Source organism: Erysipelatoclostridium sp. MSK.7.34, from assembly GCF_019041935.1.
GTDB lineage: Bacteria > Bacillota_I > Bacilli_A > Erysipelotrichales > Coprobacillaceae > Thomasclavelia > Thomasclavelia ramosa.
In genome coordinates, this window is sequence record NZ_JAHPYJ010000022.1 from 1 (window position 1) to 57,386 (window position 57,386).

The window sequence follows — 57,386 nt, forward strand, 5'->3', positions numbered from 1 at the left end:
TAGAACTATAACTCTTATCAAAAGAATTTGGTTCATTAAATGTTTTCCTTCAGTAAGGACATATCATTCTTCTTAATTCGTAATTAATATATGTATCAGTAGCATTTATGATTTGATAAACATATTTTCTTTTTTTATATTCTTTTACTTTAGAAGTTAGTTTAAGACATTGAGGACATCTGCAAGGTTATCCATTAAGATGTACATATAACAATATTTGTGGTTGAGTTTCTTACTGTCTCAATGTTTTCTACCTCTTCTTGTTTTAAATCTAATAAATTAATGATAAAATTTTTCATAAGGGCTTCTCTGGTTATACTTATATCTAGACAAAATAATTATAACAAGGAACCCTTTTAATGTTGAAAAAACCTACTTATGTTAAAGCAAGAAAATGAAAAACCCTACAAAATTTTGTTATACCTTTAAAATGCTAGATCAACACTGTTTATATAGAAAAATAAATTTTATTTTAATAATATAAAATAAAATCTAATTAATACTTAAGTTACTTTGATATTTATGTTAGAATCTTAATATTGCGAATAGGAGGAAATATATGAGTAAAGTAATTAAGTTAGGCAATTATAAAGGAATCGAGGCAGAAGTAACAAAACAACCTGTTGCTGATACAGAGGTAGATAATGAGATTCAACGTTTAGTTGCTCAAAGTACAAGTCTAATCGAAAAAGATGGTGATGTTACTAATGGCGATGTAACAACTATTGATTTTGAAGGTTTTAAAGATGAAGTTGCTTTTGATGGTGGAAAAGCTGAAGGTTTTCAACTAGAAATCGGGTCTGGTCAATTTATTCCTGGATTTGAAGAACAAATGATTGGGATGAAAAAAGGTGAAACAAGAGAATTAAATTTAACTTTTCCAGAAAATTATGGAGCTGCAGATCTTGCTGGAGCAGATGTTGTTTTTAAGGTAACTGTTCATAAAATTGAAGAGAAAAAAGAAGCTGAGTTAAATGATGCGTTTGTAGCATCACTAAATGCACCTGGAATCGAAACGATTGATCAATTACGCGATAATATAAAAGCATCTTTAGAAGCCCAACATGAACAGGCATTTATGGCTGCTAAAGAAAATGCAGCATTAGGAAAATTAATTGATGACTGTGAAGTAGAAGTAGAGGAAAGTGATATTGAAAAAGCGCTGCAACAACAACTTCAACATATCAGTATGGAACTTGCTAGTCAAGGAATGCAATTAGAACAATATTTACAAATGATGGGAATGAATCAAGAGACATTATTACAACAATTAGCACCTTCAGCTAAACAACAAGCAACTTTTGAAGCCATTATTGATGAAATTGTGGCGATTGAAAATTTAGAGACTAGTGATGAAGAAGCAAATCAACAAGTAGAAGCAATTGCCGCACATAATCAAGTGTCTAAAGAAGATGTTTTAAATCAAATTGATATTGAAAGTTTGAAACGTGATTTAAATAGAGTTAAAGCAAGTCGATTAATTATGGATAACACTGTTTTTATTGAAGTATAATAGAAAGAATTATTGATATCTTTATTAAGATATCATAATTCTTTTTTTATAATAAGTATGAAGATTGTACAGTTACTTAATCCAAGATGAAAAATAATTGCTATAATTAGAAAAAGTTGATAATTTAAATCGAGGGTTATATGAAAAAAATTTTAATTAGTATTATTTTATGTGGATGTAAAACAGCTGTGAGTCGAGAAATTAAAACAGAAACACGATATAATCAAATTGAAATCAATGCAGCTATGGATGAAATTGAAATGGAATTTGCAAATTGCACCTTATTGGAATTATCTTTTGATGAAACAAATGAGCAAAATTAAAATTTTGATGGTGGGAAAATTATTGTTTATGGTAAAATCAAGGTTGACGAGACAATTGGTATCGAAAATTTAGAGATTAACAGTATTTGTGATAAATTTTTTTTAATTTTGGAAGTTAACATGCATGGTGAGTGGAAAATAGCAAGCTATGGATGTTGAATTCTAGGAACTAGAAGTATTTAGGAAAGTAAAAACGATAATAAAGGAGGAATTGATGATGCAACGTGGTATTTTAATTACGGGTGGCGCTCATGGGATTGGAAAACAAATTTGTTTGGATTTTTTAAGGCAAGGGGATAAAGTATGTTTCATAGATATTAATGAAGAGGCATCAAAACGCTTTGAAAGTGAATATCATGATTTATACTATTATTACGGTGATGTAGCAAATCCAGATACATTGAAAAATTATGTTGATTTTGCTAAAAAAAGGTTAGGACGAATTGATGTATTAGTTAATAATGCCTGTAAAGGGATGAGGGGAATATTATCGGATATTGATTATAATACTTTTGATTATGTACTTTCAATAGGTTTAAAAGCCCCTTATGAATTAAGTCGATTGTGTAAAGAAGAATTAATTAAAAATAAAGGAAAGATTATTAATATTGCTTCTTCACGAGCGTTTCAGTCAGAGCCCGATAGTGAGGCATATGCCAGTGCAAAAGGTGGAATCGTAGCTTTAACACATGCATTAGCGATATCACTGGGTCCTAACGTATTAGTTAATTGTATTGCTCCCGGATGGATCAATGTTGATGAAATAGAAAATTTTGGTGAACTTGATAAGGCTTCTCTACCGGCTGGGAAAGTAGGAACACCAAAGGATATTTCTAAAATGGTTTTATTTTTATGTGGGCAAGATTTTATTACCGGAGAAACGATTACGATTGATGGCGGAATGAACAAACGGATGATTTATCATGGTGACTGGAATTGGCAATATCATGAAGAATAAAAAATAGTAATATACTAATTTTTGTTATTTTAATTTTAAAGCTAAATATAAAATATTAGCATCACGAAATTTTCGTGGATTATAACCACATAATTTATGGATACGATCTAATTTATACTGTAATGTATTTTTATGGATAAAAAGACGATTAGCAGTATTTAATAAGGACATATCCTCTTCAAAATATATGTGTAATAAATTTAAATCTTCTAATGATAACATTGCAATTGTTTTATTTAGATAGTCTTTTTTGTCATAAATGGATATTGATTGAAGAATAATTTCAAGTGTTAACACATCATAGTTAATATATTGATGGTCTTGAATATTTCTTAGAGCAATTAAGGCAGAATGATAAGATTCACTAAGTTTTATTAAAGGAATTTGTTTACCAACAGCTATTGAAACCTGATTACCGGCAAGTTTTTTGAGCTTATATTCACATCTATTAAAGTAATCAGCATCTATTATTGCTAGAAAACGATTGGGGTACTGATAGTGATATACCGGAATGGCTAAGCTATGAAGTTCTTGGATAATAGACTGCTCATTTACGAGCCGTTTTGCTAAAATAATCAAAAGACGATAATTGTTTTTTAAATCTAACTGAAAATATTTTAACATATCTGAAAAATATTGGGAGTCAAGGTTTTCTTGGTCTAGTAATGATTGTAACAGATAATGCATTTTTTCAGCCTGGCTACGATTAAATTCATTCAGCTCTTTTTCTCGAATTAATAGATTTGTGATTTTTTGTGCTAAATAGGCATATTTTTTTTACCACTGATTCCAATAACAGCAATAATTTGATCGTGGTAATAGACTGGTAAATTAACTCCCTGAAGACTACCATTAAAACTAGTATCATCATACACTTCGATAATTCTTTTCTCCTTGATGGCTAAAAGACCAGCTTCATGGAAGGAACCAATTCTTTTTATATCTGTACTGGCATAGATAATTCCTTGACAATCAATAAAATTAATATCGTGGTCACAAATATCTTTAACTGTTTCAACGATTTGAGTAGCTAATTGGTTATTAATATACATATAATCCTCCTTTGGTATAAGTACTAAATAAATATGCATTTTATTTAAATAACATGTTAATTATAACATATTATTTATAAAAATAATTTGTTATATTATAACTAAGAAAAACAAGGGGGATAAAATAATGAAAATAGTTATTGCGATCGATTCGTTAAAAGGAAGTTTATCTTCAATTGAAGCTGGAGAAGCAATCAAAGCAGGAATAGAGCATGTATATGATGATGCAAAAGTAATAGTAAGCCCACTAGCTGATGGTGGAGAAGGAACGGTTGAGGCATTAACCGAGGGTATGGATGGAAATATGCGTTCTCTTGAAGTTACGGGGCCATTAGGCACTAGAGTAGTTTGTCAATATGGAATTATTACAGAAACGAAGACGGCAGTTATTGAAATGGCGAGTGCTGCAGGAATTACTTTGGTAGCTCCAGATCAGAGAAATCCCTTACTGACAACAACTTACGGTGTTGGTGAAATTATTGCTGATGCAATTACAATGGGATGTCGGCATTTTATTATAGGGATTGGCGGTAGTGCCACAAATGATGGAGGAATAGGAATGTTACAGGCACTAGGTTACCGTTTTTTAGATAAATATGGAAATCAAGTAACATATGGAGCACAAGGACTGGAACAATTAGTTGAAATCGATGACAGTGGGGTTGTTTCTTCGTTGAACGAGTGTACTTTTAAAATTGCTTGTGATGTTAATAATCCGCTATGTGGTAAACTAGGGAGTAGTGCTGTTTATGGACCGCAAAAAGGGGCGACTGCTGAAATGATAAAAAAAATGGATAAGGGGCTTAATGATTATGCTAAATTAGCGAAATTAAAATATCCTAACGCTGATCCGGAACTACCCGGTACTGGAGCTGCCGGTGGTCTAGGCTTTGCATTTTTGACATTTTTAAATGCACAATTAGAATCAGGTATTAAAATTGTTTTAGAAGAAACACGATTAGAAGAATATATAAAGGATACTGATATTGTTATTACTGGTGAAGGGCGTCTTGATTTTCAAACAGCTATGGGTAAAGCTCCAATAGGGGTTGCTAAATTAGCGAAGAAGTATCATAAGCCAGTAATTGCTTTTGCTGGAAGTGTGACAGCGGATGCTAATGAATGTAATCACCAAGGTATCGATGCTTATTTTCCGATTGTTCGTGGTGTTACAACTTTAGAGGAAGCAATGGAGAGCAGTAATGCTAAAAATAATTTAATAGCTACTGTTGAACAGGTGTTTCGTTTGTGGAAGATAAAATAAGATGATATGATAAATGTATATAAAATTTGTTCAAAAAGGAGCGATGGGAATGGGGATCTGGATTAAACAGTAGCATGCAGGGCTTTACTGTTTATAGCCTTGCTCGATAAAAAATTCAGGAGGCAGAATATGATATATTTTAAATACAAGAAAAAAATGTTTATTGTCAGATGTTAGGGGAAGAGTAACCGCTATTGTTTTTGCATGGAAATACAGCATCAGCTGGAATGTTTGAATAAATTTTATCACTATATCAAGATGAGTATAAACTTATTTTAATTGATTTTTTAGGACATGGTAAATTACAGTGAATAGCGAGGTTTCCTACTGACTTATGGTGACAAGAAGCTGATCAGGTAATCGCTTTATTAGAATCCTTAAATATTAAAGATGTTACTTTAATCGAAACAAGTGGAGGTGTTTGGGGTGCAGTTAATGCTGCATTAAGACGCTCAGATTTAATCACTTGTGTAGTGGCAGATAGTTTTGATGGGCGAACTCTTCGTCGGGGATTTGCCAAAGCATTAATCGAGGAGTGAGTCATGGCAATAAACAATCTTGCAGCAAGACAATTTTATCAATGGTGTCAAAGTGATAATTGGGAGACTTTAGTGAATCAAGATACTGAGGCACTGTTAAGACGAATTGATTTAGGTTTACCGTAGAAGTACCTTTAAATACTTTAAAGGTACTATTGTTGTTAATTACTAGTGGGAAGGATGCGATGTTACACAGTGATATCATAGAAGAATATGAAAAAATTATATACGAGCATCCACCTGTTAAAATGATTATCTTTCCAACGGGTAAGCATCCTTCGTTATTATCAAATGCCGTGGCAGCATCCACTGCTATAAAAGAATTTTTGAGCAGTAGTAAACAAAGGAGTTAACTCCTTTGTTTTAGACTTCAGTTAATAAAAATAGTATTTATATTATAATTACAAATGATATACTCATATTAATTAGTAAAAGGAGAAACAGAAATGATAAAAGCGATATTTTTTGATATTGATGGAACACTAGTGAGTTTTAAAAATCATCAAATACCTGCCTCAACTATCGAGTCGTTAAAGAAGCTAAAAGAAAAGGGAATCAAAATTTTTGTTGCTACAGGACGGGGAAAGGATGGTTTAGATATTTTAGATGAGATTGAGTTTGATGGCTATATAACCTTAAATGGTCAGTATTGTTATGTTGATAATCAAATAATATATGAAAATACAATTAAACGAGATGATTTACAGAAACTTTTGAATTATTTAGAAGACCATCCTTTTCCATGTGGGTTCACGGAAGAACATAATAAATATTTTAATCTTCGTGATGCTCGAGTTGATGAAATTCATCGCATTACTTTGAATGATGATCATCCAGCTGGTGATTGTAGTGATGTAGTTAATAAAAAAATTTATCAATGTATGTGCTTTATTGATGAGCAGGAAGAACAAAAATTAATGCAGATTATGCCTAATTGTATTTCTGCGCGATGGCATCCACTTTTTTGTGATGTTTCTCCCAAAGGAGGAACAAAACAAAATGGAATTGATAAGTTTTTAGATTTTTACCATATTGATCGTAATGAAACAATGGCTTTTGGTGATGGTGGGAATGACATTGAGATGTTACAACATGTGGCATTATCAGTGGCAATGGAAAATGGTAATGATAAAGTTAAAGAAATTGCTGATTATGTGACTGCTGATGTAGACGAAGATGGAATTTTAAAAGCACTGCAGTATTTCAGTATTCTTTAAAATAAGATGATGACTTATCATTAATGATGAAAGTGATATTTCAAGGGAGTATAATATTGTTTGTAAGAGGTGATTAAAATGGATGAAATTAAAGTGCCTTCAACTAGATATCATAAAATAGTAAATCTTCTTTGTATAATAATATTGACAGGAACACTAGTCTTTTTGGTAACTAATTGGACGATGATCTCGGATCAAATTCCAGGACATTATGATAGTGCTGGAGTAATCAATCGATGGACAAGTAAGTCAGGGCTATGGATAGTTTATTTTGTTGGAATCATAATGTTTGCGGGATTATCAGTAATAGAACATTTTCCTAAAACGTGGAATACTGGTGTAGCTATTACTAAGGAAAATCAAAAACATGTTTATCAATTAATAAAAGGAATGATAGTAACCCTGAAATTATGTATCACCACAATATTTATGTTTTTAACACTGTATACGACTTTGCTGATTAATTTGCCAAAATGGTTTACACCGCTTTTTCTAATTATTACATTTGGTTCAATGATAGTTTATGGTATAATGATTTACAGAGCTCGATGAAATTACCTAATAATTAAGGGTGTATTAATCTCTTATTAAAAATACGAAAATGATAAGTCATGAATAAACATTCATGACTTTTTCTATATGTAAATGATATTTGTTTTTAATAATAAATTGAACTATCGCTTTTAATAGTGTTCTTCTGTAAAAAATTATTTCCGTGTCTAATACATTTTTTTCGTACAAAAATAATATATTGATAGCATTCCTTTATATTTTATGTCTTTTCTGTAGACGATAGTTTACAGAAATATATCCTTTTATCATAAATAATGGTTGACCTAAAGTTCACTTTAGGTAGTACAATGTATTTTGAGGTGGTAAAAGTGAAATATCGGGAATTAGGAAGAACAGGTTTAAAAGTTAGTGAAATAGGTTTAGGCTGTGAAGGATTTATGAAAATGGATACTGATCAAGTTAAGAAATTTGTTGCTCAGGCTTCAAAAATGGGAATAAATTTTATAGATTTTTTTTCATCAAACCCACATGGGCGGAGTGCTTTTGGTAAAGCGATAGCTGGTAACCGTGAAAAGTGGATTATTGAAGGGCATATATGTACTTTTTGGAAAAATGAACAGTATTTGAGAACTCGTAAAATGGATGAAGTAAAAGCTGGGTTTGAAGATTTGCTGGCAAGACTGCAGACTGACTATATTGATATTGGAATGATCCATTACATTGATGCTAAAAAAGATTTCGAAGAAGTTTTTAATGGTGAAGTAATTGAGTATGTAAAGGATTTAAAAAAACGTGGAATTATTAAACATATTGGAATTAGTTCTCATAATCCACTTATTGCAATTGAAGCTGTTAAGACAGGATTAGTTGATGTAATACTGTTTTCAATTAATCCTTGTTATGATATGTTGCCTCCATCTGAAAATGTTGATGATTTGTGGGATGATGAAAGGTATGCGGAACCGCTTTTTAATATTGATCCAGTCCGTCAAGAATTGTATGAATTGTGCCAAACTAAAGGAGTTGCATTAACTGTGATGAAAGCATTTGGAGGGGGAGATTTATTAGATGAAAAGTTATCGCCGTTTAAGGTTAAAATGACACCGTTACAGTGTATTCATTATTGTTTAACGCGACCGGGAGTAGCTTCGATCATGGCAGGAAGTCATAGTATTAAAGAGATGATGGAGGCATTAGCTTATGAAGATGCAAGTATGGTAGAAAAAGATTTTGCTAATGTTTTAGCTAATATACCAAAACATTCATTTGAAGGAAATTGTGTATATTGCGGACATTGTGCTCCATGTGTCAAATGCATTAATATAGCTGATGTAAATAAATTTGCAGATTTATGTGTTGCTCAAGGGGAAGTACCAGAAACAGTTAGAGAACATTATGAAGTTTTAGCTCATCATGCAAGTGAATGTATTGAATGTGGGGTATGTATAAAAAATTGCCCATTCAATGTTAAGATTATTGAAAAAATGAAAGCAGCAGTAGCAATTTTTGGTTATTAAAGCTATTGCGTGAGGAAACATTATGGTTGAAAAGTTTGATATAGTAATCACACCACTTGGATTAGAGCGAACAATCCATGTATATTTACCAGAAGATTATTATGATAGTGATGAACAATATCCAGTGATGTATATGTTTGATGGACATAATTTATTTTATGACCATGATGCTACTTATGGAAAATCGTGGGGACTAAAGGAATTTCTTGATACCTATGATAAAAAGTTGATTATTGTAGGAATTGAATGTAATCATGAAGGACAAAAACGCTTAAGTGAATATTGTCCCTATCAAATAGAAAGTAAATATTTTGGTCATCTCAATGGACAAGGAAAGATATTGATGGATTGGGTTGTTAACGAATTAAAGATTCTCGTCGATCAAAAGTATCGCACTTATCCGTTTCGTGAATGCACAGGCATTGCTGGAAGTTCAATGGGGGGATTAATGGCGTTTTATACTGTTATTTATTACAATAAGTATTTTTCAAAAGCAGCTTGTATATCGCCATCGATTTCAATGTGTATGGAAGAATTGAAAAATGAATATACTCAAGCTAAAATCATGGAAGATACGCGGGTATACTTTAGTTTTGGAACTGATGAGGTCAAAGGGAAAAATGGGATTCAATGGATGTTGAATAATATCTTATATTTTAATGATAGACTGATTGAAAGTAATGCATCTAGTTATATAAATGTTGTGGAAAAAGGTCAGCATAATGAAGCATCCTGGCAGTTAGAAAATCAAATATATCTAGATTATTTATGGAAATAAAATATTTTTTTAGTGATTGCGATTGCAGATAAAATATATTAAATTAAGGTTATAGCTAAGCATGGTTGAAACCATGCTTTTATTTTTGATTTTACCTAATATGGCTTGTGTGATACAATTATTAAAGATACCAACAAACCAAACAGAAATAATCATTTATAGGGATAAAAAAATGAAACGAAAAAAGAGAAAATTTGCGATAAATGTAATGTCGTTAGCTGTAATACCGATACTGATTTTAGGAATGTTTGTAATCTTTATAACCTCAAGTTTAATTTATACTGCCTTAAAGGGCGAAGTTGCTAATAATCTTGAAGATTTGGCTAGAGTATCATATCAAGACTTTGACATGCAATATCCAGGTGATTATTACTTAAATAATAACCATTTATATAAGGGAACAGAAGATATTCAAAATGATTTTAATTTGGTGGATTTAATTAAAAATAATACCGGGGTCGATGCAACTTTGTTTTATCAAGATAAACGCATACTAACAACAATTCGTCAAGAAGATGGCAAAAGAGTTGTTGATACGATTGCACCAGATGAAGTTATCGAAACAGTTTTAAATAATGATAAAGAATTTTTTTCAGATTCTGTTGTAATTAATGATAGTAGTTATTTTGGTTTTTACATGCCCGTAAAAAATACTGATCAGCACGTCGTTGGAATGCTTTTTATGGGGCGTCCACGTGCTGATGTTATGAATCATATTATGCATAATATTTATCTTGTTTCTCTTTCAATCGTTACAATTATGATAATTGCAATTATTGTATCTTATTATTATAGTAAAAAAACGATTTTTGCTTTAAATACAACAAAACATTTTTTAGGAGCAGTAGCAAATGGAGATTTGACGACTGAAATAGATCCATACGTATTACAGCGTCATGATGAAATTGGTGATATGGGGCGTTTTGCGGTTATGATGAAAGAGTCTCTTAGTGATTTAGTTGGAAAAGATCCGTTAACGGGATTACATAATCGCCATAGTTGTGATGTGGTTTTAGCGAGTTTAATTCAGCGTGTAAAACAAAAGAACACTTCTTTTGCAGTGGCAATGGGAGATGTTGATTTTTTTAAATATGTTAATGATACATATGGTCATCAAGCAGGTGATGAAACTTTACGTCAACTTGCTAAAGTTATTTCGACCCATATGGAACACCTGGGATTTGTATTTAGATGGGGTGGTGAAGAATTTGTCTTGATCTATGAAGATATGGATCGGTATCAGGCTTTTAAGCATTTAGAAATCTTACAAGAACAGATTTATCAAGAGAGTATTTATTGGAAAGATGACAAAGTTAAGATTACAATGACATTTGGCTTAGCGGATTCTAATGAATACAATGATCTTGATGAATTGATCAATTTAATTGATGATAATCTTTATCGAGGGAAAAAAGAAGGTCGTAACCGAATTGTTTTTAATACTTTAAAATAGAAATTAAAACATGACCGTTAAGATAATTTTAACGGTTTTTTAGATAAAGATTTCTAATTGAGAAAATATCTTTAATGTTTCAAAAGATTAGATACAATAGAACTATAAACTTTATTAAAGGTATGAGGTATGAAAAATGATAAAATTAATTGTATCAGATATGGATGGAACACTATTGGCGCATGATTCATCAATTTCAAAGGGAAATATTGAAGCAATTAGGTATGCTCAAAGTAAAGGAGTGCAATTTGCAATTGCTACCGGGCGTGATTATTCAAGCCTTAAGGGGATATTAGAGGCACATGATTTAAAATGTTTTAGCATTTTAGGAAATGGAGCACAATTTTGTAATGAAAATGGAGAAATTTTATCAAGTGCATATTTTCCTAAAAAATGTTTTAAACAAGTTTTACAAATATTTGATGAACTAAAGATTCATTATATGATTTTTACTGCGAATGGTTTTTATTCAACAGCTGAGCCAAATGTTGTTCGTGATGCTTTTATTGATCGCTGTGTTGTTCAGTTCAAGCGCAAACGAGAGGACTACTTAGATGATGGCTGTAATCAAGATATGGCGTGTATGAAGTTAAAAAAAATAGGTGACTTAGATGATTTTATTAATTCTTCAATTGATATTATTAAGGTTGAAGCATTTAATAATGATGTATCATTAATTGAAAAAGCTAAAGAAAAACTTCAGGAAATTGAGGGGATAGCTTATTTATCATCATTTGATGATAATATTGAAGTTACCGATAAGGCAGCTCAAAAAGGATTGATTTTGGAAAATGTTATTGAAGAATTAGGTTATTCAAAAGATGAAGTAATGGTTTTAGGTGACGGTCTCAATGATATTACATTATTTGAGCGGTTTAAGTATTCTTTTGCGCCAGGTAATGCTAATGAGACAATTAAAGCAATGGCTTATCAGGTAGTTGGAGCATGTGAAGAAGACGGTGTTTCCCAAGCAATCTATATGATGTTATAATAAAGAGGATTGATAAGATCTTCTTTTTTTGATGGGAGGGATTTAATGATAGAAATTAAATTTTTAAAAAGTACGGATGAATATTGGGATACAATGATTGACTATGTTCAAAATTGTTCTTGGCGTGCTGGTAAATCTTTGGCTAATAAAATGAAGACAGGGTATTTTACTAAATGGCAGTGTGTAGTTGGGATTTGGTATGATAATAAAATTGTTGGTTTTTCGACTTTTGTTGAAAGTGATAGTATAGATAATAGTGGCTATCAGCCTTTTATTGGCTATATCTATGTGAATCCGAATTACCGTGGTCAACGTTTAAGTGAAGTGATGATTAAAGAAATTATTGTATGTGCAAGAAAAATGGGTTTTAAAAAAATATATATACATAGTAGTGAATTTGGTTTATATGAAAAATTTGGATTTAAAATAATTGATTGTGGAAAAACGTGCTCGGGAAGATATGAAAATATTTATGAAAGGAAGATTGCTTAATGATTTTGTATTTTAGCGGGACTGGAAATAGCCGATATATTGCAGAGGTAATTAATTCAGTGATTGAAGATAAATTAGTTTCTATCAATGAATGTTTAAAAAATAATTTAATTGTTTCATTAGAGCAGCAGTATATTATTGTTTGCCCTACATATGCGTGGCGTATTCCTCGGGTAGTGGAGCAATTTATTCGGACTAATCATTTTATTTTGTTTCGGGAACTAAAATTTATTTTATAATGACATGTGGTGGAGATATTGGAAATGCTGCTAAATATATTAACCGTTTATGTAATGAAAAAAATATGATTTTAATGGGAGTCGGAGAGATTGTTATGCCAGAAAATTTTATTACTATGTTTAAGGCACCAGAAAATCCAGAAGTGATTATTTCACATGGTGTAGAAACTGCACTTTTACTAGCAGCTGAAATCAAAGCAGGAAAATATTTTTTAGAAACTAAACCTACGTTTATAGGACGATTTAATAGTGGCATAGTCAATAGGCTTTTTTATCCAATGTTTGTTAGGGCTAAAGGATTTCATGTTGAAGATACTTGTATTGGTTGTGGTCAATGTATCCATGCTTGTCCATTAAAGAACATTAGTCTAGTTGATTCTAGACCTATTTGGGATAAACATTGTACACAGTGTATGGCATGTATCAGTATTTGTCCAAAAGCTGCAATTGAGTATAAAAATAAGACAAAGGGAAAAAGACGCTACTATCTTAAAGATAGTTATAATAAGGAAATTAAATGAAAATTGTAATTACTCCAGCTAAACGGATGAACGATAATATTGATTATATAGACGTAGAAAGTTTACCTGTTTTTTTGCCACAAACGGAGGAACTGCTAGGAATTCTTAAGACACTAAAAGTCGATGAAGTAAAAAAGATGTTAGGTTGCAATGATCAAATTGCTCAAATTGCATACTTGAATTATCAGATGATGGATCTAAAAAAGGACACAGTTCCAGCACTGCTAGCTTATGAAGGAATTCAATATACTAATACGGCAGCTCATGTTTTAACTGATGATGATTATGAATATACAAAACAACATTTACGCATCTTATCTGGATTTTATGGTATTTTAAGACCGTTCGATGGTGTTGTGCCATATCGTTTAGAATTAAATAATAAAGTAAAGACAGAAAAATTTAAAAGTTTATATGAGTTTTGGAACAGTCGAATTTATGATGAATTGACAAAAGATGATAATCAAATACTAGATCTTGGGGCAAAACAATATACTAAAATCATAAAAAAATATTTAACATCTAGCATAAAATATGTTAAATGCCACTTTAAAGAGGAGAGTGATGAAGGGTATAGGGAAATAGGTGTTTATGTAAAGATGGCAAGAGGACAAATGGTTCGTTATTTAATTGAAAATCGAATTGATTCATTTGAGGCAGTAAAACAATTTAATTATTTAGGTTATCAATATTGTGAAGCATTATCAGATGTGGAAACATATGTATTTATACGGAAAAAGGGGACATGATATGAAAACATTAATTAAAAATGGAATTGTGATTCTTGATGGAATTAAACGGCTTAATAACGGTGCGGTGATGATTGAAGGTGGAAAGATTACAGGTATTTATAAAGATTATGAAGGATTAGAAGCTGATAGTGTTATTGATGTTCAAAATAATTATATTATTCCTGGTCTTTTGGATACCCATACACATGGGGCGATGGGATATGATTTTAATAAGTATTCATCAAAGCAGGAGTTAGAAATAATCAGTGATAGCTTATTAGATGAGGGAGTTACTGGTTTTAACGCTAGTATTGTTTGTGAAAGCCATCACGACACATTGAATCTTTTACAAATGTATGAAGGAAATACCCCAGATAATTTAATTGGTGTTCATCTTGAAGGACCGTATTTAAATATTAAGAATAAAGGTGTAATGAAAGAAGAACATTTACGTTTAGTAAATTTTGATGAATTTAATCAGTATATTTCAACTTGCAGAAAAGTGAATGCAATGACAATTGCCCCCGAGCTGCCTAATGCTTTAGAATTAATCAATTATGCAAGTAACCATGGCTATGTGATGAATGTGGGGCATTCAAGTGCAAGTGCTAAAGAGGTAAAAAAGGCACAAGCATACGGTGCAAAAGGAATTACTCATCTTTATAACGCAATGTCACAGCATTTGCACCGTGACCCTGGAGTTGTAACTGGTGCAATTTTATCAGATTTAATGTGTGAGCTTATCGTGGATGGCTTTCATATTGATGAAGATGTTATTCGTGCGACATACAAAGCAATTGGAAAAGAGCGAATTATTTTGATTACTGATGCTAATCCCTGTAAGGGATTGCCAGATGGGCAATATCATTTTTCTGGTAAAGATATTGTAATTGTCGGGGGACATGCTACAGTCAAAGAAACTGGTAGAATTGCAGGAAGCACATTAGGGTTAAATGAAGCTTGTGCTAATATGATGCGTTATTGTGACTGTTCAATCGATGATGCCGTACTAATGGCGGCAGTTAATCCAGCTAAATTATATGGATTAAAGCAGGGGAAGATAGAAATTGGTTATCAGGGTGATATTGTTGTCATAGATAAAGAGTTTACAATCTTAGCAGTTATCAATCGGGGAATTATAAAAAGAAATAAGTTTATTTAAATATTTAGTGATTTAACTTGACTTTAAGAAGATATTTGATAGAATATTATTCGCGGCAACGTCTAGGATATACGAGTACTCGACGTATAGCTTGGAGTTAGCTAAGTTAAACAACAGGAGGATAATTAGAATGTTAACTAAAGCAGAAAAAACAGCTATTATGCAAAAATATGCTACTAAAGAAGGAGATACAGGATCTCCAGAAGTACAAATCGCAGTATTAACAGCAGATATCAACAAATTAAATGGACATTTCAAACAACATCCAAAAGATAATCATTCAAATAGAGGATTATTAAAAAAAGTTGGTAGAAGAAGAGATTTATTAAAATATTTAAAAAATAAAGATATTGAAAGATATTCTTCTTTATGTGAAAGTTTAGGTTTAAGAAAATAATTGGACGCTTTGGCGTCTTTTTTCTTTACAAAAAAGCTGAATTGAATTCAACTCAGCTTTTAAGAGAGGGTTCACCCTTATTTTGAATAAGCTTTTTTAATGATAATCATGTAGATAACCAAGAAATAACCAACAAAGAGTTGCTGATAAAGAATAAACATAAAAAACGCCATAGTCAAACATTCCGCCAATAAATTCACTAACAACAATTAATGTAAAAATCATTATCTTTAGATAATTGGAACTTTGCTGTTTTACTTTAAATAATTTTAGAATAGATTTAAATGAAGCAATAAAAAATATTATAAATAGACTCGCTCCAGCGATTCCAGTTGTTACAAGAGTTTCCAAAAAGACATTATGACTATGAACAACCTGGATTTGTTTGACAACATTACTGTTGGTCAGGTGCCTACCAATAGTTTGAAAATTACCGGCACCAATTCCTAAAATAGGGTTGGTTTGCCAAATTTCAATTGAAGTATTAAATAATTCAATACGTCCACTGCTGATCTGATTAATTTGATCTAAACTTGGCTGAAAATCTCCTTGAAAAAACAATTCAATTGATTCAATTACTTTATTAATTTGAAAACGGCTGCTTGTTTCGTGATGATTACCACTTAAATATGATAGACCGTTAGCGGTGATGATACTAGTAATGAAAATAATGATAGAAAGACCTAAAGAAAATAGATATTTCTTTAACTTTGAATAATAACAATCTTTAAAAAAATAAGTATATATTAAACCAGTCAAAATGACAGCCAAAATAACTAGAGCTGCTCGGCATTGAGTCAAAATAATATATAATAGTTGGACAATGATATTTAGTTTATATAATCGTGGATGTGTATATTCGTTTTTTAATGCATAAAGTGCTAATAAAATAGTAATTGCACTCAAAAAGGCTGCAGGATTACAATTAAAATATACACCAAATAATCGATTTCCTACTAATCCGATTGGCCATCCATTTTGAATTTTCGAGAATTTAAATAAATACATTATTAAAGAACAGATTCCAGCTAGACCGGTTAATAGGTTGGTCAGAGGAATAATACTTTTTAATTCATCGTAGATATTGTTTGATGAAAAACTTTTTTGATTCCCGTAGATTAAAAAAAAGATCATTAGCTGTAAAAGTGCAATTAAATATGATTTTAAATTACTATATGGATTGATCGCTGTTGCAAGGAACAAAATTAGGCCATAGGTAATAATTAAAATAAATTTAATATCATGGTAATTAATTTGTTTTTGATAAAAGTCCCATCCAATGATAAGTCCTCCCCATCCAATCATGATAAATAACAAAATATTAAGATTGAAACCTAGGTAACCTAGGGCAAGTGTATTGATAAAAGCATAAATAATAAATGCTAATTTAAAATATTTTCTTGATAATAGATAAGTCTGCATAATCCCCCTCCATGATATTCATTCTAACAAAATATTGATACTAATACTACTTTAATTTGTTTGCTGCGATTTGCTTATTACAATAACTATTAAAATAGTTAAAGATAGTGTATAATTAATGAAGAATATTTAGAAATGAGGGACTTTATGAAGAATATTACATTGGTTATTATGGCGGCCGGAATTGGTAGTCGTTTTGGAGGTGGCATTAAACAATTGGCACCAGTAGGACCAAATGGTGAAATAATCATGGATTATTCCATTTATGATGCTAAAAAGGCAGGTTTTAATAAAGTAGTTTTCGTTATTCGTAAGGATTTAGAAGCAGAATTTGATGCTGTGATTGGATCACGAATCAAACAAATTATTGATGTTGAATATGTTTTTCAAGAACTAGATAATATTCCTGACGAATACCAAGAAACATTTAAACAAAGAACAAAACCATGGGGAACAGGGCAGGCAATTTTATGTTGCAAGGATGTAATTAATGAACCATTTTTAGTTATTAATGCTGATGACTATTATGGTAAACAGGCATACGAAGAAGCTTATAAATACTTAAATGAAAATCATGATAATACGGCTAAACAACAGATTGCGATGGTTAGTTTTGTACTTAAAAATACTTTGAGTGATAATGGTGGTGTAACACGTGGGGTGTGCACGGTTGATCAAAACAATCATCTTTGTGATATTGTTGAGACACATAATATTGAAAAAGGTGATAATTGTGCATTTGTTAAAAAAGAAAATCAAATTATTGAACTTGATCTCGAGGTACCGGTATCAATGAATATGTGGGCTCTACAACCAGAAATATTTGATATTTTAGATTCTAAGTTCAAATTGTTTTTATCTCAATTAGAGAATGATAATTTTAAAGATGAGTATCTATTACCAACTATTATAGGTTCACTATTAAAAGAAAATCAGGTTGAAGTGACTGTGTTAAAATCGTTAGATAATTGGTTTGGAGTTACATATAAAGAAGATAAACAAACAGTTATTGAAAGTATTCAAAAATTAACAGCTGTCGGTGTTTATCCACAAAAATTATTTTAATAGAAACCGAAGGAAGATGTGGGTATCTTCCTTTTGTCTTTCATCAGCATATACTCTTTGGTATAATTAATAATGATATGAAAAACGGGGAAAGTCGAATGGAACAAATTAAATTAATTGAAAAATTATTAGAAATAAGGAAATATAAGGAAATTAAAGAAATCTTAAAAGAAATGAACGATGTGGATGTTGCCGAAATGCTCGAAGGTTTTTCTGATGAAAATATGATACGTATATTTAGATTATTGCCAAAAGATGATGCTGCAGATATTTTTGCATATATGTCAAGCGACAGAGAACATGCGTTAATAGATTCGTTAACCAATAAAGAGTTAGAGAATATTATTAATGATCTTTATTCAGATGACGTAATGGAACTTCTTGAAGAGTTACCCGCTAATGTTGTGAAGCGAATTATTGCTGCTTCCAATCCTGAGACTCGTCGTGATATAAATCATTTATTACGCTATCCTGAAGATTCTGCAGGTAGTAATATGAATATCGATTTTGTTGATTTACGTGCAGATATGACAGTTAAGGAAGCGATTGCACGAATTAGACGTATTGGAGTAGATAAAGAAACAATCAATACTTGTTATGTAATCGATAATTTTCGTCATCTTTTGGGAATTGTTACTTTGAGAAAGTTAGTTTTATCATCACAAAGTGCTTTGATTGAGGAGATTATGAACGATAATCTTATTACAGTTCATACGATGGAGGATCAAGAGGATGTAGCACATGATTTTCAAAAATATGACTTAACTTCAATGCCTGTGGTTGATAATGAAAATCGTTTAGTTGGAATCATTACAGTTGATGATATTGTTGATATCATGCAGGAAGAAACAACTGAAGATATCGAAAAAATGGCCGCAATGGTACCGTCAGACAAGCCTTATATTAAAAATGGCCCGTTTGAAACATTTAAAAAAAGAATACCGTGGCTTTTGTTATTAATGATTTCAGCTTCTATTACTGGAAAAATCATTCAAGGATTTGAGCATGCTTTAGCGGGCTCTGTGATTTTAACGGCTTTTATTCCAATGTTAATGGATACTGGTGGTAATTCAGGTTCGCAAGCTTCTGTCTCAATTATTCGGGCTTTGTCACTAGATGAAATCAAACATAGTGATATCGTCAAAATTGTTTTTAAAGAATTTAGAGTTGCAATTTTAGTTGGGGTTACTTTAGCAGCATGTAATTTTATTAAAATGATGATTATTGATCATGTTTCAATCATGATAGCTGCTGTAGTTTGTCTAACTTTGATAGTTACTGTAATCATTGCTAAAATCGTTGGCTGCACTTTACCAATTTTAGCTGATAAATTAGGCTTTGATCCCGCTGTGATGGCTAGCCCGTTTATCACTACGATCGTTGATGCTTTGTCATTGTTGATCTATTTTACGATTGCTACTAATTTATTAAATTTATAAAGTCTCTGGAAGATTCCAGAGACTAGTTTTTATTTACAAGAATCATTATTGCGTAGGTCTTGTAATGCTTCAATAGCACAACAGGCTTTTTCTTTTAATGCGTTTTCTAGTTCCTTTACAGTACCAATTGTCTGTGCTGCTGATTCATTGATTGCAATTAATTCATCGATACATTTAGCTAAACATACTGCTTTTTTAATTTTTTCACTTTCAGCACATAAAATTGCAGCTAAGGCACCTTCTTGCATTGCAACTGATTGTAAAACAGCCGCTAAGGCACAACGTTCATCAACGCAACAACCTTCAATACAGCAATTGTCCATGCAGCAGTCATCGATACAAAAATCTCGATTACATGAATTCATGGGTTTCATCTCCTTCCATACTATAAGATATGCAAGGGGAATAGATTGTTAGTGGCTTATGTCTTGGAAAACAAAAAGAGCGTGATAACAACGCTCTTATATATTTATTCAACTGTTACTGATTTAGCTAAATTACGAGGTTTATCAACATCACAACCTTTAAGTTTAGCGGCATAATAACTGATTAACTGCAGTGGGATTGCAACTAATACTGCTTGTAAAATTGGATTTACATCGGGCATGTAATAAGTTTCATCAACATTTCCAACATCTTCACCGGTTAATGTAAATAAAATGACTTTTGCTCCTCGAGCAATTGTTTCTTGAATATTGCTAATTGTTTTTGAAGCTATATGTGGTTGTGTAGCAACTGCAATTACTACACTGCCTTCTTCAATCAAAGCAATTGGACCATGCTTTAATTCACCAGCAATATAAGCATCAGCATGGATATATGATACTTCTTTTAGTTTTAAAGCACCCTCTAGGACGGAAGCATAATCTAAACTTCGCCCAATATAGTAGGCATCTTTTTGATTTTTTAAATAGTTCGCATATTTTTCAAATAGTGGTTCATCTTTTAAAATATTTTCGATTTGTTTAGGCAATTTAGCAATTCCGTTAATAATGTCTTTATAGATATCATTTTCTTTTCCTAGGGTCTGTGCAACATACATTGCTAATAATAATAAGACAATAACTTGCGTAGTATAGGCTTTAGTACTTGCTACAGCAATTTCTGGTCCTGCACAAGTATAAATTGTTGCTTCAGCTTCACGCGAGATAGTTGAGCCAAGAACATTAGCTACGGCAATCGTAGTACAACCTTTATTTTTTGCTAAACGTAAAGCAGCCATGGTATCTGCAGTTTCACCCGATTGTGAGACAAAAATACACAGAGTTTTTTCATCAATGATAGGGTCACCATATCTAAATTCTGAAGCGGCTTGGGTAAAAGTAGGAATACCAGTTAAGCGTTCCATAATATTGGCTCCTGAAAGGCAAGCATGATATGCAGTTCCGCAAGCGACAAAATATACTTTATTAAAAGTTGTAAAACGTTCTTTCAATATTTCTAGTTCAGGCAAAATAATTCGATCATTACCTTCAACTCGGCCTCTTAAAGTTTCACTAATAGCATATGGCTGTTCGTGAATTTCTTTTAACATGAAAGTATCGTAACCGCCTTTTTGAGCTGCTTCATTATCATAAGGGATATGTGTAATTTCCTTTTGAATTTCGTTGCCTTCAGCGTCATAGAAAGTTATTTTATTTTTACATAATTTAGCAATTTCAAAATCATCAATAAAATAGACATCTTTGGTGTAGTCTAATAAAGCAGGAATATCACTTGCCCCAAAACTTGCACAGTCACTTGTCCCTAATACTAATGGACTGTCTTTTTTAGTTACATAAACTACATCCGGCTCTAAAGTAGAAACAATGCATAAAGCGTAACTTCCATCAATGTGAGTAATGACCTTTTTTAATGCTTTCAGCATATCACCATCATAGTAAGAATCTAGTAGATGGACGACAACTTCACTATCTGTTTCGCTATGGAATTTATACCCCTTAGCTACTAGTTGTTCCTTTAATTCTCGATAATTTTCAATGATTCCATTATGCACTAGTGAAATAGTGTTTTTATTATTGGTATGGGGATGAGAATTAAGGTTAGATGGGACTCCATGAGTTGCCCAGCGAGTGTGACCAATTCCGACACAGCCAATTGGAGTATCTTGATCTAGTCGATCTATGAGATTTTGCAATCTTCCTTTCGTTTTAATCGTGAAAAGTTTATCTTTATCTACAAGGGTTACACCAGCTGAATCATAGCCACGATACTCTAATTTAGAAAGTCCTTGAAGTAAGAATGGTAAAGCTTCTTCTTTACCGGAAAACGCAGTAATTCCACACATAAAAATTCCTCCATAGTTTTGATTATTCAATTGTTATTATGTTATCAATGGAGGATACCGAATGAATTTGTTTAATGATTACTCATTATTTTTGTTCATTGTTTAGGTAGTATCATACCTCTAGACCATCCGCCGAATATTTCGATAAGTCTAGCCCTCGTCAACTAATTACTTAGTCCTGGCGCTATTTTGTATTTCTGTCTCCTTAATAACAGTTGCTATTATATACAAATAAAATTAAAAAAGCAACCCATATTATAATATGAAGTATTTGATAATAGATGCAAAGAAATAAAGCATAAATAATTAGTTTTATTATTTACATTGACTCATTTCCTGATAATTTTTAATTATTTTATGAATAAATTAAAAAAAATTGTAAAAAATAAAAGTGATTTTCCAAGTTTAGGAGTAAATGATAATAGGAGGGATAAATTATGAGTGTACATGAAAATTTAATTGAAATAAGTAAATCATTAGAGAATTTAGAAGAAACAGGTATTTATGACGTTGAAAAATACAGCTGTTCATTGAAACATTTGACAAATCAACTAGAATATTTTTATTGTCATCTAGTTAAAGAAAATGGATGTGATATTGACAGTACATATTATCATCTTTCTAATCGACCACAAGTTCATCAATTAGCATATTTCAATATCGGACGTGGTTTCCCTAAAGAATTAATGGATGGGCACTGGTGTTATATTTTAAAGGATCTTGGCTATAAAATGCTGATTATTCCATGTACTTCTATAAAAGGAACAAGTGCTAATCCAGAATTTGAAATGGATATTGAAGTGATGATGTCGGGCGTAAAGACTAAAAGTCGTTTACAGTTGAGTGAGATACGTTGCGTTGATATGCAGCGGCTTGATTTAAGAAAGACATTTTGTGATGTTTTGAGCAGTCATGATGATATTATAAAGTATGTAAAAGAGCATTTGTTAAAATAAAAATAGCCTAACAAGTAGGCTAATAAACTAAAATGAGTAGAGTTATCAAAAGTAATATACAACAAAATAACAGCGCACATTGTCCAAAAATATTAATTAAACCTGTAGCAATAATGGCTCCAATGATAAAAAAGAAGATAATGATCAAATAGCGAAAACAATGATGTAACGCATCTTTATCATGAGCGAATAAATATGCTGATAGTTTTTGACCGGCAGATCTCAAATTCCCAGTACACATTGTCGAGGCATACGGTAAACCATTAGTTGTTCTAAATGTATTTACTTGTAAAGAACAAACTAGACCAATTGTTACGTTGCAAACACTATAGGGAATCTCTTTAGGGATGAATGCAATGATCGTCAGAATAATAATTTCAATAATTAAGATTAAATGTTGCCATTCAACATATTGGACATTACTTAAACGATGCTTAATGTATTCACTAATAACAATACCTAAAAAGAAAGCTGATATTGGTAATAAATAATATAAAGCACCTAAATAGTTTTGCTCAGCGATTTTAAGTCCCATAAGAACCATGTTTCCAGTTTGGGCATTAGCAAAAACATTGCCTTTTAGAAGATAGGTATAAATATCTAAAAAGCCCCCAACGATAGCAAGCAAGATTCCTGTTAAAAGTGATTCATGAATCGTTGCTTTTAAAAAATTTTTAATTTTCATCACGTTAAAACATGTAGCAGGAATGCTACATGTTTATTTTATAAGTTTAGTAGACGTTTTGTATCGCGAGCAATTACTAATTCTTCATTAGTTGGGATAACGAATACTTTTACTTTTGAATTAGGAGTACTAATTAAACGATCTCCTTGACCATTAACATTTGCATCTTCATCAAGTTCGATACCTAAAGCATCTTTTAATAAATCACAAATTCCTTTTCTTGCAAAGAATGAATTTTCACCAATTCCTGCAGTAAAGCAAATTGCATCAACACCACCTAATGCAATAAAATAACGACCAATATAAGCAATAACACGACGATAGAAAATATCGATTGCAAGTTGAGCTCTTTCATTACCTTCTAAAGCAGCATTTTGAACATCTCTAAAATCACTTGACACACCAGAAATACCAAGTAGTCCAGATTCTTTATTTAACATCGTAATAACTTCTTTCATGTCCATTCCAACTTCTTCAATCAAATAATCGATTACAGAAGGATCGACGTCACCACTACGAGTTCCCATCATAATTCCTGCAAGTGGAGTGAATCCCATTGAAGTATTTACTGATTTACCGTCTTTAACAGCTGTTAAAGATCCACCAGCTCCTAAATGAGCCACAATAACTTTGGAATGTTCAGGATTTCCAAGCATTTCGATTGCTCGTTGAGAAACATAGAAATGACTAGTTCCGTGAGCACCATATTTACGTACTTTATAGTCTGTATAATATTTATATGGAATTGGATAAATATAGCATTTAGGATCTAAAGTTTGGTGAAAAGCAGTATCAAATACAGCTACAGCTCCAGCTTCAGGGATTGCTTCCTTAAATGCATAATATCCAGTTAAATGAGCGGGATTATGTAATGGTGCTAATGATTTTAATTCGTCAATTTTACTAACAACATCTTCATCAATGATTGCTGAAGAATCAAAGTATGATCCCCCTTGAACGACACGATGCCCAACACCTTTGATTTCATTTAACTCTTTTACAATTCCTTTTTCAATTAAAGTATCTAATAAAAGTTGTACTGCAACTTTATGATCTTTAATTGGGTTAGTTGTAACAGTCTTTTTTCCTTGATATTTAATCGTAAAGATTGAATCTTCTAATCCAATTCTTTCGATTACTCCAGATGTAATTACAGATTCGTCATCCATTTCAAATAATTGAAACTTTAATGAAGAACTACCTGCATTTACAGAAATAATTTTTGCCATTTTATAAAGCCTCCTTAATCTATCGTCATTATATCATCATTTTGTAAAATTTCTAGATAAAAGCATTACGTTTATTAATTTTAATATAGATTTTTTTAATCATTGGATAAAAAGAATACAAATTATTATTAATAGGTAGATTTTTAACTTTAAAGTTAGATAAAATATAAAAATATTTTTTATAAATGTTGTATTGTCGAAATATTGAACGAGTTTAGGCAATACTGCACTTGTAGAAGAAATAATTTATTATAAAGGAGAAGATTATGGAAAACAAAGTGTATGGTTATACAAGAGTTTCAACAAGAGAACAAAATGAGGATCGGCAAATGATTGCCTTGGAGAATTATCCAATGTCAAGGAAACAAATTTATCTTGATAAATTAAGCGGGAAAGATTTTAATCGGCCACAATATCAAAAATTATTAAGGAAAATTCGTGCTGGAGATACAATCGTTATTAAATCAATCGATCGGTTGGGACGTGATTATGAAGAAATACAAAACCAATGGCGTAAAATCACTAAAGAAAAAAATGTAAATATTGTTGTTTTGGATATGCCATTATTAGATACACGGAGTACTGGTGATAATTTAACGGGAACATTCGTGGCAGACTTGGTTCTACAGATTCTTTCTTACGTTGCTCAAACAGAGCGTGAAAATATTCGTCAGCGTCAAAGAGAAGGGATTGAAGCAGCACGAATGCGTGGTGTGAGATTTGGACGCCCTCGCAAAGAAATTCCCGAAAATTTTGAAATTTTGAAGCATCAATGGCAACAAAATTTAATTGCTTCACGGCAGGCTGCTAAAGAATTAGGCGTTTCACAGGATACTTTTTTAAGATGGGCTCATGGAAAATAACATTAGTACATTTATTTGTCCTTAAAAGGTAGAGATTATCAAGCATCTATTATGCGGTCAAAATTCGTAATAAAATATTATAAAATAACAAATTTCACACTATAAAAACATATATATTATTTTAATACATTTGAACGATATTGTCTGATTTATCGTTCTCTATATGCAATAAAAGCATATGAATTTCGGTATATGCGTTTAGGGAGAGAAACGCATATATTTTATTTTAGAAAAGGAGAAAAGCGATGGGTCTACTTGAAAAAATAGCCGATATTATGCAGTGTACCTATATTTCTGATTTAAGAGGAAGATTATCGCTTGACCATGAACAGTTACAGTTTTTAAATGAATTAAGAGCTGAAACATACGCTTTGTCTGAATGGCAAGAAGCAGTAAGGTATATTACTGGTAATTTAGATTCTTTTAATTCGGCAGCAGAAGGAAAAAACATCTTATTGGATTACTATATTAAAAAAGAAGCTACAGAAATATCAATAAAATGATTTTTTTCTTGATATTATAATAAGATAATCTATAATAGTATACGAGCCAGGGGTGCAAAATTGCTGAGAAGGGCATAAGCCTGATCCCTTATCATCTGAACTGGGTAATGCCAGCGTAGAGAGAGCAAATTTAAAATTGTTTGCTTTTTTGCGTTCGCAAAGAAGCATTTTTTAATTTTGTTAGGCTCTTTCATAAGGAAGGGGAAAAACAAATATGAAAAACAAAACATTTAAGATTACAACCAAAACAATTGCTTATATGGCGATGTTTATGGCTTTACAAGTAGTTTTAGAATTAGCTTTTAAAGTCGTTCCGGGACAGCCTCAGGGAGGAAGTATTACGCTGTCATTAGTACCGATCCTATTAGCCTCATATTTATTAGGTGGATATTACGGTATTGTTGTTGGAGCCTGCTGCTGTGGACTGCATTTTGTTTTAGGGTTGGCTACATATTGGGGGCCATGGTCATTATTTTTAGATTATTTAATTCCACTAGCTGTAATTGGTATAGCATCATTTTTTAAAAACTTTGAGATTAAAGGTCATGTAGTTTATCCTGGAATTATTGTTGTAATGATTCTTAAGTTTATCTCACATTATTTATCTGGAGCATGGCTGTTTGGAGCATATGCTCCTGAGGGAATGAATCCATGGTGGTATTCATTTGGTTATAATTTAGCCTATTGCCTACCAACTTTAATTATTTGCTACATCGGATTTGCCTTAATATATCCACGATTAAATACTTCGATTAAACTGTAAAAGAAAAGTAGCTTGCTACTTTTCTTTTCTTCTGTCTTTAAAAAGGATAGTAATTTGTGTATAATAGTACTGTTATAAAGAGAGGTAGTAAAAGATGTCAGATTCTCTGGTAGGAAAAAAAGTATTAATTCACTGTTATAAGCACGATGGAAGTATTCATCGATGCTGGGCCAAAGGATTCATCTTAGATGAAAATGATGATCATTTTATTGCAATCAATAATCGCACCTTAGTAACTGAATCTGATGGTCGAATGTGGCATACAAGAGAGCCTGCCATCTGTTATTTTCCTAAAAATAAGTGGTACAATGTGATTTGTATGATTCGTAAAACAGGAGTTTATTATTATTGTAATATTGCTTCACCAACTTTATATGATGGTGAGGCATTGAAATATATTGATTATGATTTAGATTTAAAAGTATTCCCAGATAATAACTATCGGGTTTTAGATGAAGAAGAGTATAAGCAACATGCTAAACAGATGAATTATTCAAAAGAATTGGATAGAATATTAAAAAAACAATTAGAACTGCTAATTGATTTAGCAACGAAACGTGAAGGACCGTTTAGTGAAGATTTTACGAAACATTGGTATCATGTATATGAAGATTTGACACAAGGATAGGAGAATACAATGGAAAAAGTAATTAAAGTAAATAACCTTGAAGAAACGATTGCTTTGGGTAATCGTTTAGGCTTGTTATTACAACCAAATATGCTATTGACTTTAAGTGGCGACTTAGGAGCCGGGAAGACAACCTTTACCAAAGGAATTGGTCAAGGATTAGGGATTACCAAGGTTATTAATAGTCCTACTTTTACCATTTTAAAACAATATCAAGGTCGCTTGAATTTATCACATTTTGATGCTTATCGTTTAGAAGGACAGGATGATGATTTAGGATTTGAAGAAATTTTTGATAGTGATGATGTTTGTGTTGTTGAATGGGCTAATTTTATTGAAGATATTTTACCGGTAGACCGTTTAACAATTGAAATAAAAAAAATTGATGAAAATATTCGCGAATTTGTCTTTAAAACAAATAGTGAAAAATACGCTCAAGTTGTGGAGGCTTTAACATGAAGACAATTGTAATGGATACATCAAATGCTTATTTAGTTATTGGCCTATACGAAGATGATCAATGTATTGATAAGTATCAAGCAGATGGAAATCGGCGTCAATCTGAGTACGCTTTAACACATCTTGATGAAATGTTGAAAAAACATCATTGGGAAGTTTTAAATGTGGATGAAATGATAATTACGATTGGTCCTGGTTCTTATACTGGTCAACGGGTCGCTTTGACGATTGCCAAAACTTTGGCAGCAATTTCAAAAATAAAAATCAAGGCAGTTTCTTCGTTACATGGTTATGCTGGAGCTTCTAAGGCAATCAGTGTAATTGATGCTCGAAGCAAAAAGATTTTTGTTGGGGTATATGAGCATAATCAGGCCATAATTGATGATCAAATCATGTTGATTGATGATTTTGCTAATTTTAAAGAACAATATCCTGATTTTCAAGTGATTGGTGATAGTGATTTAGTCGGAATTAACAAAGTTAAACTCGATTTAAGTGATTGTATTTATCAAGCTGGTAAAAGTGTTGATTATTGTCAAAATATTGATAATCTTGTTCCTCATTATTTAAAAGATGTTGAGGCGAAAAAAATATGTTAATCAGACGGATGGATTTAGGTGATATTGAAGAAGTTGTAAAGTTAGAGCATGATTTATTTAGTTCGCCATGGAATGAAGAAGCTTTTAAATATGAATTAGAAAAAAATGCTTTTTCATCAATTTTGATTTTGGAAGATAATAATATAATTGTTGGTTATATAGGAATGTGGACACTAGGAGACCAAACTCAAATAACAACTATCGGTGTTAGAAAAGAGTTCCAAGGAAAAGGCTATGCTAAAATATTAATGACTAAATGTGATGAAATTACAAAGCATTTAGGCTATTCGAATATTAATTTAGAAGTCCGAGTTTCTAATACTAAAGCAATTAGTTTATATCAAAAATGTGGCTTTAAAATTGCCGCAACAAGAAAAAATTACTATCAGGATAATCATGAAGATGCGTATTTGATGGTAAAAGAAATGGAGGAATAACGGTGTCACTTATTTTAGCAATTGAATCAAGTTGTGATGAGATGGCTATGGCAATCTTAAAAGATGAACGAGAATTTCTTAGTAGTGTCGTGGCCTCACAGATTGATGTTCATGCGATGTATGGTGGAGTAGTGCCAGAAATTGCAAGTAGGAAACATGTTGAATGTGTTTCGCTAGTATTAAAAGAAACTTTGAATAAGGCTAACGTTACGATTGATGAAATTGATGCTATTGCGGTAACTAAAGGACCGGGGTTAGTTGGGTCTTTGCATATCGGTTTACAGGCCGCTAAAACGATTGCAATGGCTTATCATAAGCCATTGATTGGAGTACATCATATTGCTGGACATATTTATGCCAATAACTATGTTCAAAATATTATCTATCCAAGTCTTTGTTTAGTTGTTAGTGGTGGTCATAGTGAACTTGTCTTATTAAAAGCTCCTTTTAAATTTGAAGTAATTGGGCAAACCCTTGATGATGCTGTTGGAGAAGCATATGATAAAGTGGGACGAGTTTTAAATTTACCATATCCTGGGGGACCTATAATCGATAAAATGGCTGCTAAAGGTAATCATACTTATAATTTACCAGTGCCTTTGGATGATGAAAGCTATAATTTTAGTTTTAGTGGATTAAAATCTGCTGTAATTAATTTAAATCATAAAGCGATGCAGCGAAATGAAGAAATCAATCAAGAAGATTTAGCTGCCTCTTTTCAAGATGTGGTTTTATCGGTTTTAGTCAATAAAACAATACGTGCTACTAAAGAATATGGTATTAAACAAGTATTAATGGCAGGAGGCGTGAGTGCTAATCGTGGATTGCGAAATGCGATGGGTGAAGCGGTTGGCCAATTAGATGGAGTAGAATTATTATTACCGCCAATGAGTTGTTGTACTGATAACGCAATGATGATTGCTTTAGCAGCAAAACAGATGTACGATTTGAAATTATTTAGTGATTTGTCATTAGGAATTAAGCCAAATTTAGATTTAGAAAATGAATCGGTTAGCGGGGGAAATCAAAATGGATAAAAAAATATCAAACGCTACAATGTCTCGTTATCCTGTTTATCTTAAAGCTTTAAGAAAAATGCAGCATGAAGGTAAAGAAAATTGTTTATCAAGCGAATTATCTAGTTTAACAGGTATTCAAGATACGACGATTCGTAGAGATTTTACTTATTTATCAAAGACAGATAATTTTGGCCAACGTGGTAAAGGTTATGATGTAAAACATTTAATTGACGGATTAAGTGAGGTATTAGGATTAGGACTAGACGAATCAATTATTTTGATTGGTATCGGAAATCTTGGTAGTGCAATTTTAAAATATAACCGTTGGCAATATACGGTGGGAAAAATTGTCTGCGGCTATGATCAAGATAAAAATAAAGAGGGAGAGCGTTTTGGTGTTAAACTCTATAATATTGATGATTTAGAAAAAACTTTTCCTAAAGACTGTAAAATTGCAATCTTGGCTATTTCTGAAAACGTTCAACCAACAGTTGATCGTTTAATGGATTTAGGAATTAAAGGTATCGTTGATTTTACACATACACATTTTACAGTTCGTGAAGGAGTCGAGGTACAACAGGTAGATGTTGTTGTAGCAATTCAAGAATTAGTTATTAAGATGGATTCAAATCGTCAATAATACTTGAATAATGGATAAAATAAAGTATATAATAGGAAAAACTAGGAGGATTAATATGTTTGAATTTATAACGGTTAGAGAACTATATGAAATGTTTTTAAGTAACCAAATGATGGATTTAGAAGGTTACGAATATGTTGAACTTGAGGGATGGGTTCGAACTAATCGTAACAATGGGAAATTGGGATTTATTGCTCTAAATGATGGTACATACTTCAAAAATTTACAAGTTGTATATACAGAAGCAGAAATTTCTAACTATGAAGAAATCGATAAATTATCTACTGGTAGTTCAATTCGAGTAGTTGGAAAATTAAAGTTGACACCTGAAGGAAAACAACCATTTGAAGTTGAAGCAACTGAGATTGAAATCGAAGGTAAATGTGATGAAGATTTTCCATTACAAAAGAAACGTCATTCATTCGAATACATGCGTGAAATACCGCATTTAAGACCTCGTGCGAACACTTTCTATGCAATTTTTAGATTGCGCAGTGTTTTATCAATGGCTATTCATGAATTTTTCCAATCACAAGGGTTTGTTTATGTTCATACACCAATTATCACTGGAAACGATGGTGAAGGGGCCGGAGAAATGTTTAGAGCAACAACTATTGATGGAACTAATTTTGAAGATGATTTCTTTGAAAAAGAGGCTTTCTTAACAGTTACTGGTCAATTACATGTTGAAGCTTTTGCAATGGCTTTTAGAGATGTTTATACATTTGGTCCTGCATTTAGAGCAGAAAACTCTAATACTTCTCGCCATGCTAGTGAATTTTGGATGATTGAACCTGAAATTGCTTTTGCTGATTTAGAGGATGATATGGATTTAATTGAAGATATGGTTAAATATTGTATCGATTACGTTTTAGATAATGCTCCTGCGGAAATGGAATTCTTTGCTTCAATGATTGATAAAGATTGCATCAATCGAATTACTAAAGTTAAAAACAGTGATTTCAAACGGATGACATACACTGAAGCAATTGAAATTTTAGAAAAAGCAGATGTTAAATTTAAAAATAAAGTTTCTTGGGGAATGGATTTAAATAGTGAACATGAGCGCTATATTTGTGAACAGGTTGTTAAAGGACCAGTTTTCTTGACAGACTATCCAAAAGAAATCAAGGCTTTCTATATGCGTTTAAATGATGATAATAAAACAGTGGCTGCTTGTGATTTATTGGTTCCAGGAATTGGAGAATTAGTTGGAGGAAGTCAACGTGAAGAAAGATATGATGTTCTTGAAAGAATCATGGATGAAAAAGGAATGTCTAAAGATGGTTTACAATGGTATATGGACTTACGTCGCTATGGTGGCTGTAAACATGCGGGATTCGGTTTAGGATTTGATCGTTTCTTAATGTATTTAACTGGAATGCAAAATATTCGTGATGTTGAACCTTTCCCAAGAACACCAAGAAATTTAAAATTTTAACAAAAAGGCCTATATTTTATATAGGCTTTTGCTTTGAATGGGTTATAATAATAGATAAGGAGGCGATCAAATAATGAATGAGTATGATTTAATAAATGCTTATCTAAATTTAATTTTTGATGATAGCATAACTTATTTTAGTCGCATTCTTGACGAATATCGTGGTTTATGCCAGTTGAGAAAATGGATGCGTAAACGTGGTATTAATTTAAAAGCCATTGAAAATATTGGTTATGATATGTTTTTAGCTTTTAGTAAAGCTAAAAATGCTGAACAAATCATGGAAAAAATGGATCCGACTCATTTAGAAGAATTAAAAGAGTATATTAATACAGAACGTAATAAATATCAGATCGTAGTATTATCAAGTTTTGATTATAGTGAGCCAATTAATGCGTATTTAACCTCAAATCAGATTGTGGATGATTTAGACAGTGATAATATTAGGGTTTTAAATTGTCATAATCTATTAAAAAAAGAAGATTTATCATTTTATGGACCTTTTAAACATTTTGTTACGGCCTTATATCAAATTGATCGCTGGCCTGGATTTTTAATTTTTAAAGGTGATGAGTGTGCATTTGTTCCTATTTATACTACTCAGGACATTGAAGAAGTCATTTTTAAAATTGAACATGATACAATTTTTTCAATTCGATATTTAAGTCCTTATGATAGCTTTTTTGTGCAGCTAAGTGATTTACACCTTGGTAGCAAAAAGAAGAATATCGGTCGTTTGGCACTTGAAGATAGTCTTGATCAAACTGTTAAACAGCTACGTTCTTATTATCCTTTAAAGTTTTTGATTACGGGGGATTTAATGAATTCACCAAATCGAAAAAATATGTATGAGGCATCAGGGTTTATGAAAGGGTTAAAAAATCGTTATAATGCAGATGTTTCCTTTATTTTAGGAAATCATGATGTAATTGTTAATGGTTTTAATATTTTTAAGCGTCAGAAAAGTAAAGTAATCGCCTTTTTGTTAAATGAAAGCATTAAAGTATTTGAAGAAGAAAAGATTGTTTTAATTAAGATTGATTCAACTGTAGAAGGTAATTTAGCGCGTGGTAAAGTTGGAATGAAACAATTAAACAATATTGATGAAGAGCTTGCCGCTATTAAAAATTTAGGAGATTATACAATTGTTGCAATGCTGCATCATCATCTGTTTCCAATTACCCGTGATGATTTTTTAAAGCAAAAATGGCGTGAAAAGATTTTTGTTGGGAAAATTATGGATAGTTCTAAGGCATTAGTAGACAGCCGTGATTTAGTAGAATGGTTAAGAAAACACCAAATTCAGTATGTTTTGCATGGTCATAAACATTTACCATTTTTTAGCAGTCAAGAAGGGATGTATGTGATTGCTGCTGGTTCTTCATGTGGCAGTGGAGCAAAAGAATCAAAGAGTCGATATTTAAGTTATAATGTATTAAAATATGACCATCGTTATAAACGATTTAAATACTGTTTTATCATTTATGATGATATGACGATGCAAGACCGTCAAAGAATAGTTATAAATATTTTTTAGGAGAGAAAAATGAAGTTAGTAGATGGAATGAAAGATGAAAAATTAGGGAGTGCTTTATTGTATTGCTTTACTAAAGGTTATGGAGCTGTACCGATGGATCTTTATAATCTTGTTTTACCATTATTATTTGATGATATTTTTAGAGAAGAGGTAAAGATAAGCAAAGATTTTAGTAGTTGTATTAGGGCTTGTATTCAAAAAAATTCTGAATTTGTTAATCAAATTCTAAATAGTGTTGAAGAATTAGAAGAGGTAACGAGTCGCAGTTTAGGAATTTCTTTATTAAATAAAGATCTTGATTTTCAAATCAATGATGGTGTAATGAGCGGAAATTGTCGACCATCAAAAATTCTTGATTTAAATGAAGCTATTATTTTAGGAAAAATGATACAAGGAAAAGGTTTTGATGAAGTAGTTACAATGATGAAAAGTGATTTTAAGATTGTCTTTTTGGATAGTGAGACACTGGGTAGTGATATTGATGTCAGCAAATTAAATCGATATGGTGATGTAACAATATATCATCAAAGTCAAGTTAGTGAGGTTCCTGAGCGGATTAAAGATGCGAGTGTTGTAATTACTAATAAGCATATATTGAAAGAGGAACAGTTAAAAGATGCTCATAAATTAAAACTTATTTGTGTTACTGCGACAGGTGTTAATAATATTGATCTTGAATATTGTAAGGCTGCCGGTATAACCGTATGCAATGTTAAAGGCTATTCAACAAATGCAGTAGCACAACATACATTCGCTTTATTATTAGATTTATACAATAAAAATCATTATTACCATAATTATGTTGAGAGCGGTAATTATGCATCAAGCTCTATGTTTACCCATTTAGGATACACTTTCCACGAATTGACTGGTAAAACTTGGGGAATCGTTGGAATGGGCGATATTGGCCGTAAAGTTGCTGAAATTGCAACCGCATTTGGCTGTCAGGTTCAATATTATTCTACAAGTGGAAAAAATAACCAGCAAAATTATCAACAGGTTGATTTTGATACATTACTGGAATCAAGTGACATTATTAGTATTCATGCACCTTTAAATAGTCAAACAGAAAATCTTTTTGACCAATCAGCTTTCGCAAAAATGAAGGATTCAGCATATTTAATTAATGTTGGAAGAGGAAAAATTGTAAATGAAGCAGATTTAGTTGAGGCATTAAAAGAACATCGCTTAGCAGGAGCTGGCTTAGATGTTTTTGAAAATGAACCATTCTGTTGCAACAGTCCCTTATTAGAAATCAAAGATGCAACAAAATTAATAATGACACCACATATTGCCTGGGCACCAATTGAAACTCGTAATCGTGTGATTGAAGAAGTTTGTTTAAATATTGAAGGATTTAAAACAAATAATTTACGAAACGTTTGTAATATGTTATAATTTAGTTCTAGTCGTGGTGAAAGATTCGCTTCTTTTATCATATATTGGAGATAGCTTTGCTATTTCCATTTTTTTGATTTATTGATTTTAAAACCTTTTTATAGGATTTAAACTGCATAATAAAAATGCATAAAGTCTTTTCTTTGTTTATAATATAAGTGTAAATAAAGGAGGAACTAAAAATGAAATATGCTGTAGTAGATGGAAAATTAACACATGTAAATAAGGTTCCTAAAGGAACAATTGCAAGAGAATTTGGTTATTCTAATTATCCTGTAATTGCCTGCAAAGGAAAATATCGCTCATATTGGAAATATGTAAGTGTTAATAAAGCAAACTATGCCTAATTCAAACTCTCATCTTTCGATGAGAGTTTGTTTTGATTTAAAAACAATTTATTGCATTTCATGTTTAACTAAGCTAGAATTATTAAGAAATATTAATAGAAGGGTTTAATTTCATGAAAGAAAGAGAAAAATTTTCATCAAGATTAGGTTTTATCTTGATATCAGCAGGGTGCGCGATTGGACTTGGAAATGTATGGCGTTTTCCATATGTTGTTGGTCAATATGGTGGGGCACTATTTGTATTAATTTATTTATTTTTTTTAATTGCTTTAGGAGCACCAATTATGACAATGGAATTTGCAGTCGGACGTGCAAGCCAAAAAAGTGCGGCATTAGCATTTCATTCACTGGTACCTAAGAGAAAATTTTGGGGTGCAATTGGAAAATTTCAAATGGCTGGAAATTATATGTTGATGATGTTTTATACAACCGTCGGAGGCTGGATGATTGCTTATTTTTTTAAAATGATAAAAGGTGACTTTAACGGTATTACTCCAGCACAAGTTGGAGATATATTTAATAATTCGCTCCAAGATCCATTTATGCAAGTATTCTGGATGATTGTAGTGGTTGTTTTGGGATTTGGAATTTGTTCCTTGGGCCTTCAAAATGGTGTAGAAAAGATTACTAAGATCATGATGAGTTCATTATTAATTATTATTTTGATTTTGGTGATACGTGCTGTTACTTTACCTGGTGGTAGAGACGGTTTGGCGTTTTACTTAATTCCTAATTTAGCGGCAATTAAACAATATGGTCTTTTAGAGATTATTTTTGCTGCAATGGGACAAGCATTTTTCACTTTAAGTTTAGGAATTGGGGCAATTGCTATTTTTGGAAGCTATATTGGCAAAGAACGGCGTTTATTTGGTGAGACAATAAGTGTATGTACTTTAGATACGTTAGTGGCATTATTATCAGGCTTAATTATTTTTCCCGCATGTTTTGCTTTTGGAGTAAATCCTGAAAGTGGACCGGGTCTGGTATTTATTACGTTGCCTAGCATTTTTAATGAAATGTGGTTAGGACAAGTATGGGGATGCTTATTTTTTGTCTTTATGAGTTTCGCAGCTTTATCAACTATAATTGCAGTATTTGAAAATATTATTTCATTTGGGATGGATTTATTTAATTGGAGTCGTAAAAAAGCAGTTGTAGTTAATTTTATTATTATTTTAATTTTATCTTTACCTTGTGCCCTTGGCTTTAATATTCTTAGTGATATTACTCCATTTGGTATCGGAACAACAATTCAAGATCTTGAAGATTTCTTGGTTACATATAATTTCCTGCCACTTGGTTCATTAGCGTATTTGTTATTTTGCACATGTCGTTATGGCTGGGGATTTGATGGTTTTCTCCAAGAAGCTAATACAGGAACAGGAATTAAATTCCCAAAATGGACAAAAAATTATTTAAAATTTATTCTTCCTTGTGTGATTATTTTTATATTTATCCAAGGATATTATACGTTTTTCATTAAATAATTGTTTGATAAAAGGTGTTGCTTTAAGTAACACCTTTTATGCAAGTTATTTGTTGAATTTTGATAATATTTGATTGTTCTAACCGATAAAGAGTAAATATGCAATAGTTGCAAGAAGGCAAGCAATCGCATCAAGCCAAAGACCTAATTTTAAGGCGTATCGATTATTTTGAAGTTTTATACTGCCAAAATACAAGGTTACAACATAAAATGTAGTATCGCTGCCTGTCTGAATAATGGAGCCAAGAATGCTATAAGGATGATCAACCCCATACTTTAAAAAGATATTATTTAAAATAGTTAGTGATCCATTTGAAGAAAATGGTCTAACAATCATCATCATAAAGATATCAATAGGAATATTCAAAATAGCAAAAATACTCTTAAAACCGATTTCTAGTAGTTCAATTAGGCCGCAATACTGAAAACATGTGACCCATAGTGTAAAAGCCATCATTGTTGGAAATAAAGTAATTAGGAGTTTACTGCCTTCCTTTACCCCTTCGATAAATTCATTAAAAATATCAACGTGTTTAAAACTTGCTTCGACTAGAGCTATTAAAATGATAATTAAGATTACACTATCCATAATGTTCAATCACCTTACTTGCAATAATACCGACGATTGTAATGACGAAACCAATAGTAAGACTATAGCCAAAGAAGCCAAGGATGTCGTGGCTGCCATAACTTTGTCTTAACGTCATCATTGTTGTAGGAATGATTGAAAGGCCAGTAGTGTTTAAAATAACTAAAAGCATCATTTCTTTGCATGGAGTCTTTGGATCACGTTGGTATTTTGTCAGAGATTGCATTGCTTTTAAACCACTAATAGAAGCCAAAGAACCAACTCCTAATAAATTAGCAATAAAATTAGTTGAGAGATATAGATAAACTTGATCATCTTCGACCGTATTACCATAGATAAGTTTTAAAATCGGCTTAAGTAAAAACGATAATTGTTTAATAAGTCCCGAAGCTTTAATAATATTTAAAAACCCATTCCAAAGACAAGCACTTAAAACGATTACTTTGATTAAGTCAAAAACTTGTTGTGGTGAACTTAAAATTGCTTCAAACATTTTATTTTGATTATTAGTGCAAAAAGCAATTATCACAAAGAAAATTAAACCAAATTTAAAAACTTTAGCCATAGAATAAATCCTTCAGGACCATTTTGAAACCTAAAAAGTAATTGTATGGAACAACTTTTTGTTTAGCAATTGGCTGGTTATTTAATAAAATCACAATTTCATTATTATTTAATGAAACTTCAACTTTATCAGTTGGTTTTTTATTAACATAGACATCAAAGTCTAAATAGTACTGTTGCTGTTTAAATTCAACGATACCTTTTGAGAATATTTTAGTTGCTTTTAAATTAGCATAACATTCTTCAAATTTCTTTTGATGAAATTCAAAATCATTTCCACAATTAAAAGTAACAATAATTAAATCAAGATCATCTTTACGAGCTATGGTAATTAGGGTTCGTCGTGCTTTTTTGGTAAAACCAGTTTTTCCACCAATACAATATTCATAGTTGGTTAATAATTTATTTTTGTTATGCCAAGTCCCATTACCGTCTTCGCGTTTGTATTCTTTAGTACTGACAATTTCATTAAAAATTGGATTTTGATGGCAATAGGCCATTAATCGTGCCATATCATAAACAGTGGATTGATTCCCGTTATCTTCTTCATCTAAACCTGTTGGATTAGAAAAAGTTGTGCTATGCAACTGAAGTTCTTTTGCTTTGTCATTCATCATATCAACAAATTTTGGAATTTCTTTACCAACTGCTTTAGCAATCATTACAGCAGCATCGTTGCCACTTCTAAGCATCAAACCATATAGTAAGTCACGTAGACTGATTTTATCACCTATATGTATATAGACACCACTTCCCCAGGCTTTATTTATTGTATCATCAACTGTAATGATAGTATCAAGTTCCATGTTTTCAATCGCAATAATACAGGTCATAATTTTTGAAATTGAAGCAACGCTCTGAATGTAATCTTGATTACTGCCTTCGATTACGATTTGATGACTAGCTTCCATGACAATATAACTTTTTCCTTGGAAGGGTACAGCACTGACGTTTGTATTTACTAGTGTCATCATTAAACTTATAATTAATCCTAATTTCATTTTCTTCACCCCTTTAAACATATGTTGAACTTGGAAAAATAGAAGTTTTAGAGTAGAAAATAAAACTGTCAAAATATCCTAATATTTGTAATTATAATATTAATTGTATTAAATCTAGGTAAGATATATAACTATAAGCATTGAATTTGTTTCAATAACCTAAAATTTAATATTAGTCTTTGTGGCATGAGGAGAATCCCTACCGATGGTTACAGTTCATGACCCATATTTTATAATATGGCTGAGTTAGTAAAATTCTAATATCGACGGTTAAAGTTCAGATGAGAAAAGACATTTTCTAGAATTCTATCGAAGGCATTTTATTATGTTTTCGGTTTTTTATTTTAGGAGGAAGAAAGTTGAAAAGAGGAAAGACAAGGTGATTAGTGTTGAACGCAATTTTAGGGGCATTATAGGCGATGCTGATGGTATTTTGATTCCCATTACCTTTAATACCACCATTTTTATATTTTGATACAGCTTATGTTTACAGGTGAATTACAAAGTTTTATGGTTAAGTATTGCTTTGGTTTAACCAGCAGCCTTGATCTATCGTTATGATAAAACTAAAATTGTTACTTTTAAAGGAACGTGGGTTGAAATTATTATTAATGTAGGAGTTGTTCTCTTTAATTTAATTAAAAGTATTATTGTATATTTGATTACATTATTGGTATATAAAAAACTAAGTACTATAATTCATCATACAGGTGACTAAAAGAAAAGAGAGGTGATTTTTGAAGATGGAGCTGTTTTATTTTTTAAAAAATTAGGAAATTGGAAAATTATGTATTAGCGACTAGTGTAGATGATTATGTAACGGTTCGTAATATTAGTTGTTTATTTTAAAACAGATAAAAATTTTAGAAAAACTCAACAATTATTTAAAAATCCTCAAGTTGCATTATGCAATGGAAGAATTCAAATAGAAGGGCTGACGAAAAATATAGGCTTAGTGATTGAAAAACTGGGACGTAAATTTGAGCAGTTATATCGTCAGTATTTATGACAAAATTACAATGCGTATAGTTATGAAAAACAGAGATTTTAATTGAGGCTACACCTAAGTTCGTTGAAATTTGGGATGAAAATGAAAATCATTTTACTTTTCAAACTTTTATTGATTTTGAATAAAAACAGTTACAATAAAAAATATGATTAAAGGCTAAAAAAACAAATAATCCCTTGTCGTTCGACAAGGGATTATATCATTAAATTTTAGACTTTATTTATATTCTTCAATTAGTCGTTCCAAATAATCTTTATATTTAGAATCATTGGCATTAAGTTTATCAGAACTATTGGTATATTTTTTTACTGCGGTTGTAGCTCTAGTGATTGGTAATAAAGTTCCAGCTCCAGCAACACAACCACCGGGACAAGCCATACCTTCAAGTAGATAACCGTCATATTTACCACTTTTTGCTAATTTAAGCATTTTTTTACAATTTGCTAATCCTTCTGCTGATTCCACTAATACTTCACGTTCAGGCTCTTTAGCTTTAATACAATTTACGACTGCTTTAGCAACCCCACCGCTAACGGCAAAACCGCGACCATCACTACTAGCCTGAGTAAATGGATCAGCTTCATCTGGTTTTAAAGAAGCAAAATCAATGCCTTTAGCTTCAAACATTGCGCCAATTTCTTCAAATGTTAAAACAAAATCAACCTCACTTCGTACTGATTTTCTAGAAGCTTCTAGTTTTTTTGCTGCACATGGCCCTACAAAAACAACTCGGCTATTAGGATGTTTTTCTTTTATCAAACGAGCGGTTAATACCATTGGTGTTAAAGCCATTGATATATAAGATTTAAATTCCGGGAATTCTTTTTTGGCCATCATTGACCAAGAAGGACAACATGATGTTGCCATAAACGGTTGCTGAGCAGGTACTTTTTCTAAAAAGTCCTTTGCTTCATCAATTGTACATAAATCAGCCCCAATGGCAACCTCAACCACATCCTTAAAACCTAATTGCTGCATTGCTTTTTTTAAAACTTCTGGTGTGACTTTAGGACCAAATTGTCCAATAAATGCAGGAGCTACTGCTGCAATAATTTCATCGCCGGCCTTAATTGCTTGAATTAATTGGAAAATTTGACTTTTATCAGCAATGGCCCCAAAGGGACAGCTAACTAAGCACATTCCACAAGAGACGCATTTATCATAATTAATGTGGGCATTACCATATTCATCAGTTTCAATAGCATCCATTCCACAAGCCTTAGCACATGGTCTTTCTCTTTTTAAAATTGCATCATATGGACAATTAGTTTTACAAAGACCACATTTAATACATTTATCTTGATCAATATATGCTTTCCCGTCTTTAAAGCTGATTGCATTTTTAGGACAAACTTCGATACATGGGTGCGCTAAACAGGCCTGGCAGCCACTACTGACCTCAAATTTCTTTTCTGGACATTTATTACAGGCAAATTTAATAATGTTGATTAATGGTGGTTCGTAATATTTGTCGGCAATAATACTTTCTTCAATCCCTTTAGATATTGGTGCTGGTTCATCAATAGGGCGCAATGATAATCCCATCGTTAAACGAATTCTTTCACCGACAATAGCCCGTTCCAAAAAAATACTGTCACGATAAGTTGCGACTTCTCCAGGAATTACTTTATAGGGTAAATTTTCGATACGACTATAATCATTCCCCTCATAGGCTAACTTTGCAACTTCAACAAAAACTTTACGTCGAATTTTAGTTAATGATGAATAAATTCCTCTCATAGTGTTTCCTCCATATTATTTATAACTATATTTTACTCCAAAGTGCAAGTTTATAAAAGTGAACTGTAGGATATTTATATAAAAATAAGTTATTCGTAAGATAATTGGTTGCTTTTAATTGACAATTCAGTATAATGATTACGAAGTAGGTGAAAAGACATGGAAAGATTACAAAAAGCAATTGCGGCAAGTGGTTATACTTCGCGAAGAAAAGCGGAAGACTTGATCGTTCAAGGAAAAGTTGAAGTAAATGGCAAAGTCGTTACTGAATTAGGAACCAAAGTAAAACAGGGAGATTTAATTACAGTTGAAGGAAAGCCGTTGGTTGGTGAAAATAAAGTATATTATGTTTTTTATAAACCTAAAGGGTGTGTTTGTACTTTAGATGATGAATTTGACCGACCTATTATTACAGATTATTTTACTGAAGTTAAAGAAAGAATTTATCCAGTTGGAAGACTAGATTTTGATACAACGGGATTAATTATTATGTCTAATGATGGAGAATTTGCTAATATGATTATGCATCCTCGTTCACATTTAGAAAAAATTTATGAAGTATCTATTAAAGGTTTAATTACTGGACCAACTTTAAATAAACTGGAAAAGGGTGTTTATTTAGAAGGGGTTAAAACTTTACCATGTAAGATTAAAGTCGTTGACAAAGATACCGAACATAAAACCACAATGCTGAAAATAAAGTTAGTAGAAGGTAAAAACCGACAAGTTAAGAAAATGTTTGAGAGTGTAGGACATCCGGTTAAAAGATTGCATCGTGTAAGTATTGGTGGAATTAATTTAAAAGGGCTAACACCAGGAAGATATCGTATTTTAAAACCGCAAGAAGTAAAAGATCTAAAAAAATTAGTTAATACGGATAAGTAGATCACTTATCCGTATTTATTTTGACAATTATTTTAATTTGTTTGGTGCATACTGTATTTTGGGTGATGAAAATGAGAATACAAATAGTTGAACCACAAAATAAAATTGAATGTGGAATATGCAAAGCCGAGGGTGATTGGATCAAACGAATAAATGTACGGGGGATTCAAGCTTTATATTGTATCAAGTGTGACACAGTGACAATGTTTAATAAGATGCCATCAAAGTTTGTTTATAAGGCATTAAAAAAAGAAACCGAAAATATTCGGATGGCTTATAATTTAAAACAAGACGAAAAAGTTAAATAAACAAATTAGTTGACTTTAATCAATAAATGAGTAGAATTAGTATAGTAAATAGATGCGATGATTTAGGATATGTCTAGATAATACTTTGATTCAGAGAAAAGACGGGTGGTGCAAGTCTTGATAAGGTTATTTAGGTACTCCCTAATATGCAACACTCGAAAGAGAATGTCGGTAGTGCGTTATAGCTTTGAGGTTATTTCGATAACAAATTAAGGTGGTACCACGATACTCTCGTCCTTTGGATGAGAGTTTTTTTATTAAAAAACAGTAAAGGAGAAAAATAATGATTGATTTTAAAGAAGACGAAAAACTAAGTGTATTAAATCACTCTTGTGCTCATGTAATGGCACAAGCAATTAAACATCTTTATCCTCAAGCTAAATTTTGGGTTGGTCCAGTTGTTAGTGAAGGATTCTATTATGATGTTGATTTAGGAAATGATGTAATCAAAGATGAGGATATTCCTAAAATCGAAAAAGAAATGAAAAAGATTTGTAAAGATGGCAAACGTATTACTCGCCAAGAAATTTCTAAAGAAGAAGCCTTAGAAATGTTCAAAGATGATGAATATAAAATAGATTTGATCAATAATTTTGAAAATGATACAACTATTAGTTGTTATCGTCAAGGAGATTTTGTTGATTTATGTAGAGGTCCGCATGTTGAAACAGTTAAAGCTTGTAAGAACTTTAAATTGACTAAACATTCAGGTGCGTATTGGAAGGGTGACAAAGAAAATAAGGTACTACAAAGAATTTATGGTGTTTGTTTTGAAACTTCTGAAGACTTAGCTAAACATCTTGAATTATTGGAAGAGGCAAAACGGCGGGATCATAAGAAGCTAGGTAAAGAACTAGGATTATTTATGATGAGTGAATACGCTCCTGGGATGCCATTTTTCTTACCGAAAGGAATGATTTTAAGAAATACTTTAGAACAATTCTGGTACGAAGAACATGCTAAAGAAGGATATGAATTCATTAAAACACCAATTATGATGTCACGTGAATTATGGGAAACTAGTGGTCATTGGGAAAATTATAAAGAAGATATGTATACTAGTATGGTTGATGACCGTGAATTTGCAATTAAGCCTATGAACTGTCCAGGAAGTTTGTTAGTATATAAAAATTCCTTACATTCATACAAAGATTTACCATTAAGAATGGGTGAACTAGGTCAAGTTCATCGCCATGAAGCTAGTGGAGCCTTGAATGGTTTATTTAGAGTACGTACTTTTACTCAAGACGATGCACATATCTATATGACACCTGATCAAATTGAAGGTGAAATTATAAGGTTGATTAATTTCATTGATCGTGTTTATGGAAGCTTAAATTTAAGTTATGAAATTGAATTATCTACCCGTCCCGAGAAGAAATATATTGGTGATTTAGCAATCTGGGAAAAAAGTGAAGCTGCTTTAGCTGCCGCTTGTAAAGCAGCAGGTAAGGATTATAAAGTAAATCCTGGAGATGGCGCTTTCTATGGACCAAAACTCGATTTCCATGTTAAAGATTCATTAGGGAGAGTTTGGCAATGCGGAACAATTCAATTAGATATGAATTTACCAGAGAGATTCGATATTACTTATATTGATGATAAAGGTGAAAAAGTTCGTCCAGTTATGCTGCATCGTGTTATCTTTGGATCGATTGAAAGATTTATTGGAATTTTAATTGAGCATTTTGCTGGTGTGTTCCCATTATGGTTGGCACCTGTTCAAGTTAAAGTATTGCCGGTTAATAATGAGTATCATTTAGACTATGCTAAAGAAGTAACTGAGTTATTAAAGGATAAAGGCTTTAAAGTTGAACTGGATGCTCGTGAAGAAAAATTGGGTTATCGAATTCGTGAGGGACAAATGGATAAGGTACCTTATTTATTAGTATTAGGTAATAATGAACGTGATGAAAAAACTGTTACATATCGTAAACATGGAGAGCAAAAACAAATTACTGTTCCATTTGATGATTTTGTCGCAATGCTAAATCAGCAGATTGTTGATAAAAAATAGTAAACACTTAGCAAATTAAATTTGCTAAGTGTTCTTTTTGGTTTGATAAACTTCTATTTTATAGATGCGTAATTAAAATTATTAGAATAAATTTACATTATTTATATTTCGAAGAAAGATATAGATGTGATATAATTAAAATATTGAAAAGAGGGATAAAAAGATGAAATATTATTTAGCAATGGATGTTGGTGGAACGTCAATAAAATATGGTGTTGTCAATGATCAGGGAAAAATCATTAATACTGATAAAATCGTAACGCCCGATTCACTAGAAAAAATGTATCAGGCAATGGGTGAGATTTATCATAATTGTAATTATGAAGTAGCGGGAATTGCATTAAGCATGCCAGGTGCCGTTAACAGTGAAGTTGGGAATATTGAAGGAGCAAGTGCTTTAGATTATATCCATGGGCCGAATATCAAAGAGGATCTACAAAAACGCTTCAACACAAAAGTTTCAATTGAAAACGACGCTAACTGTGCAGCATTAGCAGAAGTTTGGAAAGGATCTGGAAGTGATGTGGATGACTGTATGTTCATTGTTAGTGGCACTGGGATAGGTGGTGCTGTTGTTAAGGATCGAATGATTCATAAAGGAAAACATCTTCATGGCGGTGAATTTGGCTATATGGTGGCCTTAAATGATCTTGATAATGATTCCTATATTTCTTGGTCTACTGCAGGATCTACAGTTGCAACAGTAAAAGGGGTTGCTAAAGAATTGGGAGTTGATTATCAAACTTTAGATGGTAAAGTGATTTTTGATCAAGCACAAGACAACCCTATTTATCAAAAATATGTTGATCGGTACTATAGTGTCTTAGCAATGGGGATATATAATCTTCAATATGTCTATGATCCTGAAAAAATTATTATTGGTGGAGCAATTAGTGTACGACCTGATTTAATTGAACAGATTGAAAGTCGTTTAGAAAAAATATATGATAGTATTCCTGTTGCAAAAATTCATCCTAAAGTAGTTAAATGCCGTTTTGGAAATGAAGCAAATTTAATTGGAGCAGTTTATCACTTTATTCATAGCTAGTCATTAAGAATTCATATTATTGTATTAAAATATTATTAAATAAAACAAGGGGAGGTAAAAAAATGAAAAGAGAAGCACCAAAAATCAACACACAGCTAAGAAGCCATACAATTATGGTACCAGAGTGTATCCGCAATGCCAGTGGAATAGTTATTAATGGCAAAAGAATTAAATCATTATTATTCTCAACAGATGTTGCAGTAATATCCAATTGTAATGCTGATGCTGTAATCGCGGTTTATCCATTTACCCCAACCATGCAAATTACTAATTCAATTATCGATGTAGCACAACGTCCTGTTTTTGCGGGCGTTGGCGGTGGAACAACAGCAGGACCTCGAGTACGGGAGATTGCTTTGGATGCAGAATTACATGGTGCAACTGCAGTTGTTTTAAATGCACCTACAAAAACTGAATTTATTCAAGAATTATCTGATTATGTTGATATTCCAGTAGTATTATCAATCGTTTCTTTAGATGAAAATCTTGAGGAACGCATGTTACATTCTGGAGCGACAATTGTTAATGTTTCGGGTGGTAAGAATACTGTTGCAATCGTCAAAGCATTAAGAGAGATTTCTCAAGATTTTCCAATCATTGCTACCGGTGGACCTAATCTTGAAACAATTCAGGCAGTTATTGAAGCAGGTGCAAATGCCATTACATATACACCGCCTTCAAATGGTGAAATTTTTAAAGCGATGATGGAGGACTATCGACAGCGTTGCCAACATCAATGATTTGTTTTGGGTAGATTGATATCTACCTTTTTTGTTGTTCAAACTGGTATTTTATTGTACAATAGTTGCTGAGGTGTAAAAAATGAAACAATATCTAGATATGTGTAAATATGTATTAGAAAACGGAGAAAATCGCGAGGATCGAACAGGAACAGGAACACGTAGTGTTTTTGGATATCAAACTCGTTATGATTTGAGAGATGGTTTCCCGTTGATGACAACTAAAAAAATGTTTTTGCGGCCAATTGCTGAAGAATTATTGTGGTTTATTAAGGGTGATACAAATATCAAGTATTTAGTTGATCGCAATGTCAAAATATGGAATGAATGGCCATATGAAGATTTTAAGAAATCACCTGATTTTAATGGTGAAACAATTGAAGAGTTTGTAGAAAAAATTAAGACAGATGATGAATTTGCAAAAAAACATGGTGATTTAGGGCCGGTATATGGCGCTCAATGGCGTGATTTTAATTATGAAGGGGTTGATCAGTTAGCAAAATTAGTTGATAGTCTGACTAACAATCCTTTTTCAAGAAGACATATTATATGTGCATGGAATCCAGCACAAGTAGATAATATGGCGCTGCCGCCATGTCATGCATTTTTACAGTTTTATGTTAGTGCAGATAAAAAATATCTGTCTTGTCAACTATATCAACGTAGTGCGGATATTTTTTTAGGGGTACCGTTTAATATTGCTTCGTATGCTTTAATGACGGAAATGTTAGCGAGAACTTGTGGATATGAAGCAAAAGAATTTATCCATACGATTGGTGATGCTCATATTTATAAAGATCATTTTGAAGTAGTTAAACAACAAATTGCAAGAGAACCATTACCAAAATGTAAATTAGTATTAAATCCAGATGTGAAATCAATTTTTGATTATAAGATTGAAGATATTAAGATAGAAGATTACCAAAGTCATGGTAAATTAGTTGGAAAGGTAAGTGTATAATGATAAATATAATTGTTGCAACAGATGAGGATCTGTTAATTGGAAAGAAGGATTCACGAAATGGAATGCCTTGGAATGTTCCGGAAGATTTACAACATTTTAAGGCAACGACTTTAAATAAAACAATTTTGATGGGATTGACTACATATCAGGCAATCGGACGTCCTTTGCCTAATCGTAAAACTATTGTTGTTAGTTTTGAACCGTTTGAAGATGAACGAGTAGAAGTGAGAAGCTCATTAGAAGAAGTAATAGAAGAATACCGTAGTAGTGGTGAAGATTTATTTATTTCGGGTGGAGCTTCAATTTATAAACAGTGTTTACCAATTGCAGACCAGTTGTTAATCTCAAGGATTCCTGGAAAACATGAAGGTGAAACATATTTTCCTAATTTTGATGAATACGGTTACAAATTGGTTGCTCAAAAACCATTTGAGACATTTACATTAGAAACATATAAGCGAGGATAATTAAATGAAGAGAATTGCATTGATTGTTATTCGTGTTATTTGGCGGTTACCATATTGGTGGGGATATAAAGTCAATAAGTATAAACATATTGATAAATATTCTGCTGATGAACGCTATGGGTTTATACATCAAGTTGTAGCAATTGTAACACGCAAAGCAAGGGTAGAGCTAGAGTGTTATGGGGTAGAAAATTTACCCAAGAAATCTGGTTATTTTGTTGCCCCTAATCATCAAGGATTGTTTGACCCGCTAGCAATTTTTCAAACCCATAGTCGTCCAATTCGAGCAATCGTAAAAAAAGAATTGGCATCAGTCATTTTAGTAAAGGATGTTATTAAGATGCTGGAATTTATTCCGATGGATCGCAGTAATGTCCGAGAAAGTGCAAAAATTATTAAATATGTTGCTAATGAAGTAGCGGCGGGAAAAAACTTTTTTGTTTTTCCAGAAGGGACAAGAAGTAGAGACGGCAATAATATTTTAGAATTTAAAGGGGGAACTTTTAAAATTGCGACTAAAGCAAAAGCACCAATTGTGCCGGTAGCTTTGATTGATTGTTATAAAGTATTTGATAATAATACGATAAAAAAAACAACAGCTCAAATTCATTATTTAAAACCAATTTATTATGAAGAATATAAAGATCTTCATACTAACGATATTGCTAAATTAGTTCATGATCGGATTGAAAAATGTATTAAAGAAAATGACAAAGGATAGAAATATCCTTTGTTTTATGTTATAATCTATTTAGAAAATATTCTAAATAGATTGGAGTGATGATTGTGGGGTTTGCAGAAACATTTAAGGCACTTTCAGATCCAGTTCGTCGTGAAATATTGGTGTTACTTAAAGATGGTAAACTCTCAGCAGGAGAAATTGCAGGATGTTTTGAAATGACTCAAGCAACAGTATCTTATCATTTATCAAAATTAAAACAAGCAGATTTGATTTTTGAAAATAAATACAAAAATTATATTTATTATGAAATTAATACTTCTGTTTTTGAAGAAGTAATGTTATGGCTTAGCCAATTTGGAGGATTTAAAGATGAAACTTAAAACGGCATTAATTACATGCGGAGTATGTTTGCTGCCGATTCTATTTGGACTAATTATTTATGATTGCTTACCAGCACAAATGCCAATTCATTGGAATATAGCAGGTGAAATAGATAATTATGCTAGTAAAGAGATTTTTGTTTTTCTATTACCGATATTGATGAGTGGAATTCAACTATTGTGCTTGTTTATGATGCAAATGGATCCTAAATACAAGAATTATTCATCTAAGATGTTAAAAATTGTTGTTTGGATAATTCCAACGATAACAATTGTTTTAGAAGCAATAACATATGCAATCGTATTTGGATATGAAATCTCAATTAATATAGTTGTTCCAATATTTTTAGGAATATTATTTGTTATTTTAGGGAATTATTTACCTAAATGTCGTCAAAATTTTACTATGGGCTACCGATTACCATGGACTTTGAATGACGAGGATAATTGGAATAAAACAAATCGTTTAGCTGGGTATGTAATGGTCCTTGGGGGTATTTTAATTATTATTATGAGTTTCTTTGATCTGGCTTTTTGGGCAGTAATTTTGTTTGTTGGAGCGATTTTAATAATCCCTTCAGTGTATTCATTTTTACTCTATCGAAAAAAATAATAAAATAGATGATTCGATACATTTTTATTTAAAGAATTAAATAGAAATGTATCTTTTTAGATGCTTTGTTTTTTTATTTGAAGTACAATAAGAGTAGGAGATGATAATATGGGAAAATTGGAGGATTTACCAAATATTGGTAAGGTAGTAGCACAACAGCTGATACAAGTAGGAATTGATGATCCGATAAAACTGAAAGAAGTTGGAGCAAAAGAGGCATGGTTAAAAATACAGCAAATCGATGAATCTGCATGTATTCATCGCTTATATGCACTAGAGGGGGCAGTTGAGGGAATTAAAAAAACGCAATTAGATTATGAAACGAAAGCAGAATTAAAGCAATTTTATAATGAGCATAAGTTATGAAAATATTAGTTAATGGTATTGAGTTATTTTATGAAATATCGGGTCAGGGACGGCCGCTTATTTTAGTTCATGGTAACGGTGAGGATCATCATATTTTTGATGCATTAGTGGCCAAATTGAAAAATCACTATACTTGTTATTGTATTGACAGTCGCGGGCATGGTTTAAGTTCTAGTGTAGCTGTATATAGTTATCAATCAATGGCTGAGGACATAATTGAGTTTATTAAAAGCTTAAAATTATCGGAGGTTGCCTATTATGGTTTTAGTGATGGGGGAATCGTCGGATTATTAGTAGCGAGCCAAAGTAAACTGATAAAATATTTAATGATTAGTGGTGCTAATGCTGACCCTGATGGCTTAAAAAATTGGGCTTATTATTTGATGAAAATACAGTATTATTTAAAAAAAGATGTAAAGATTAAAATGATGCTGGAACAACCACATATTAATGAATATCAATTGGCTAAGATAACTGCAAAGACGCTAATTTTGGTAGGAAGTGATGATATGATCAAAGAATCTCATACGTTATATCTCGCTCACAATATAAGTGGAAGTCAACTAATGATCTTGCCTAATGAAAATCATAGTAGTTATATTATTAATAGTGCAAAACTTGCGCCAATTATTTTGGCATTTTTAAAAGTCGCTTAATGAGGTGAATACAATTTTTTGGACGCTAAGTTAGTTATATTATTAATAAGGATTGATTCTTGTTAAGTAGACAAATGAAATAAATAAAAAGTGTGAGATGTTTTACTGATTTGGTGAAACGTCTTTTTTATATCAGTATATAATTATTGTGTAAAATTCTTAAATTATCGAAATACTCTTGAATATGTATATCTTCTTTTATAGGATACTGAGTTGGTTCCTTGACTGTATCTAAAGCTATAAAGCGTACTTCTGGTGGTGTTATATTTTTGAATCGTTCTTGTAACTTTTGTTATTGTAGAAATTTATATAGGAATTAATGGATTCTTTTAATCCTTCATAAACATGAAATTTCTTTAAATCATGCACATTGTGCTTTCCTAGCTTATACCCTTTTGATAATGAAATAAGTAATATTCCTTGTATTTGTTTAATATAGATACCAATTTTTTGCTCTGTTGTTGGCTTTGCTATAATAAAAACCCAAAAGTTGGTTATATCCAGCTTTCGGGGTTTGCTTCACAATTTGACTTTTTTAAATAGGCATTTAATTCTTCAATATTTGGTAAGCCTTCGTTATCTCCAAGTGTTTGAACTTGAATCGCGCCAATTGCATTCGCACGAATCAACATATCTTTACTACATAATGCTTCCAAATGACCTGAAATAATTCCTGCTGCAAAGCCATCTCCAGCACCAACTGTATCAATCACTTTTTTTACATTAAATCCAGGAACTGTTAAAGTTTCATTTTTACTGCTGTAATAAGCACCTTGGGAACCAAGCTTTATTACGAGTTCATCACAGCCTAGCTGGTGATAATATACAGCGATTTTTTCAGGATCATCACTGCCCATGAGAATTTTTCCTTCGTTATTGCCTGGTAAGAACATATTACAATATTTGGCCATTTCATTAGTGGTATCGATCATTGTTGTTTGATTAGGCCAAAGAGATGGTCTTAAGTTCGGATCAAATGAAATATAAAGACCGGCTTCACGAGCTTTTTTTACAAGCCTTAAACTAGTTTCTCGAGTTTTAGAAGACAGTGCTAGGGGGATACCTGTAATATGTAATTGGTCAAAGTCATTTAAATTGATTTGATCAATTAGATTAGTGTCAATATTCGAAAAAGCAGAACCTTGACGATAATAGTAAATATCAGGATCACCCTCAATAACTTGATTTTTCATCATCATTCCAGTTGGAAAAAGACTATTATAGTAAACTAATCTTGTATCAATTCCTTCTTGATAAAGCTTTTTTTTAATGTAATGACCCCATGGATCATCACCTAAAACAGTTAAATACGTAGCTTGATGCCCTAGTCTTGTTAATCCGATAGCAACATTAACCTCGGCTCCAGCTAGTGTCTTTTTAAACATCTCGGCTTCATCTAATGAATCATACGATGTTGTTGTAAGCAGAGCCATTGGCTCTCCAAATAGTAATATTTTTTTCATTTTATCCCTCCAGACATAAATGACATTTACAACCGCTTATTAGTTCATTAAAATAGATAAATTCGATTTTATTTTTATGGTTGTAACGAGCAGTTTGCATATCAAAAGTATAACCTTGTTTTTCTAGAAAGAATATTGCCCGTTCAATACTCTTGGTTGACAAACATAGGTGGTGGAGGGAACCACTAGGCGTATCAAACATAAATTCTATTTCATCTACCATTCTTGAAATAGAAAGATTTTTTTGATGAGGACTATTGATTAGAGCCGCTAATTGAGCACCTCGATCACCAGCTCCGATTCCAACATGATGAAATTTAATATCTAGCATGGTTTTAACTGCTTGTTTAGTAATAGCAGTAATTTCATCCCATTTATGTTCTTTAATTAATTCATCGCTGACCATCCAAGTCCCGCCACAAGCAATAATTTTATCAAATGCTAAATATTCAGTTAAATTACTAGTGTTTATTCCGCCGGTTGGCATGAATTTTAAGTTGCAATATGGCGCTGACATTGCCTTGATTGCGGGAAGCCCACCATTTGCTTGAGCTGGAAAGAATTTTACTACATCTAGGCCTAATTCAATCGCCTGCTCCATATCACTTGGGTTGGCACAACCAGGTAAAATAGGAATATCTTTATCAAGGCAATATTGAACGGTCTTGGGATTAAGACCGGGTGAAACAATAAATTCACTACCAGCTTCAATTGCTGAATTTACTTGTGCTGGATTTAAAACTGTACCAGCACCAATAATCATTTGTGGACAAGCTTTCTTCATAGCTATAATTGCTTCTTTGGCACATGCAGTTCGGAAAGTTACCTCAGCAACTGGTAGACCGCCTTCGCATAAAGCTTTGGCAAGATATGGAGCATCTTCTAAACACTCTATTTTAATTACTGGAACTATACCATATAATGATATATCGTTGATTATTTTATTCATGTTATTATCCTTTCATTTTTCCGCCATTCATTGGTGAAGTAGCAAGTTTTGTGTAGATTGATAAAATTCCATTTTTATATTTTGGTTCTTTTGGCTTCCATTTAGCATGGCGCTCCTTTAATATTTTTGTAATTTCTTGTGAGGTACGTTGTTTTCCTTCAATTCCAATAATTTCTAATCGACGTTGAGGAACATCAATTTTGATCAAGTCATTTTCCTCGATTAAAGCAATTGGTCCTCCCTCACTAGCTTCTGGTGAGACATGACCAATAACTGGTCCTTTGCTAGCTCCAGAAAAACGTCCATCAGTAATTAGTGCAATACTCTTGGCTAGTTCCTGATCAGAACTAATGGCTTCACCAGTATAGAACATTTCAGGCATTCCACTACCTTTAGGTCCTTCGTAACGAATAAATACTGCATCACCGGGTTTGATTTGTTTTTTGATGATCGCGTCAATGGCTGCCTCTTCGCTATCAAATGGGCGGGCCCTAAGAACAGCTTGCATCATTTCTTGAGGACATGCTGAATGTTTGATTACTGCTCCATCTGGTGCTAAATTCCCTTTTAAAATGGCAATTGTTCCATCTTTTCCAATGGGATCATCATATGGTCTAATAATATCAGTGCTTTTTAGATTGATCTTATCCAAAAATGTTTGGCAATTTTCATAGTAACCATTATTTTTTAATTCTTCCAAATTTTCACCTAAAGTTTTACCAGTAACTGTCATTACATCTAAATTAAGATTCTCTTTAATTGCTTCCATGACCGCTGGAACACCACCCGCATAGTAAAAATATTCAGCCGGGTATTTTCCTGCAGGACGAATATCAAGAAGATAATGTGCATTTTGATGCATCTGATCAAATAAATCAGCATTTAGATCAATTCCAAACTCACTTGCAATAGCTGGTAAGTGTAACAGTGAATTAGTACTTCCAGAAATTGCTGCATGAACCATAATTGCATTTTCAAATGATTTCATGGTGACAATATCGCGAGCTGTTAAATCCATTTTGGCTAATTTAATTATTTGTTTTCCTGCTTTATAGGCCTGCTCTTTTAAATCTTTACAAGTAGCTGGCATTAATGCTGTACCAGGTAACATCAATCCTAATGCTTCGGTCATAATCTGCATTGTTGAAGCAGTCCCCATGAAACTACAAGCTCCACAGCTTGGACAGGCATGATGCTGATAATACTCAAATTGCTCTTTGGAGATTTCGCCACGTAAATACATGGCACTATATTTTCCGATTTGTTCTAAGGTTAGCATATCTGGACCAGCTTCCATTACACCTCCAGTTACAAAGATACAAGGATTGTTAATTCTTCCGGCTCCCATTAAGTGAGCGGGCATACCTTTATCACAACTTGCAACAAAAACACTGCCATCAAAGGGAGTTGCATTATTGTGAATTTCAATCATACCAGCAATCATATCTCTAGATGCTAGAGAATAATTGATACCGTCATGCCCTTGTGCCTCACCATCACAAATATCGGTAGTGAAAAATTTTGAGGCTTTAGCACCATGATCATTGATCCCTTTTTCAACCTCATAGACTAGATCTAAAAGACCAACACTTCCGGGGTGGGAGTCACCGTAAGTACTTTCAATCATAATTTGAGGTTTGCTTAGATCGGCAACACTCCATCCAGTACCAATCCTTAGTGGATCAATTTCAGGTGCAATTTTACGTAATTCTTGTGATTTCATTTTATCCTCCTATGACGTATGACGTCTTAAATATAATTTAATTCTAAAAGGCTTGATGATGTTTGTCAATAGCGTTAATTAAAATTGACAAAAATAATAAAATGTGTAAGAATTTATAGGCGAGGCGAGAAAATGAAAAAATTAGGAAGTAAAAAAACGCTGCCAGAGTTGGCAGTAGAGCAAATTATTGGCTATATAAACGAAAATGGTCTTCAACCAGGTGATCAATTACCTAATGAAGTTGACTTAATGAATAAACTTAAAGTTGGACGTGGAACGATCCGTGAAGCGATTAAAAGTCTAAATTCAAAAGGAGTCGTAATAATTAAACGTGGGATTGGAACTTTTGTGGCTGATCAGCCAGGAATCAGTGATGATCCACTGGGGTTTACTTTTGAAACTGATAAAACTAAAGTTTTAATGGATGCTTTGGAGGTCCGATTGTTGATAGAACCGCAAATGATTATTAAAACAATTGATAATATTAGTGCAAAACAACTTAAGGAATTATCAGACTTAGCTGATGAAATTGAAAGCTTAATTAACAAAAATAAAGATTATACTGTACAAGATATTGAATTTCATACTTTATTAGCTCGGGTTAGCGGTAATCGGGTTATTGGAAAATTAATTCCAATTATTGCTGGAGCGATTGAACAAGCTATCGATGTAACTGATAAATCCCTTGTCCAAGAAACAATTATTACACATCGTTTGATTGTTGAAGCTGTTGCTAATAAAGATAAAGAAGGAGCTAGTAAAGCGATGGCTAGACATATCCAAGATAATATTGATATATTAAAGACAATTTAAAAAAAGCTTAGTAAAGATGAGATATCGCCTAAAGTTAGATTCGATAACTAACGATCGGAGATTGATTGAATAAACTAAGCATTTTTATTTATAAGGAAATTACTTACAAATAGATAACTAATCAATGCTGCAAGGAATTTGAATGGGGCATAATAAAGAATAGGGATAACCAAGGGGAAAATATTTAGTAGTACATCGATAATTTACTAATTTATGATAGAAAAAATAACCTAAAGTAATAAAGAAAGAGGCACAGCTAGGCGGCATAAACCGTTGTTAATAAGGATATATAGATTAAAATTAAGTGGTTTGAATAATTTGCTATGAATAACAATTACTTTAATTGCTATGGGTCGGCGGATTAAATTAATACTTTTATTTTCTATGGAACTGATTCTCCTTTTATCTATTGTAGGCACAAAAAAGAAAGCAATTACTATTTGCTTTCTATAAGACGATTAATTCTTTTCTGTTTTTCACTGGTTAAAAGGGCCTCAGGATCATTAAGGTATTGGATTAAAAGGTCAGCATTTTTTATTAATTCGCTATATTTATCATCAATTCTTTCTTTATTTGAATGATTTTTTATTGCTGTTACAATAGTATCTATTTCATTTGCTGAAAAGAGTTCATCTTTTTTTAATAGTTCTGAGGCAATTAAACTACTACGATTAGCGTGATCAAAGCTAGAATTCAATTTATATGTAGCAAGATCATGTAAAATGCCGATTGTTGCAGCAATTTCTATATTTAGGTTATTTTGGATTGCTAGATATTTCATCATTGCAGCAACGCTAAATAGGTGTTCTAAACCATGTTTACGCTTATTACCAAAGCAATTAGTGTTTAAAATTTGATAAACTTCGTCCTTGATTATCTCATATCTTCTCATCGTCTTAACCCCTTTGGAAAAAGATTTTTTACTTGATTGTTACTTTCTTTGTAAAATGCTAATGGATAACCATCGACAAGAATCAAACCATAACCTTTTTGGTTATTACCGATTAGAGTTTCTCCGTGAAGATATTTGGAAATATTTAAATCATCAGCTTTAAAGTTATAATAGCGTTTAACATCTTCTTTTTTTAAAGAAAGAGCCAGAGAATGACTTGGTTCAAAACGCCCTTTTTTACATTCTCCTAAATATAAACCATTACGTAAGACTTTTGTCCCCTTTAGATCTGGGAATTGCGGTAAAATTGCATAAATATGGTTATTAGAATTATATAAATATTGGGGGACTGGAAGGTTTAAGTTATTGTGATAAAATTTAGTAACAAGATTTAATTGATCTTTAGTAACATTCGGTTTTAAGAAATTTATTTTTTTTGTTGAACCATTAGTATGTTTTTTCAAAAGAGCAATAAATTGCCCCTCACCTTTATTAAGATGAGGATACATTCGGACAACTTTATCATTCTGATAACCAGAAGCCATTCCTGGCTGTTTTTTTATTTCTAATAACTCCATTTGTAAATCATTGGTCATATATTTAACTTGATCTTCATTTTCTTCAAGCGAATAGGTACAAGTGGAGTAAATTAGA

At 32.0% G+C, this 57,386-nt stretch carries 64 protein-coding genes, 1 pseudogene and 2 riboswitches (1 of these 67 running past the window's edge); of the genes and pseudogenes, 48 read left to right on the top strand and 17 right to left on the bottom strand.

The window, feature by feature from the left end; genetic code table 11:
• Positions 1-49 precede the first annotated feature (49 nt).
• A pseudogene (locus KTF99_RS17670) lies at positions 50-175 on the bottom strand (hypothetical protein); the annotation flags it as partial.
• 384 nt (positions 176-559) lie between these two features.
• On the opposite strand from KTF99_RS17670, the gene tig reads away from it, so the two are divergent.
• The 3 genes from tig (at position 560) to KTF99_RS13030 (ending at position 2,794) form a co-directional block, all read left to right on the top strand.
• Positions 560-1,513, top strand: coding sequence for a trigger factor (tig, locus tag KTF99_RS13020; protein WP_029481344.1), 954 nt, complete (start codon positions 560-562; stop codon positions 1,511-1,513).
• Positions 1,514-1,653: 140 nt separating this feature from the next.
• A complete protein-coding gene (locus tag KTF99_RS13025; RefSeq protein ID WP_009009349.1) occupies positions 1,654-1,836 on the top strand; it encodes a hypothetical protein in 183 nt (60 codons plus the stop codon).
• A gap of 214 nt (positions 1,837-2,050) precedes the next feature.
• A complete protein-coding gene (locus KTF99_RS13030; RefSeq protein ID WP_009300801.1) occupies positions 2,051-2,794 on the top strand; it encodes an SDR family oxidoreductase in 744 nt (247 codons plus the stop codon).
• 24 nt (positions 2,795-2,818) lie between these two features.
• Here KTF99_RS13030 and KTF99_RS17265 read toward each other — a convergent pair whose 3' ends face one another.
• Both KTF99_RS17265 and KTF99_RS17270 read right to left on the bottom strand, forming a co-directional pair.
• Positions 2,819-3,418, bottom strand: a complete 600-nt coding sequence (locus tag KTF99_RS17265; protein WP_254210170.1) for a PucR family transcriptional regulator — start codon at positions 3,416-3,418, stop codon at positions 2,819-2,821.
• 134 nt (positions 3,419-3,552) lie between these two features.
• A complete protein-coding gene (locus KTF99_RS17270; RefSeq protein ID WP_254210172.1) occupies positions 3,553-3,846 on the bottom strand; it encodes a sugar diacid recognition domain-containing protein in 294 nt (97 codons plus the stop codon).
• 127 nt (positions 3,847-3,973) lie between these two features.
• Here KTF99_RS17270 and KTF99_RS13040 point away from each other — a divergent pair, with 127 nt between their 5' ends.
• The 15 genes from KTF99_RS13040 to rpsO all read left to right on the top strand — a co-directional run bounded on the left by KTF99_RS13040 (position 3,974) and on the right by rpsO (position 15,660).
• A complete protein-coding gene (locus KTF99_RS13040; protein ID WP_003537882.1) occupies positions 3,974-5,110 on the top strand; it encodes a glycerate kinase family protein in 1,137 nt (378 codons plus the stop codon).
• Positions 5,111-5,652: 542 nt separating this feature from the next.
• A complete protein-coding gene (locus KTF99_RS17440; RefSeq protein ID WP_008792977.1) occupies positions 5,653-5,775 on the top strand; it encodes a hypothetical protein in 123 nt (40 codons plus the stop codon).
• Between the two features lie 59 nt (positions 5,776-5,834).
• Complete coding sequence (locus KTF99_RS13045; protein ID WP_167309578.1) at positions 5,835-6,002, top strand: hypothetical protein; 168 nt, start codon at positions 5,835-5,837, stop codon at positions 6,000-6,002.
• Positions 6,003-6,095: 93 nt separating this feature from the next.
• Positions 6,096-6,866 carry a Cof-type HAD-IIB family hydrolase gene (locus KTF99_RS13050; protein WP_008792978.1) on the top strand — a complete coding sequence of 257 codons (771 nt, stop codon included), beginning with the start codon at positions 6,096-6,098 and terminating at the stop codon, positions 6,864-6,866.
• Positions 6,867-6,944: 78 nt separating this feature from the next.
• Positions 6,945-7,418, top strand: coding sequence for a DUF1648 domain-containing protein (locus tag KTF99_RS13055; protein WP_029481338.1), 474 nt, complete (start codon positions 6,945-6,947; stop codon positions 7,416-7,418).
• Positions 7,419-7,726: 308 nt separating this feature from the next.
• Positions 7,727-8,896 carry an aldo/keto reductase gene (locus KTF99_RS13060; RefSeq protein ID WP_020994518.1) on the top strand — a complete coding sequence of 390 codons (1,170 nt, stop codon included), beginning with the start codon at positions 7,727-7,729 and terminating at the stop codon, positions 8,894-8,896.
• A gap of 22 nt (positions 8,897-8,918) precedes the next feature.
• A complete protein-coding gene (locus KTF99_RS13065; RefSeq protein WP_008792981.1) occupies positions 8,919-9,674 on the top strand; it encodes an alpha/beta hydrolase in 756 nt (251 codons plus the stop codon).
• Between the two features lie 172 nt (positions 9,675-9,846).
• Positions 9,847-11,127: a sensor domain-containing diguanylate cyclase gene (locus tag KTF99_RS13070; protein WP_227166737.1), complete on the top strand. Its 1,281-nt coding sequence runs from the start codon at positions 9,847-9,849 to the stop codon at positions 11,125-11,127.
• A 136-nt stretch (positions 11,128-11,263) separates the two neighbouring features.
• Entirely contained in the window at positions 11,264-12,118 is an 855-nt protein-coding gene (locus tag KTF99_RS13075) for a Cof-type HAD-IIB family hydrolase (protein ID WP_008792983.1), read from the top strand.
• A gap of 45 nt (positions 12,119-12,163) precedes the next feature.
• Positions 12,164-12,610: a GNAT family N-acetyltransferase gene (locus KTF99_RS13080; protein ID WP_009009355.1), complete on the top strand. Its 447-nt coding sequence runs from the start codon at positions 12,164-12,166 to the stop codon at positions 12,608-12,610.
• Positions 12,610-12,849, top strand: a complete 240-nt coding sequence (locus KTF99_RS17275; RefSeq protein ID WP_254210174.1) for an EFR1 family ferrodoxin — start codon at positions 12,610-12,612, stop codon at positions 12,847-12,849. The genes KTF99_RS13080 and KTF99_RS17275 overlap by 1 nt, the downstream gene beginning before the upstream one ends.
• On the top strand, positions 12,849-13,370 hold the full coding sequence (locus tag KTF99_RS13085) for an EFR1 family ferrodoxin (protein ID WP_009300797.1): 522 nt from the start codon (positions 12,849-12,851) through the stop codon (positions 13,368-13,370). The genes KTF99_RS17275 and KTF99_RS13085 overlap by 1 nt, the downstream gene beginning before the upstream one ends.
• Positions 13,367-14,119, top strand: coding sequence for a peroxide stress protein YaaA (gene yaaA / locus KTF99_RS13090; RefSeq protein ID WP_003537895.1), 753 nt, complete (start codon positions 13,367-13,369; stop codon positions 14,117-14,119). The genes KTF99_RS13085 and yaaA overlap by 4 nt, the downstream gene beginning before the upstream one ends.
• The gene (gene nagA / locus KTF99_RS13095; protein ID WP_009009356.1) at positions 14,079-15,263 is read left to right on the top strand and encodes an N-acetylglucosamine-6-phosphate deacetylase; all 1,185 of its coding nucleotides are present in this window, start codon (positions 14,079-14,081) and stop codon (positions 15,261-15,263) included. The genes yaaA and nagA overlap by 41 nt, the downstream gene beginning before the upstream one ends.
• Positions 15,264-15,393: 130 nt before the next feature.
• Positions 15,394-15,660, top strand: coding sequence for a 30S ribosomal protein S15 (gene rpsO / locus KTF99_RS13100; RefSeq protein ID WP_008792986.1), 267 nt, complete (start codon positions 15,394-15,396; stop codon positions 15,658-15,660).
• A gap of 96 nt (positions 15,661-15,756) precedes the next feature.
• Here rpsO and KTF99_RS13105 read toward each other — a convergent pair whose 3' ends face one another.
• Positions 15,757-17,082, bottom strand: coding sequence for an O-antigen ligase family protein (locus KTF99_RS13105; RefSeq protein ID WP_008792987.1), 1,326 nt, complete (start codon positions 17,080-17,082; stop codon positions 15,757-15,759).
• Positions 17,083-17,229: 147 nt separating this feature from the next.
• Between KTF99_RS13105 and KTF99_RS13110 the strand changes: the two genes are divergently transcribed.
• Together KTF99_RS13110 and mgtE are read left to right on the top strand one after the other, a co-directional pair.
• Positions 17,230-18,147 (top strand): nucleotidyltransferase family protein, encoded by a 918-nt coding sequence (locus KTF99_RS13110; RefSeq protein ID WP_003537899.1) that lies wholly within the window; start codon positions 17,230-17,232, stop codon positions 18,145-18,147.
• 98 nt (positions 18,148-18,245) lie between these two features.
• Entirely contained in the window at positions 18,246-19,586 is a 1,341-nt protein-coding gene (mgtE, locus tag KTF99_RS13115) for a magnesium transporter (protein ID WP_009009358.1), read from the top strand.
• 29 nt (positions 19,587-19,615) lie between these two features.
• On the opposite strand, the gene KTF99_RS13120 is transcribed toward mgtE, so the two are convergent.
• Both KTF99_RS13120 and glmS read right to left on the bottom strand, forming a co-directional pair.
• Entirely contained in the window at positions 19,616-19,951 is a 336-nt protein-coding gene (locus KTF99_RS13120; RefSeq protein ID WP_008792989.1) for a hypothetical protein, read from the bottom strand.
• Between the two features lie 104 nt (positions 19,952-20,055).
• On the bottom strand, positions 20,056-21,873 hold the full coding sequence (gene glmS, locus KTF99_RS13125) for a glutamine--fructose-6-phosphate transaminase (isomerizing) (protein WP_029481334.1): 1,818 nt from the start codon (positions 21,871-21,873) through the stop codon (positions 20,056-20,058).
• 437 nt (positions 21,874-22,310) lie between these two features.
• Between glmS and KTF99_RS13130 the strand changes: the two genes are divergently transcribed.
• Positions 22,311-22,829, top strand: a complete 519-nt coding sequence (locus KTF99_RS13130) for a hypothetical protein (protein WP_029481333.1) — start codon at positions 22,311-22,313, stop codon at positions 22,827-22,829.
• Positions 22,830-22,848: 19 nt separating this feature from the next.
• Here the strand turns inward: KTF99_RS13130 and KTF99_RS13135 are convergent, their stop codons facing one another.
• Complete coding sequence (locus KTF99_RS13135; RefSeq protein WP_003537906.1) at positions 22,849-23,514, bottom strand: YoaK family protein; 666 nt, start codon at positions 23,512-23,514, stop codon at positions 22,849-22,851.
• Between the two features lie 38 nt (positions 23,515-23,552).
• Positions 23,553-24,743 (bottom strand): acetate/propionate family kinase, encoded by a 1,191-nt coding sequence (locus KTF99_RS13140; protein WP_003537907.1) that lies wholly within the window; start codon positions 24,741-24,743, stop codon positions 23,553-23,555.
• A gap of 266 nt (positions 24,744-25,009) precedes the next feature.
• Between KTF99_RS13140 and KTF99_RS13145 the strand changes: the two genes are divergently transcribed.
• The 14 genes from KTF99_RS13145 (at position 25,010) to KTF99_RS13210 (ending at position 36,864) form a co-directional block, all read left to right on the top strand.
• Positions 25,010-25,606 carry a recombinase family protein gene (locus KTF99_RS13145; RefSeq protein ID WP_217215608.1) on the top strand — a complete coding sequence of 199 codons (597 nt, stop codon included), beginning with the start codon at positions 25,010-25,012 and terminating at the stop codon, positions 25,604-25,606.
• A 245-nt stretch (positions 25,607-25,851) separates the two neighbouring features.
• The gene (locus tag KTF99_RS13150; protein ID WP_003537909.1) at positions 25,852-26,109 is read left to right on the top strand and encodes a hypothetical protein; all 258 of its coding nucleotides are present in this window, start codon (positions 25,852-25,854) and stop codon (positions 26,107-26,109) included.
• A gap of 38 nt (positions 26,110-26,147) precedes the next feature.
• Positions 26,148-26,249: riboswitch (TPP riboswitch) on the top strand.
• 74 nt (positions 26,250-26,323) lie between these two features.
• Positions 26,324-26,872 carry an energy-coupled thiamine transporter ThiT gene (locus KTF99_RS13155; RefSeq protein ID WP_009009361.1) on the top strand — a complete coding sequence of 183 codons (549 nt, stop codon included), beginning with the start codon at positions 26,324-26,326 and terminating at the stop codon, positions 26,870-26,872.
• A 94-nt stretch (positions 26,873-26,966) separates the two neighbouring features.
• Positions 26,967-27,500 carry a DUF402 domain-containing protein gene (locus tag KTF99_RS13160; RefSeq protein WP_003537913.1) on the top strand — a complete coding sequence of 178 codons (534 nt, stop codon included), beginning with the start codon at positions 26,967-26,969 and terminating at the stop codon, positions 27,498-27,500.
• 9 nt (positions 27,501-27,509) lie between these two features.
• On the top strand, positions 27,510-27,959 hold the full coding sequence (gene tsaE, locus KTF99_RS13165) for a tRNA (adenosine(37)-N6)-threonylcarbamoyltransferase complex ATPase subunit type 1 TsaE (protein ID WP_003537914.1): 450 nt from the start codon (positions 27,510-27,512) through the stop codon (positions 27,957-27,959).
• Positions 27,956-28,558 (top strand): tRNA (adenosine(37)-N6)-threonylcarbamoyltransferase complex dimerization subunit type 1 TsaB, encoded by a 603-nt coding sequence (tsaB, locus tag KTF99_RS13170; RefSeq protein ID WP_003537915.1) that lies wholly within the window; start codon positions 27,956-27,958, stop codon positions 28,556-28,558. The genes tsaE and tsaB overlap by 4 nt, the downstream gene beginning before the upstream one ends.
• Positions 28,552-28,995, top strand: coding sequence for a ribosomal protein S18-alanine N-acetyltransferase (rimI, locus tag KTF99_RS13175; protein ID WP_003537916.1), 444 nt, complete (start codon positions 28,552-28,554; stop codon positions 28,993-28,995). The genes tsaB and rimI overlap by 7 nt, the downstream gene beginning before the upstream one ends.
• 2 nt (positions 28,996-28,997) lie before the next feature.
• Positions 28,998-30,032: a tRNA (adenosine(37)-N6)-threonylcarbamoyltransferase complex transferase subunit TsaD gene (gene tsaD / locus KTF99_RS13180; protein ID WP_003537917.1), complete on the top strand. Its 1,035-nt coding sequence runs from the start codon at positions 28,998-29,000 to the stop codon at positions 30,030-30,032.
• Positions 30,025-30,654, top strand: a complete 630-nt coding sequence (locus KTF99_RS13185; protein ID WP_003537918.1) for a redox-sensing transcriptional repressor Rex — start codon at positions 30,025-30,027, stop codon at positions 30,652-30,654. Before tsaD ends, KTF99_RS13185 begins: the two co-directional genes overlap by 8 nt.
• A 55-nt stretch (positions 30,655-30,709) precedes the next feature.
• Complete coding sequence (gene asnS, locus KTF99_RS13190) at positions 30,710-32,095, top strand: asparagine--tRNA ligase (protein ID WP_008792993.1); 1,386 nt, start codon at positions 30,710-30,712, stop codon at positions 32,093-32,095.
• Positions 32,096-32,168: 73 nt separating this feature from the next.
• On the top strand, positions 32,169-33,632 hold the full coding sequence (locus KTF99_RS13195) for a metallophosphoesterase family protein (RefSeq protein WP_003537920.1): 1,464 nt from the start codon (positions 32,169-32,171) through the stop codon (positions 33,630-33,632).
• 9 nt (positions 33,633-33,641) lie between these two features.
• Positions 33,642-35,030 (top strand): D-2-hydroxyacid dehydrogenase, encoded by a 1,389-nt coding sequence (locus tag KTF99_RS13200; protein ID WP_008792994.1) that lies wholly within the window; start codon positions 33,642-33,644, stop codon positions 35,028-35,030.
• A 182-nt stretch (positions 35,031-35,212) separates the two neighbouring features.
• Complete coding sequence (locus tag KTF99_RS13205) at positions 35,213-35,377, top strand: hypothetical protein (protein ID WP_003537922.1); 165 nt, start codon at positions 35,213-35,215, stop codon at positions 35,375-35,377.
• Positions 35,378-35,490: 113 nt separating this feature from the next.
• The gene (locus KTF99_RS13210; protein ID WP_003537923.1) at positions 35,491-36,864 is read left to right on the top strand and encodes a sodium-dependent transporter; all 1,374 of its coding nucleotides are present in this window, start codon (positions 35,491-35,493) and stop codon (positions 36,862-36,864) included.
• Between the two features lie 78 nt (positions 36,865-36,942).
• Here KTF99_RS13210 and KTF99_RS13215 read toward each other — a convergent pair whose 3' ends face one another.
• The 4 genes from KTF99_RS13215 to KTF99_RS13230 form a co-directional block, all read right to left on the bottom strand.
• The gene (locus KTF99_RS13215; RefSeq protein WP_003537924.1) at positions 36,943-37,452 is read right to left on the bottom strand and encodes a hypothetical protein; all 510 of its coding nucleotides are present in this window, start codon (positions 37,450-37,452) and stop codon (positions 36,943-36,945) included.
• Positions 37,445-38,017 (bottom strand): nucleoside recognition domain-containing protein, encoded by a 573-nt coding sequence (locus KTF99_RS13220; protein WP_003537927.1) that lies wholly within the window; start codon positions 38,015-38,017, stop codon positions 37,445-37,447. Before KTF99_RS13220 ends, KTF99_RS13215 begins: the two co-directional genes overlap by 8 nt.
• Positions 38,010-39,017 (bottom strand): D-alanyl-D-alanine carboxypeptidase family protein, encoded by a 1,008-nt coding sequence (locus KTF99_RS13225; RefSeq protein ID WP_029481327.1) that lies wholly within the window; start codon positions 39,015-39,017, stop codon positions 38,010-38,012. The genes KTF99_RS13220 and KTF99_RS13225 overlap by 8 nt, the downstream gene beginning before the upstream one ends.
• Before the next feature lie 171 nt (positions 39,018-39,188).
• Positions 39,189-39,314, top strand: a riboswitch (FMN riboswitch).
• Positions 39,315-40,242: 928 nt separating this feature from the next.
• Complete coding sequence (locus KTF99_RS13230; protein WP_003537932.1) at positions 40,243-41,766, bottom strand: 4Fe-4S dicluster domain-containing protein; 1,524 nt, start codon at positions 41,764-41,766, stop codon at positions 40,243-40,245.
• 159 nt (positions 41,767-41,925) lie between these two features.
• Between KTF99_RS13230 and KTF99_RS13235 the strand changes: the two genes are divergently transcribed.
• From KTF99_RS13235 to KTF99_RS13290, 12 genes are all read left to right on the top strand, one after another.
• Positions 41,926-42,651: a pseudouridine synthase gene (locus KTF99_RS13235; protein ID WP_003537934.1), complete on the top strand. Its 726-nt coding sequence runs from the start codon at positions 41,926-41,928 to the stop codon at positions 42,649-42,651.
• A 71-nt stretch (positions 42,652-42,722) separates the two neighbouring features.
• Entirely contained in the window at positions 42,723-42,959 is a 237-nt protein-coding gene (locus KTF99_RS13240) for a hypothetical protein (RefSeq protein WP_224209093.1), read from the top strand.
• Between the two features lie 283 nt (positions 42,960-43,242).
• Positions 43,243-44,976, top strand: coding sequence for a threonine--tRNA ligase (gene thrS / locus KTF99_RS13245; RefSeq protein ID WP_029481324.1), 1,734 nt, complete (start codon positions 43,243-43,245; stop codon positions 44,974-44,976).
• A 163-nt stretch (positions 44,977-45,139) separates the two neighbouring features.
• The gene (locus KTF99_RS13250; RefSeq protein ID WP_008792998.1) at positions 45,140-46,024 is read left to right on the top strand and encodes an ROK family protein; all 885 of its coding nucleotides are present in this window, start codon (positions 45,140-45,142) and stop codon (positions 46,022-46,024) included.
• Positions 46,025-46,086: 62 nt separating this feature from the next.
• A complete protein-coding gene (locus KTF99_RS13255) occupies positions 46,087-46,764 on the top strand; it encodes a hypothetical protein (protein WP_003537938.1) in 678 nt (225 codons plus the stop codon).
• Positions 46,765-46,846: 82 nt separating this feature from the next.
• Positions 46,847-47,725: a thymidylate synthase gene (locus KTF99_RS13260; RefSeq protein WP_003537939.1), complete on the top strand. Its 879-nt coding sequence runs from the start codon at positions 46,847-46,849 to the stop codon at positions 47,723-47,725.
• Complete coding sequence (locus KTF99_RS13265) at positions 47,725-48,195, top strand: dihydrofolate reductase (protein WP_003537940.1); 471 nt, start codon at positions 47,725-47,727, stop codon at positions 48,193-48,195. Before KTF99_RS13260 ends, KTF99_RS13265 begins: the two co-directional genes overlap by 1 nt.
• Positions 48,196-48,199: 4 nt before the next feature.
• Positions 48,200-48,916, top strand: a complete 717-nt coding sequence (locus tag KTF99_RS13270; protein WP_008792999.1) for a lysophospholipid acyltransferase family protein — start codon at positions 48,200-48,202, stop codon at positions 48,914-48,916.
• Positions 48,917-48,975: 59 nt separating this feature from the next.
• Positions 48,976-49,257: an autorepressor SdpR family transcription factor gene (locus tag KTF99_RS13275; RefSeq protein ID WP_003537942.1), complete on the top strand. Its 282-nt coding sequence runs from the start codon at positions 48,976-48,978 to the stop codon at positions 49,255-49,257.
• A complete protein-coding gene (locus KTF99_RS13280; protein WP_003537943.1) occupies positions 49,247-49,870 on the top strand; it encodes an SdpI family protein in 624 nt (207 codons plus the stop codon). Before KTF99_RS13275 ends, KTF99_RS13280 begins: the two co-directional genes overlap by 11 nt.
• Positions 49,871-49,978: 108 nt before the next feature.
• On the top strand, positions 49,979-50,236 hold the full coding sequence (locus tag KTF99_RS13285) for a TfoX/Sxy family protein (RefSeq protein ID WP_003537944.1): 258 nt from the start codon (positions 49,979-49,981) through the stop codon (positions 50,234-50,236).
• Positions 50,233-50,892, top strand: coding sequence for an alpha/beta fold hydrolase (locus KTF99_RS13290; protein WP_009300783.1), 660 nt, complete (start codon positions 50,233-50,235; stop codon positions 50,890-50,892). The genes KTF99_RS13285 and KTF99_RS13290 overlap by 4 nt, the downstream gene beginning before the upstream one ends.
• A 494-nt stretch (positions 50,893-51,386) precedes the next feature.
• Here the strand turns inward: KTF99_RS13290 and KTF99_RS13295 are convergent, their stop codons facing one another.
• Genes KTF99_RS13295 through ilvD form a run of 3 tightly spaced genes read right to left on the bottom strand, consistent with a single transcriptional unit; the run spans position 51,387 to position 55,027 of the window.
• On the bottom strand, positions 51,387-52,355 hold the full coding sequence (locus KTF99_RS13295) for a sugar kinase (RefSeq protein ID WP_118143518.1): 969 nt from the start codon (positions 52,353-52,355) through the stop codon (positions 51,387-51,389).
• 1 nt (position 52,356) lies between these two features.
• A complete protein-coding gene (gene eda, locus KTF99_RS13300) occupies positions 52,357-53,304 on the bottom strand; it encodes a bifunctional 4-hydroxy-2-oxoglutarate aldolase/2-dehydro-3-deoxy-phosphogluconate aldolase (protein ID WP_003537949.1) in 948 nt (315 codons plus the stop codon).
• A gap of 4 nt (positions 53,305-53,308) precedes the next feature.
• Positions 53,309-55,027: a dihydroxy-acid dehydratase gene (gene ilvD / locus KTF99_RS13305; RefSeq protein ID WP_003537950.1), complete on the bottom strand. Its 1,719-nt coding sequence runs from the start codon at positions 55,025-55,027 to the stop codon at positions 53,309-53,311.
• A 132-nt stretch (positions 55,028-55,159) separates the two neighbouring features.
• Here ilvD and KTF99_RS13310 point away from each other — a divergent pair, with 132 nt between their 5' ends.
• On the top strand, positions 55,160-55,840 hold the full coding sequence (locus KTF99_RS13310) for a FadR/GntR family transcriptional regulator (protein ID WP_003537951.1): 681 nt from the start codon (positions 55,160-55,162) through the stop codon (positions 55,838-55,840).
• A gap of 436 nt (positions 55,841-56,276) precedes the next feature.
• Here KTF99_RS13310 and KTF99_RS13315 read toward each other — a convergent pair whose 3' ends face one another.
• Positions 56,277-56,732: an HD domain-containing protein gene (locus KTF99_RS13315; RefSeq protein WP_003537952.1), complete on the bottom strand. Its 456-nt coding sequence runs from the start codon at positions 56,730-56,732 to the stop codon at positions 56,277-56,279.
• Positions 56,729-57,386: the final stretch of an RsmF rRNA methyltransferase first C-terminal domain-containing protein gene (locus KTF99_RS13320; protein WP_003537953.1), read on the bottom strand. The gene runs 665 nt beyond the window's last position; only the last 658 of its 1,323 coding nucleotides appear in the window; the start codon falls outside the window, past its right edge; it ends in the stop codon at positions 56,729-56,731. Before KTF99_RS13320 ends, KTF99_RS13315 begins: the two co-directional genes overlap by 4 nt.

Bases quoted from the DNA above. Each gene is read 5' to 3' on its own strand.
- KTF99_RS13225 (WP_029481327.1), bottom strand. From the start codon at position 39,017: ATGAAATTAGGATTAATTATAAGTTTAATGATGACACTAGTAAATACA.
- yaaA (WP_003537895.1), top strand. From the start codon at position 13,367: ATGAAAATTGTAATTACTCCAGCTAAACGGATGAACGATAATATTGAT.
- KTF99_RS13285 (WP_003537944.1), top strand. From the start codon at position 49,979: ATGGGAAAATTGGAGGATTTACCAAATATTGGTAAGGTAGTAGCACAA.
- KTF99_RS13120 (WP_008792989.1), bottom strand. From the start codon at position 19,951: ATGAATTCATGTAATCGAGATTTTTGTATCGATGACTGCTGCATGGAC.
- tsaB (WP_003537915.1), top strand. From the start codon at position 27,956: ATGAAGACAATTGTAATGGATACATCAAATGCTTATTTAGTTATTGGC.
- KTF99_RS13275 (WP_003537942.1), top strand. From the start codon at position 48,976: ATGATTGTGGGGTTTGCAGAAACATTTAAGGCACTTTCAGATCCAGTT.
- KTF99_RS13265 (WP_003537940.1), top strand. From the start codon at position 47,725: ATGATAAATATAATTGTTGCAACAGATGAGGATCTGTTAATTGGAAAG.
- KTF99_RS17270 (WP_254210172.1), bottom strand. From the start codon at position 3,846: ATGTATATTAATAACCAATTAGCTACTCAAATCGTTGAAACAGTTAAA.
- KTF99_RS13215 (WP_003537924.1), bottom strand. From the start codon at position 37,452: ATGGATAGTGTAATCTTAATTATCATTTTAATAGCTCTAGTCGAAGCA.
- nagA (WP_009009356.1), top strand. From the start codon at position 14,079: ATGTGGAAACATATGTATTTATACGGAAAAAGGGGACATGATATGAAA.
- KTF99_RS13045 (WP_167309578.1), top strand. From the start codon at position 5,835: ATGTTACACAGTGATATCATAGAAGAATATGAAAAAATTATATACGAG.
- glmS (WP_029481334.1), bottom strand. From the start codon at position 21,873: ATGTGTGGAATTACTGCGTTTTCCGGTAAAGAAGAAGCTTTACCATTC.
- KTF99_RS13230 (WP_003537932.1), bottom strand. From the start codon at position 41,766: ATGAGAGGAATTTATTCATCATTAACTAAAATTCGACGTAAAGTTTTT.
- KTF99_RS13055 (WP_029481338.1), top strand. From the start codon at position 6,945: ATGGATGAAATTAAAGTGCCTTCAACTAGATATCATAAAATAGTAAAT.
- KTF99_RS13185 (WP_003537918.1), top strand. From the start codon at position 30,025: ATGGATAAAAAAATATCAAACGCTACAATGTCTCGTTATCCTGTTTAT.
- KTF99_RS13030 (WP_009300801.1), top strand. From the start codon at position 2,051: ATGATGCAACGTGGTATTTTAATTACGGGTGGCGCTCATGGGATTGGA.
- KTF99_RS13130 (WP_029481333.1), top strand. From the start codon at position 22,311: ATGAGTGTACATGAAAATTTAATTGAAATAAGTAAATCATTAGAGAAT.
- KTF99_RS13250 (WP_008792998.1), top strand. From the start codon at position 45,140: ATGAAATATTATTTAGCAATGGATGTTGGTGGAACGTCAATAAAATAT.
- KTF99_RS13260 (WP_003537939.1), top strand. From the start codon at position 46,847: ATGAAACAATATCTAGATATGTGTAAATATGTATTAGAAAACGGAGAA.
- KTF99_RS13310 (WP_003537951.1), top strand. From the start codon at position 55,160: ATGAAAAAATTAGGAAGTAAAAAAACGCTGCCAGAGTTGGCAGTAGAG.
- rpsO (WP_008792986.1), top strand. From the start codon at position 15,394: ATGTTAACTAAAGCAGAAAAAACAGCTATTATGCAAAAATATGCTACT.
- ilvD (WP_003537950.1), bottom strand. From the start codon at position 55,027: ATGAAATCACAAGAATTACGTAAAATTGCACCTGAAATTGATCCACTA.
- KTF99_RS13160 (WP_003537913.1), top strand. From the start codon at position 26,967: ATGTCAGATTCTCTGGTAGGAAAAAAAGTATTAATTCACTGTTATAAG.
- KTF99_RS13240 (WP_224209093.1), top strand. From the start codon at position 42,723: ATGAGAATACAAATAGTTGAACCACAAAATAAAATTGAATGTGGAATA.
- KTF99_RS13195 (WP_003537920.1), top strand. From the start codon at position 32,169: ATGAATGAGTATGATTTAATAAATGCTTATCTAAATTTAATTTTTGAT.
- KTF99_RS13205 (WP_003537922.1), top strand. From the start codon at position 35,213: ATGAAATATGCTGTAGTAGATGGAAAATTAACACATGTAAATAAGGTT.
- KTF99_RS13255 (WP_003537938.1), top strand. From the start codon at position 46,087: ATGAAAAGAGAAGCACCAAAAATCAACACACAGCTAAGAAGCCATACA.
- KTF99_RS17440 (WP_008792977.1), top strand. From the start codon at position 5,653: ATGGCAATAAACAATCTTGCAGCAAGACAATTTTATCAATGGTGTCAA.
- KTF99_RS17275 (WP_254210174.1), top strand. From the start codon at position 12,610: ATGATTTTGTATTTTAGCGGGACTGGAAATAGCCGATATATTGCAGAG.
- KTF99_RS13295 (WP_118143518.1), bottom strand. From the start codon at position 52,355: ATGAAAAAAATATTACTATTTGGAGAGCCAATGGCTCTGCTTACAACA.
- KTF99_RS13065 (WP_008792981.1), top strand. From the start codon at position 8,919: ATGGTTGAAAAGTTTGATATAGTAATCACACCACTTGGATTAGAGCGA.
- KTF99_RS13105 (WP_008792987.1), bottom strand. From the start codon at position 17,082: ATGCAGACTTATCTATTATCAAGAAAATATTTTAAATTAGCATTTATT.
- mgtE (WP_009009358.1), top strand. From the start codon at position 18,246: ATGGAACAAATTAAATTAATTGAAAAATTATTAGAAATAAGGAAATAT.
- KTF99_RS13155 (WP_009009361.1), top strand. From the start codon at position 26,324: ATGAAAAACAAAACATTTAAGATTACAACCAAAACAATTGCTTATATG.
- rimI (WP_003537916.1), top strand. From the start codon at position 28,552: ATGTTAATCAGACGGATGGATTTAGGTGATATTGAAGAAGTTGTAAAG.
- KTF99_RS13220 (WP_003537927.1), bottom strand. From the start codon at position 38,017: ATGGCTAAAGTTTTTAAATTTGGTTTAATTTTCTTTGTGATAATTGCT.
- KTF99_RS13140 (WP_003537907.1), bottom strand. From the start codon at position 24,743: ATGGCAAAAATTATTTCTGTAAATGCAGGTAGTTCTTCATTAAAGTTT.
- KTF99_RS13085 (WP_009300797.1), top strand. From the start codon at position 12,849: ATGACATGTGGTGGAGATATTGGAAATGCTGCTAAATATATTAACCGT.
- eda (WP_003537949.1), bottom strand. From the start codon at position 53,304: ATGAATAAAATAATCAACGATATATCATTATATGGTATAGTTCCAGTA.
- KTF99_RS13080 (WP_009009355.1), top strand. From the start codon at position 12,164: ATGATAGAAATTAAATTTTTAAAAAGTACGGATGAATATTGGGATACA.
- asnS (WP_008792993.1), top strand. From the start codon at position 30,710: ATGTTTGAATTTATAACGGTTAGAGAACTATATGAAATGTTTTTAAGT.
- thrS (WP_029481324.1), top strand. From the start codon at position 43,243: ATGATTGATTTTAAAGAAGACGAAAAACTAAGTGTATTAAATCACTCT.
- KTF99_RS17265 (WP_254210170.1), bottom strand. From the start codon at position 3,418: ATGTTAAAATATTTTCAGTTAGATTTAAAAAACAATTATCGTCTTTTG.
- KTF99_RS13110 (WP_003537899.1), top strand. From the start codon at position 17,230: ATGAAGAATATTACATTGGTTATTATGGCGGCCGGAATTGGTAGTCGT.
- KTF99_RS13210 (WP_003537923.1), top strand. From the start codon at position 35,491: ATGAAAGAAAGAGAAAAATTTTCATCAAGATTAGGTTTTATCTTGATA.
- KTF99_RS13315 (WP_003537952.1), bottom strand. From the start codon at position 56,732: ATGAGAAGATATGAGATAATCAAGGACGAAGTTTATCAAATTTTAAAC.
- KTF99_RS13280 (WP_003537943.1), top strand. From the start codon at position 49,247: ATGAAACTTAAAACGGCATTAATTACATGCGGAGTATGTTTGCTGCCG.
- KTF99_RS13075 (WP_008792983.1), top strand. From the start codon at position 11,264: ATGATAAAATTAATTGTATCAGATATGGATGGAACACTATTGGCGCAT.
- tsaE (WP_003537914.1), top strand. From the start codon at position 27,510: ATGGAAAAAGTAATTAAAGTAAATAACCTTGAAGAAACGATTGCTTTG.
- KTF99_RS13060 (WP_020994518.1), top strand. From the start codon at position 7,727: ATGTATTTTGAGGTGGTAAAAGTGAAATATCGGGAATTAGGAAGAACA.
- tig (WP_029481344.1), top strand. From the start codon at position 560: ATGAGTAAAGTAATTAAGTTAGGCAATTATAAAGGAATCGAGGCAGAA.
- KTF99_RS13040 (WP_003537882.1), top strand. From the start codon at position 3,974: ATGAAAATAGTTATTGCGATCGATTCGTTAAAAGGAAGTTTATCTTCA.
- KTF99_RS13150 (WP_003537909.1), top strand. From the start codon at position 25,852: ATGGGTCTACTTGAAAAAATAGCCGATATTATGCAGTGTACCTATATT.
- KTF99_RS13070 (WP_227166737.1), top strand. From the start codon at position 9,847: ATGAAACGAAAAAAGAGAAAATTTGCGATAAATGTAATGTCGTTAGCT.
- KTF99_RS13135 (WP_003537906.1), bottom strand. From the start codon at position 23,514: ATGAAAATTAAAAATTTTTTAAAAGCAACGATTCATGAATCACTTTTA.
- KTF99_RS13270 (WP_008792999.1), top strand. From the start codon at position 48,200: ATGAAGAGAATTGCATTGATTGTTATTCGTGTTATTTGGCGGTTACCA.
- KTF99_RS13145 (WP_217215608.1), top strand. From the start codon at position 25,010: ATGGAAAACAAAGTGTATGGTTATACAAGAGTTTCAACAAGAGAACAA.
- KTF99_RS13025 (WP_009009349.1), top strand. From the start codon at position 1,654: ATGAAAAAAATTTTAATTAGTATTATTTTATGTGGATGTAAAACAGCT.
- KTF99_RS13200 (WP_008792994.1), top strand. From the start codon at position 33,642: ATGAAGTTAGTAGATGGAATGAAAGATGAAAAATTAGGGAGTGCTTTA.
- KTF99_RS13235 (WP_003537934.1), top strand. From the start codon at position 41,926: ATGGAAAGATTACAAAAAGCAATTGCGGCAAGTGGTTATACTTCGCGA.
- KTF99_RS13290 (WP_009300783.1), top strand. From the start codon at position 50,233: ATGAAAATATTAGTTAATGGTATTGAGTTATTTTATGAAATATCGGGT.
- KTF99_RS13050 (WP_008792978.1), top strand. From the start codon at position 6,096: ATGATAAAAGCGATATTTTTTGATATTGATGGAACACTAGTGAGTTTT.